Source organism: Novosphingobium sp. fls2-241-R2A-195 (assembly GCF_030209485.1).
Classification (GTDB): Bacteria; Pseudomonadota; Alphaproteobacteria; order Sphingomonadales; family Sphingomonadaceae; genus Novosphingobium; species Novosphingobium resinovorum.
In genome coordinates this window covers 170,202-212,624 of record NZ_JARVRY010000024.1, presented here as the reverse complement: position 1 = coordinate 212,624, position 42,423 = coordinate 170,202, and the positions used below count along the sequence as shown (strand labels likewise).

The following is a 42,423-nucleotide window of genomic DNA, read 5'->3' as shown; positions in this document are numbered from 1 at the left end:
CAACCGCACAAACTGTCCGGGACTTAGCGAAATGCCTGTCCGGGACTTTCTGAAACCACTGTCCGCGACTTACCGGAATCGCTGTCCGGGACTTTCCGAAACACGCACCCGAGCCGCCCGAGCGAGGCATCGGCCGCCTTTCGGATGAACTCGGGCCGGTTGTCGAGGCTCCAGTCGTCAGGCGTCTCGGGTGTGCGGGCATAGCCGAATTTGGTGGCGACCACGGCCCGGTCGCGGTTGGCCTTTACGAACGGCGCGAGAAACCGCTCGTTTTCGCCCATGCCGTAGACGTCGGCGGTATCGAACATCGTCACGCCCAGTTCGAGAGCGCGATCGAGGGTCGCGTAGGCCTCTGCCTCGTTGGTTTCGCCGTAGAACTCGCTCATGCCCATGCAACCGAGGCCCTGGGTGCCGATTGCGGGGCCGCCGTCGCCAAGGACGATCCGGGGAAGCACATTTTCGCCTGTCATGAATCTACTCCAAAAGTTGACCGGCATGACCTATAAGTGTGGAGTATGGTCCATGGTCAAGAGCCTTTCATGCTGATTTCCCAGTTCGCCCGAACCACCGGTCTGTCGGTCGATACGGTTCGTTTCTACGTCAACAAGGGCCTGCTGAAGCCCGAGCGAAGCGCCAAGGGCGGCGCCAATCCTTATCAAGTATTCACGCAGGATGACGTGACTGCGGCGCAGATGATCCGCCTGCAGCAATCCCTCGGATACTCGCTGGCGGAAATACGCGCCCTGGGCGACGAGTACCGCCGCGGCGCTGGCTCGGCGCAGCGCACGGCCGAAATCCTGCGCAGCCAGATCGCCCGGCTCCAGGAACGGCGCACCGAACTCGATGCCGCGCTGGCATTCCTGGAGGCGAAAGTGGAGTGGGTGGAGGCAGGCCGGCCGGGTGCGGCGCCTCAGCCGGGCATCTACCACTGTTGAGCGTCGGCTAATTCGGCAAGCCCTTCTGCCACCGAGACTTGCGGCGCATATCCCAGTTCGCGCCGCGCCTTCGCAATGTCCAGCGTGACCTCCACCGCCATCGTCGCGAGATCCTGCCGCGTGACCGGCGGCTTGATCCGCCCGCCCGAGAGCATGGCCAGCCCTTCTCCGATCCGGGCGACGCTGCGTACCACCCATGACGGCACTTCCTTGGTGGGAGCCGAGATGCCCTGCGTTTCCAGAATGCGCGTCACAAGGCTGCGGAACGTCATCGGCTCGCCGTCGGTGATGAAGTAGGCCTCGCCGCTCCGGCCTTTGCGCAGGGCGAGAGCGATACCGTGGCAGGCGTTCGCCACATGCGTCGCCGAAGTCAGGTAGTGGCCACCGTCGATCCACGCCATCTGGCCGGAACGGGCTGCGGCCGTCAGGATCGGGAGCGCCGTCGTGTCGTCCCGCCCCCAGACGAACCGGGGCCGCACGGCCACGACCTCAAGCCCCTCGCCCGCCGCTGCGAGTGCGATGCGCTCGGCTTCGGCTTTCGTGCGCGAATAGGCGCCGGGAAACCGCGTGGGGAACGGATGGCTTTCATCGACGCGCACCAGCGGTCGCCCGTCGAGAAGGACGGATTCGGTGCTGACGTGAACGGCGCGCCTGACACCGGCCTTGCGCGCGGCTGCAAAGACGGCGCGCGTGCCCTCGACATTGACCGCTGCATGGTCCGGCGTTTCCGGGCCATGGCCGGTATGGGCGGCCGTGTGGACCAGAGCAGCGCATCCCGCCATCGCCTGCGGGAGGTGCGGATCGTCAAGGCGCCCTTCGACCGGCCTTGCCCCCAGTTTGCGAACCACGTCCGCGGCCTCCGGTGAGCGCACCAGCGCACTCACCGGGACACCGGCCGCGACGAAATGACGGATGAGATTGCGGCCGAGATAGCCACTTCCGCCCGTCAGGAAAACGGGCGCGTCTGGAGAAGGAAGAAAGGCACGGCTGCCTCCCTCCGCGATGCGGTCGGTCATGATGGGGTGTCGCTTTCTTTTGTTAGGGAAATTCGTCAGCCAGCGCGCGTCGAAACCAGCCATCGGATGTCGCCAAGCAGCGCATCGCGCTCGGCTTCGGGCCATTGATGATAGTCGAGGGATTCGAGCAGCTTGAGCCCCTCCAGCGCCAGATAGGCCAGCATCGGGCCGCGCGCGCCATCCGCCTCGGCGCGGATGCGGGCGATGACCGCGCTCTGGTTCTCCTGGATCGCCGCGCGCAAGTTCTGATCCTGCGCAAGAGCGGCGCAGATGTTCAGCGCTGCCGCGCGGAACGCATCGGGAAACGGCTGCGCCGCCGCGACGATGCGCCCGTGAAGCGTGCGGTTCTCGGGAGCATCGCAGGATTCCGCCGCAGCCTCGTTGAAGGCATTGTCGCGCGCCACGGCACGCTGGACCATAGCTTCGAGCAGCGCCTGCTTCGACCCGTAGTCGTAGACCACGCTGCCCTTGCTGATGCCCGCTTCCCGCGCCACACCCTCGAGCGTCAGGCGCGCAGCACCGACACCGGCGACGACCGCCTCGGCAGCATCGAGAACCCGGTCCCGATCGATAGATTTCTTGCGACCCACGCTGCCATCCATTTTTATCTGACCGGATGGATATAAATCAGGCGGCAGCACGGCGTCAACCTGCTTTCAGCGGGCGATCGCGTAGCCTTGCATCCCGCGCGGGTTGGCGGCTGCGCGGAGCAGTCCCCCTGCCCTCGCATCGAAGGCACAGGCCGAAAGCCGCCCTTCGGACCACGGGCCGCCGACCTGAAGCGCGTGCCCCCGCCGCACGAGATCGGCGCGCGTGGCTTCGGGAAAGCGGCTCTCCAGGGTCAGGGTACCAAGGTCCGCCTCACGCGGCCAGAAGCTCGCCAGCATGTGGTCGGTGTGGAAGGCGGGGGTCTCGATCGCGGCCTGCAGCGGGCGACCATGGACCACGTGCGCCAACCAGAGCAGTAGCGACCATTGCTCCTGCTGATCGCCGCCCGGCGTGCCGAAGGCAAGGTAGGGCCGCCCGTCGCGATAGGCCATCGACGGCGTCAGCGTCGTGCGCGGACGGGTGCGCGGGCGGAGCGAACTGGGCAGTCCCTCGGCCAGCCAGAACATCTGCATGCGCGTTCCCAGCGCGAAGCCGAGGCCTGGTATCGCCGGGCTCGATTGCAGCCAGCCGCCCGACGGTGTCGCCGAGACCATGTTGCCCCAGCGGTCCACCACGTCGACATGGCAGGTATCGCCGCGCTGGTGCCGATCGATCGCTGTTCCGCGCTCCCCCGCCATCGTCGGTTCGCCGCCGCCGATCGACGTGCCCGCTTCGCCCCGGCGGCGTACCGGAGGCAGTTGCGGAAGAACCCCGCCGGGCGCGCCCGGGCGCAGTTCCCCGCTCGCCTCCTGCCCGATCAGTGCGCGGCGTTCTGCGGCATAACCCTCGCTCAGCAGGACGCTCAGCACATCGCCGCCCAGCCCTTCCCCGTACCAGGCATCGCGATCGGCCATGGCGAGCTTGATGGCCTCGGTCACCGTATGGACGTATTCGGGCGATTCCGGCGGCATCGCGGCGATGTCCATGCCCTTGAGGATCTGCAGCGCCTGCAGCATCGCCGGACCCTGGCTCCAGCTGCCGCACTTGAACAAGGTGTGGTCGCCGTGCTCGATGGACAGCGGCGCTTCGATCGGCGGGCGCCATCCCGCCATGTCGTCGCCGCGCAGCAGGCCGCCGTGGCGACGCCCGCTGCTGTCCATCGCCTCGGACATGCGGCAATAGGCGTCGATCGTCTCGGCGACATGGCCTTCGTACCAATACGCCAGCGCCGCCTCGATCTGGGCTTCCCGATCGCCCCCCGCCGCTTCGGCATGGGCGAGCAGCCCTTCGTAGAAATCCGCGAGCGCCGGATTGGCGAACAGCGTACCCGCCGTGGGCACATCGCCGCCGGGAAGGAACAGCGACGCGGAGCTCTGCCACTCCTCCCGGAAGAGCGGCGCGACCGATGCGATGGCTGCGACGGCACCTGCGAGGATCGGGTGACCGGCGCGGGCATAATGGATCGCCGGCTCCAGCACGTCGCGCAGGCGCATCGTCCCATGATCGCGCAGCATCGTGACCCAGGCGCCGAAAGCGCCCGGCACGCAGGCCGCGAGCAGCCCCGTGCCGGGGATCATGTCGAGACCGAGTGCGGTGAAGGCCGCGATGTCGGCTGCGGCCGGAGACGGCGCCTGCCCGCAGATCACGGTGGGCATGGGATCACCCGCGCGCGCGACGAGGATCGGCACGTCACCGCCCGGCCCGTTGAGGTGCGGCTCCACGACCTGCAGCGTGAAGCCTGCGGCAGCGGCGGCATCGAAGGCATTCCCGCCCGCCTCCAGCATCCGCATGCCGACCGCGCTGGCAATCCAGTGAGTCGACGCGACTGCGCCGAAAGTCCCGCAAAGTTCCGGCCGCGTGGTGAAATGCGACATCGTTTTATTCCTGTTCAAGTCGTTCGAGGCGAAGGGGTATGGGAGGCTGCCGGGCGCGGCGTCAGGCAGGCGAGGAACAGGGTGAAGGGCGCGGCATCCCGCCAGTTACGGGCCATCTCGGGCGCTCCGTTCACATCTTGAACGAAAGCGAGGCCATGACGCGGGCGGGCATGCCCGGTGCGCCCAAGCCCTCGCCCACGGTGAACACGTCGGCGGTGAACTCGTTGTAGTACCTGGCGTTGAAGATGTTCTCGCCCCGCACCGCGACTTCCCAGCGGCCGTCGGGGGCGCCGAGCGAGGCCCGCAGGTTGACGATGTCGTAAGCCTTCTGGCGCGACGTGTTCAGGATGTTCCAGTAGAACTTGCCCATGTGGCTGTAATCGCCGCGCAAGCCGAGTTCGAGGGTATCAGATACGGGAATCCGGTAGTCGATGCTGCCGTTCGCGGTGACCGAAGGCGCGTTGGGCACTGTCAGCCCGTCTACCGGCACGAAGCTGTAGAGCGCATCGGCATCCTTCCAGCGCGAATGGAGCCAGCCGCCCGATGCCGACAGGGTCAGGCCGGGGAGCGGACGATAGGACAGCCCGCCCTCGAGACCGTAGCTGACCGAGCGGCCGATGTTGGTGACTTCCTCGCTGATCGCGCCGTCGTCGTTGACGAACTGGGTCTCGAACTGTCGGCGCTTGTAATCGATGTAATAGCCCGCAAGCTCGAAGGTCAGGCTGCGCCCGAGCGCCGAGCCCTTGATCCCCGCCTCGTAGCTGGTGGCGCGTTCGGACTTGTAGGCGCCGCCCGTTCCGGTCGTGACGTTGACGCGGCCCGGCTCGACGCCCTGCGCGAGATTGGCGTAGACCATGACATCCGGGGCCAGGTCGTAGGACAGCGTGATCTTGGGCAGTACGGTCGTGTCATTGACGTTCACGGAGAGCGGCACGTTGTAGTCGCGGCCGGTGAATGCGCTGCGGGCGACACGCAGGCCCGCGCCGATGTGGAGGCTGCCGATACGGTAGTTGGCAGTGGCGAAGGCGGCGTATTGCCGCTCGATCGTGTCCCCGTTGTTGTAGTTCTCGATGAACTGCGGGCCGCCCGCATCAGGGCCGACCAGCAGGTCGAGATTGTTGGTCATCCCGCGATTGTCGACCGCCACGTAATAGGCGCCGACCAGCCAGTCGAACGGCCCGGAGCCCGACGACGCGAGGCGCAGTTCCTGCGTGAACACGCTGGCCTTGTCGCGATCCCCGTTGAAGGCGGTGATGCCGTCGGCCGAACTGTAGTCGAGATCCCAGCGCAACTGGTTCTTGCGGCGGGTATAGGACGTCACGTTGGTCAGTTCGACTGTGCCCAGATCGTAGGCGACGCTGAGGATACCGCCGTCGACCCGGCGCTTGTTCATGACGTCGGTGTTGTAGTCGACCGTGCGGCGATAGGCGGCGCTGCCGTCGGTTTCGGGGGCGGTGACATAGACGTTGCCGCCGTTACTCAGTTCGTTGTGCCGGTAGCTGAACTGGACGTCGAGCGCATCGGTGGGCTGCCAGCCGATGGCGATGCGGGTGCCCCATTCGGTGCCCTGATCGGGATTTCCGCCCAGCAGGGTATTGGCGATGTAGCCACCCGTGCGGTTGTAGTACCCCGATGCGCGAACCGCGAAGCCGTCGGCAAGCGGGGCGTTGACCGCCGCGAAGGCGTTCACGGTATCGAAACCGCCGTATTCGACGCGGGCCTCGCCGCCGTAGACGTCGGTGGGCTTCTTGAGCACATACTTGATGGCGCCGCCGATGTTGCTGCCGCCGTAGAGGGTGCCCTGCGGCCCCTTGAGGATTTCGATGCGCTCGACATCCTCGACCGAGGCCGACTGATCGGTGAAGTTCTGCACGTCGTCGATGTAGAAACCGACACCCTGCGTGTTGCCGAAGGCGCCGACGCCGCGGATCACGACGTTGGGCTCGTTGTCCTGCCGCCGGTTGAGGATGATGTTCGGGGTCTGCCGTCCGAGGTCGTTGAGCGACGAAATGCCCGCATCGCGGATGGTGTCGGCAGTGATCGCGCTGATCGTCTCGGGAATGTCGAGCAGGCGCTCGTTGCGCTTGCGGGCCTGGACGACGATCTCGCCGCCCGCTGCGGGCTCGGCAGTATCCTGCGGGATTTCCTGCGCCTCGGCGGACGGAAGCGGCATGAGTGCCAGCGTGGTGCCGGCAAGGAGAATGGCTCGTACATAGATCATCGACTGAACCCTCATGATTTAAGCCTGCGCGATCTTTCGCGGCGGCATGTGTGACTCCCTGACGGACATGCTTTCCCGCTCGCCGAAGACGCATCCTCGACGCTCGGGCCTGCCCGGCTTTCGTTTTTAGTCTGCTTTCCCGCACCGTCGCCGGTGCGGGCATTCTACGCTGCGGTGGGCACCGGCCCGGCCGCGTGGTAATCGGTGATCGTCAGCGCGCTGTTGAGCTGGCGCGATTTGCGCCCGATCAAGCCGAAGCGCGTGAGGATCGGCGACAGGTCCATCATTACGTTGCGCTTCCAGATCTTGGCGCGCGTGGCGGGGACCATGATGTCTGAGCCGCCGTGCGCCGTCGCCTGGTTCTGCTCGACGAAGGCGCGGGCTTTGCGCTCATAGGCGGCGAACGCCTCGCGGTGATCGGCATGCGTCGCCAGTTCGCCCGCAAGGACATAGGCGCCGACAAGCGCAAGGCTTGTGCCCTGCCCCGAGAAGAACGAGGGTCCGTAGGCGGCGTCCCCGACGACGCCCACCCGTTCTTTCGACCACTGCGGCATGTGGATCTGCGTCATCGAATCGAAGTAGATGTCCGCAGACTTTCGCGCTTCCGAGAGCATTTCGGGCACGATCCATCCCTGGCCGGCATAGCGCGCCTGCAGGTTGCGATGCAGGCGATCCATGTCGGTATATTCCTCACGCGCCGGGGCCTCCCGGCGATAGGCGAGCAGCGCGTTCATCCGCTCCGCCCCGGTCTCGTAGACCAGCGCCATGAGGCCGGGCTCATTGTAGATCACCGCCTCGCGCGAGAAGCCGTGGTTGTTGGGCATCGTGAAGCCGACGAAGCAGCAACCGAGGTAGCGATAGAACTGGTCGGCGGGACCGAACGCGAGGGCACGGGTCGTCGAATGCAGCCCGTCCGCCGCGATAACCAGATCGAACCTTTCCTGCCGCCCGCTGCGGAACGTCACGTCGATCCCGCCGTCGTGGTCGGCCATGGCGGTCACGCTGTCATCGAAGCGATAGGGGATCGTACCCTTCGTCATGTCATGCAGCAGGCCCGAGATGACGCCGCGCTGCACCTCAACGTCACGGCCGACGACGCCGCCGGTAATGTCTTCCTGCCGGATGCTGGAGATCACGCGGCGGGAATTGCGAAACGTCCAGCTTTGCGCGTTGATATGTTCCTCGCGCAGCGCCGGCATCAGGCCCATGCGCTCACACACGTCGACGGCGGTGCCACGGATATCGATCGCATAGCCGCCGCTGCGGATCGTGCCTGCCCGCTCCACGACGGTCACGTCGAAGCCGTAGCGCTCCAGCCACCATGCCAATGCCGGGCCGGCGATGCTGGCGCCGCAGACCAAGACTTTGCGGGCTCTGGGCCGGATCATCGAAAGTACTCCCTGTTACAGTTCATGGTCATGGCCGCCCGAGACCGCTCAGGCGTGGGCGAGCACGAAAGCGCGCACGATATCCGCCGTACGCTGCCGGTGTTCGAGAGTGATCCCGTGCCGGCTGCCCGCAAGCAGCGCGAACGAGCCACCGGGTATCGCCGCCGCGAGTTCGCGCGCCTCATCCACGCGGATGATCGGATCGCTGTCGCCGCAGATCACCAGCGTGGGTGCGGTGATCTCGCCCAGCCTGCCGGTGATGTCGTGCCTGTCGAGGGCCGCCATGCGCCGGGCGAAGGCCTGGGGCTCGCGCGTCACCAGCACGGCGTTGGTCTGCGCGACCAGTTCGGGCTGCAAGTCGATCGCTTCGGGGGCGATCACCGTTTCCAGCATGAAGCGCCGCACCGCCGCCGGATCGACGAGCCCCAGCGCGCCGAGGTCCGGCAGATGAAACCGGCTCCGCGCCGAGGCGGTCGCCCCGAGGATTACGCTTTTCACGCGCTCAGGGAACAGCACGGCGAACGTCATCGCCACTGCGCCTCCATAGGACGATCCGAAAAGGTGAACCCGCTCCAGCCCGCTCCCGTCGAGGAAAGCGGCAATGTCCCGTGCGTGGTCCGCCATACCGTAAGGGGTAGGTTCGCACGGGCTATCCGGGGAATCGCGCTGATCGAGCGCGATGGCCTGAATGCCTCCTCCCAGATGCGGAGTGAACACCGCGAACTGGCTGCGATCGGCGTTGCCGCCGTGGAGAAGCAGAAGCGGTTCGCCCTGCCCGATCCTGTCGGCGCAGAGCGGTACGGTATCGGCGATGGCTTGCCCCATGACATGACCTCCGTCGTGCTGGGAGAGGCGCCTGTGCGCCGCTCCGTTTCAGTTTTGTGTCATGCCCGTGCAGATACTGTCCAAGACTGTATTCTCATCGCGCATATGCCCGGACGGCATGTCTCAGGCGCAAAAGCTATGCGCGATGGGTATCGCCCGCTTCGGGGAGCCGCGCCGTCGGCCATTCGCCCGCAGCCACCTGATCGGCGACCAGCGAGAGCAGCATTTCATGAATTTCGCGGATCGCGCGCAGGCCCTGCCGGTTCCATTGCGTCGCGATCGCCCATGAGGCCTGCAACCCCGCGATCGGCACGAAACTCAGCCGCTCCGCCCTCTCCGGGCCGATGACGCAGCTGGGCGCGATGCCGAAACCCGCGCCCCGCTCGACAAGGTCGCCGACCAGGGCCGAACTGTTGACCTCGCTGCGCACGACCAGCTTGCGCGTCACTTCCGGATAGGCGGCCTCCAGGTACGCGAGCGTGCTCTGCGGATAGCCGACAAGGACCAGCGGAAGGCCGACAAGATCCGGCACGCTGACCGTATCCGCGAACTCCCCTCGCCTCTCGCGCGGACAGACGAGGCAGAAGTTCTCGTTGACCAGCGGGGTCATCATCACCCCGCTGGTGCTGGCCGAATTGGAGATGAGCGCCACGTCGAGGTCGCCGGCGGCGATCCGGTCCCGCAAGTACGAACTCGAGCCCTGGATCAAGTCTACGCGGCAGCCGGGATAGCGGGCCAGAAAGCCCGCCATGACCGGCAGCAGCAGCTTGGCATGGATAGACTGCGGGGCGCCAAGCGCGATGGTCCCCGTAAAATCGCTGTCCTCCGTCGCCATTTCATCGACCAGTTGCTTCACCGAATCGAGAATGCCGGTTGCCCTGCGATAGAACCGCTCCCCTGCATCGGTCAGCGATACGCCTGTGCTGTGCCGCACGAACAGGGCCTGTCCGACCTCGTCCTCCAGCTTGGCGATCGAACGGCTCAGGGCGGGCTGGGCGACGTTGAGGTAATAGGCGCCGCGCACGAAACTGGACGCATCCGCGACCGCCTTGAAGTATCGAATTTGCCTGAGTTCCATGACCCCGCGCGACTCCATTGGCAGACTGCGGCCGTTAGATAACCTTTCCAGATCGAGGTCAAACCACCGTCCCGCGCCGGGCCAAGGGTTCCTCCTCGCGGTCGGCGTAATGCCGGGCCAGAATGGCGCAGGCGAACAGCTGTATCTGATGGAACAGCATGAGCGGCAGCACCGCCGCGCCCACTTGCGAGGCAGGGAACAGAATGCCCGCCAGCGGCACGCCGGAGACCAGGCTCTTCTTCGAACCACAGAACTGCAGAACGATCGCGTCCGCCCGCTCAAGGCCCAGCAGACGGCCGAGAACCCACGTCGACAGCAGGACGAGAGCAAGCAGAATAACGCACCACAGCGCAAGCTGCGCCAGCGCTTCCGGCGCCACGCGGTGCCACAAGCCTTCGACGATAGCCGCGCTGAAAGCCGAGTAGACGACCAGCAGGATCGAGCCCCGGTCGGACACCATCACCAACGGACGATGCCGCGCGACCCATGGGCCGATCCACGGACGCAGCAGGTGCCCGACGACGAACGGCAGCAGAAGCTGCAGGGCAATCGTGCGCACCCCGCCCCACGACATTCCCAGCGACCCGCCTCCCCCCTCGACGCGCATCAGCACGCTTGCGAGGATGGGCGTCAGGGCGATGCCCAGAAGATTGGAAAACGACGCGCTGCAGACCGCCGCCGCGACATTGCCTCTGGCGACCGAAGTGAACGCGATGGACGACTGCACCGTGGAGGGAAGCAGCGTCAGGAACAGCAGGCCCGAAGCCATCACCGGATCGAGGACGCCCAGCCGCTCGATCCCCAGGCCCAGAAGCGGAAACAGCACGAAGGTCGATCCGAGGACCGCCAGATGCAGTTTCCATGCGCCCGCGCCAGACAACAGCGCTTCACGCGACAGCTTCGCCCCCTGCAGGAAGAACAGCAGCACGATGGCCGCGTCCGCTGCCATGTCGACGACCGACGTTCCCGCGCCGCGCACAGGCAGGAAACTCGCCAGGCAGACGGTGCCGACCAGCGCGAACAGGAAAGGGTCGAAGGCGGCGCGCAAGTATCCCTTCATCGCCTCACTCCCCGATCAGCAGATCGGCGAGGACCGGCTCGGCTACCGCGATCGAGGTGCCTTGGTGATAGATATTGCGCCACCCCTCCGCCTGGAGACGATAAAGCCGCAAATGGCGTGCGGCCTTCCGGCGGACGGCGCCGTCGCTCGCCCTGAAGACATTCACGAACGAGCCGCGCACGATGGCAAGGTCACCGACATGGCTGATGTGGTTCTCGGTGACGCGATACTCGACATATCGACCGCTCTGCTGGCACACGGCAGCCAAGTAGCCCGCCTTGTTCCGGATCGAGCCATCGGCATCGACGTGGACGTAGTCGGCATCGACCATGCTCGCCAAAGTCTGGTAGTCGGCCTCGACGATCCCCGCAGCCCTCCTATCCTCAAGTTCGGCGATCTCGGCGTAAATCACGTCCATGTCCTGCGTTCTCCATTCCCTGCCGCCGGAGGCCAATCTGCGGATGGGTAGTGCGCTAGAGGAGCGAGGCGCAAAGTCCGTATTCTCATGGTCGCCATGAGGGAGCGGCATGGCTTACGGCCATGCCGCCGATGCATTGCTCCAATGAACAATCGCTAATGGCAATTCGCAGGCGCCGATGCCAATCATGGCACGTCCATTCGCGGAGCGCATGATGTCTGAAGCTATCGGTACGAGCCTCGTGGAGCGCATCTCCCACGTCAATCTGGCGATCCGCGACGAACAGGCTTCGCGCGATTTCTACGTCGGGCTTCTCGGCCTCACCGAAGTATGGCGCGTTCCGCAACCGCAGCCGGGACTATGGCTCCAGATCGGCTCGAAGCAGATCCATCTGCTCCGCCCGGTGGACGACGACGAATTGCCGCCCCGGCGCGTGCTTCAGGAAACGCCGATGGCCCCGCATCTCGCTTTCTCCGTCGCCGACGTGAAGCGGGTCGCGCGGCGTCTGGAAGAAAGCGGCGTCACCGTGATCTTCAGTCCCTACATGGAGGGGCAGGCGTTCTTCACCGACCCGTCCGGGAACATTCTCGAGATTCTCGAAGACCTTTGACCGGTCCACAAGTCCCAACCACCCTGACGGCCTGCGCCGCTTCGGCTGCAGGCCGTCTTTTTCATTTCAAGCCGAAGTGATGCGCGGCGCGGGCCGGTTGATGAAGGACTTCAGCGCAAAGCTGCTCTGGATATGGGCGACGTTGGGGATTTGCGTCAGCACCTCGAGGAGATCCCGGTAGTGATCCAGATCCCGCACCACGACCCGCAGCAGGTAATCCGCGCCGCCTGACATCAGGAACCCGCTCATGATCTCGGGCAGGTCAGCCGCTCGGCTTTCGAATGCCTCAAGAGCGGTGCGGACCTGCTTGTCGAGGGTCACCGAGACGAAAACGGATATTGGGCCGGCGAGCTTCTTCTCGTCCAGCCGCGCGAAGTATCCGAGGATATATCCCTCTTCCTCCAGCGCGCGAACCCGCCGGGCCGTGGGGGTCAGGCTGAGGCCGATCCGCTCGGCAAGATCGCTCCACGTGATGCGGCCATCCTCGCTGATGCACTGGAGAATCTTGCGGTCGTAGGAATCTAGTATCCGGTTCATCACTTTCCCATCATCGGATCGATCATTAGCAATCTTTCCCATGCAATCTATATTAAATAGTGAAATCCTTCAAATCAGTCTTTTGATCGCGCCATGTTTGGCAACTCTCCCTCGCGTTTCCCGGCTACTTTCGGACCCGCAAGGAGAACGACAATGCGACACGAGCGGATCATCAGCCTGGACGCCATCTACCAGGCCGAGACCGGCCCTGCCTTCATGACCGGCATTCAGGCCCTCGTGCGCCTGCCGCTGATGCAGCGGCGCCTCGACAAGCATCGGGGCCTGCGGACGGCGGGCCTGATCTCCGGCTATCGCGGCTCTCCCGTCGGAGCTTACGACCAGCAGCTGTGGAAGGCACAGACGTACCTCGACGCGCATGACGTCGTCTTCCAGCCGGGTCTGAACGAGGATCTGGCCGCCACCGCCCTGTGGGGCGCGCAGATGCACAAGGCTTATGGTCCGTCCAAGGCCGATGGTGTCTTCGGCATCTGGTACGGCAAGGGCAACGGCGTCGACAGGACGGGCGACGTGTTCCGCAATGCGAACATGCTGGGCACTTCGCCGCTGGGCGGCGTCCTGGCGATCGGCGGCGACGACCACAGCGCGCAGTCATCGATGTTCCCGCACCAGACCGACGGCATCTTCCAGTCGGTTCACATGCCGGTGCTGCAACCGGCCAACGTCTCGGAAATTCTCACGCTGGGCATGGCGGGCATCGCCATGTCGCGCTTCTCGGGCGTGTGGGTCGCGATGAAGACGATCGCCGAGGTCGTCGAAAGCGCCGCGACCTTCGACCTTCCCGATCCCTATCCCGCTTATGCCTCACCGGCGGGGCTGGTGCCGCCGCACGGGCTAAACTGGGACCCATCGATCAACTGGCCCGCCGAACGCGCCGAATACGAACGGCGCATGATCGAAGAGCGCATTCCCGCCGCCATGGGCTGGGCCACCGCCAATCGCATCGACGCGCCGGTGTTCGAGGCCAGCCGCACGCGCCTTGCCGTCGTGACGGTCGGCAAGGCGCACCAGGACCTGATGCAGGCCCTGTCCAACCTCGGCATCGGCAAGGACGAGGCGGAGGCACTCGGCCTCTCGATCTACAAGGTCGCGATGAGCTGGCCGCTTGCCACCGATCCCCTGCTGGCCTTCGCGAAGGGGGCGGAGGAAATCCTCGTCATCGAGGAAAAGGGGCCGACAGTCGAAAGCCAGATCAAATCCGCCCTGTTCAACCACGACGGCAGGCGCCCGCGCGTTTCGGGCAAGACCGCCCCGGACCGCAGGCAACTGCTGCCGGTCGTTTCGGAATTCAACCCGCTGATGGTCGCCAGGGCCCTGGTCCAGCGCATCGCCCCGGACGGCGCGATCGACCTGACGACCCGGCTGTCGGCGCTGGAAGCAGCCGGTTCGCGCGGCGAGGTAATCGCCTTCCCCGCCCGCAAGCCGTTCTTCTGCTCGGGCTGCCCGCACAACAGTTCGACCCGGACGCCGGAAGGCTCGATGGCGGGCGGCGGCATCGGCTGCCACGTCATGGCGCTCTCGCAGCCGAAGCTGAAGACCCCCACTTTCAGTCAGATGGGCGGCGAGGGCCTTCAATGGGTCGGCGCGGCGCCATTCTCGCAGACGGGGCACATCTTCCAGAACCTGGGCGATGGCACATACCAGCACAGCGGCCTGCTCGCGATCCGCGCGGCGGTCGCAGCGGGCACCAACATCACCTTCAAGATCCTCTACAACGATGCCGTGGCGATGACCGGCGGCCAGCCCGCCGAAGGCGCGCTGGAACCGCGCCGCATTCTTGCGCAGCTCCTCGCTGAGGGCGTCGGCGCGGTCCATCTCGTCAGCGACATGCCCGAGAACTGGCCGCGATCGAGCCTGCCTGCCGGCGTCACCCTGCACCACCGCGACGCGATGGACAGCCTGCAAAAGACCTTGCGCGAAGTCCCCGGCGTCACCGCGATCCTCTACGAGCAGACGTGCGCCGCCGAGAAGCGCCGTCGCCGCAAGCGCGGTGCCTTTCCCGACCCCGACCGGCGGGTCTTCATCAACGAGCGCGTCTGCGAAGGCTGCGGGGATTGTTCGGTTCAGTCCAACTGCATTTCGGTGGAGCCGCTCAAGACGCCGTATGGCGTGAAGCGCCGGATCAACCAGTCTGCCTGCAACAAGGATTTCTCCTGCACGAAAGGCTTCTGCCCGAGCTTCATCGAGATCGCCGGCGCCAAACTGCGCAAGCCCGCCCCCGACCGCATCCGCGCACTGGAAGCCGAGCACTTCGGGACAATTCCCGAGCCGACGATCCCCTCGCTCGAGACAGTCTACAACATCTATGTCGCAGGGATCGGCGGGCTTGGCGTCCTGACGACCGGCGCCCTACTCGGCACTGCCGCGCACTTGTCGGGCCGCAACGCCACGGTGCTGGACTTCACCGGCCTTGCGCAAAAGAACGGCGCGGTGGTGAGCCAGGTGCGGATCGCCCCGCAGGGCAGCGACATCCACGCCGTGCGGATCGGATCGGGAGAGACCGACCTGCTGCTGGGCACCGACGCCCTGGTCGCCGCCAGCCCGGATTCGCTGCGCAAGTTCGCCAGCGGACGCGGCGCGGTGGTCCTCAACGGTGACGAGACCCCCACTGCCGACGTCGTCTCGGATCGCGACTTCGCATTGCCGACGCCGAAAATCGTCGAGACGCTGCTTGGCCGCGCGGGCGCCGACGGCTTCCTGCTCAGCGCCACCCGCATCGCCGAAGGGCTGTTCGGCAACAATGTCGCGGCCAACACCCTGATCGTCGGCTACGCCTGGCAGAAGGGCCTCCTCCCGCTGGAAGCCAGCGCTTTCGAGGCCGCGATCGAAGCCAATGGGGCGGCAGTCGAACTGAACCGGCGCGCATTCGCATGGGGACGTCTGGCGGCGGTCGACATGGCCACGGTCGAGCAGGCCGCCGGTATCGCCACGCCCGCAGCACCGACGCCCGAAACCCTCGACGCATTGATTGCCCGCCGCACCGCGGACCTGATCGCGTATCAGAACGAGGCCTATGCGCGCGTCTACGGCGCAATGGTTGATCAGGCAGCCGCCTCCGCCGCGCCTCTGGGCAAGCGCGGCGAGGCGTTCGTACGTTCGGTGGCCACGCAGGGCTATCGCCTGATGGCGTACAAGGACGAATATGAGGTCGCGCGGCTTTACGCGGACCCGGACTTTCGCAGGGCGCTGGAAGGGCAGTTTTCCGCGACCGGCGCGATCGGCGTCTGGCTCGCCCCTCCCCTGCTCTCGCGGATGGATCCGGCTACCGGCCGCCCGAAGAAGCGCAAGTTCGGGCCCTGGATCTTCCATGCGTTCGCGATGCTCGCCCGCCTGAAATCGCTGCGCGGCAGCTGGGCCGATCCGTTCGGATACACGCAAGAACGGCAAAGGGAGCGGGCGCTGGCGGCGGACTATCGGCGGATGATCGCCGAACTGTGCGGCGATCTTGGCCATGCCACCATCGACCATGCCGCAGCGCTCGCCGATCTGCCCGAGATGATCCGCGGCTACGGCCCGGTCAAGGAGGCGGCCATGGCCGAATACGAAGAGCGGCTCAGCGAACTTCGCGCGGGCCCGAACACAACACCGATGAACGAGGCTGCCTGATGCTTAACGCAACACAGATCGCCATTCGCGACACGGTGCGCGATTTCACGCAGCGGAAAATCCGTCTCGACGGCGCCATCCGCAAGGCACCGCGCTAACTTCAAGGGTCAAGCAATGACATTGGTATTCGAGACCATTCCCCACCCCCGCCCGCTGGACGCCGGTTCGCGATCGGCAGCCCTCGAAAATCCGGGGTTCGGCAAGCATTTCACCGATCATATGGTCACCATCCGCTGGAACAGCGAAGCCGGATGGCACGATGCCCGGGTGGAAGCGCGTCGTCCCTTCGAGATCGATCCTGCAGCATCCGTTCTGCACTACGCGCAGGAAATCTTCGAGGGCATGAAGGCCTATCGCGGGGCTGACGGGCGAATTCTCCTGTTCAGGCCGGAGGAAAACGCCCGGCGCTTCAACCTGTCGGCAGAGCGGATGGCGATGCCGCAGCTTCCCGAAGATATCTTCCTCGAAGCCGTGAAGCGCCTCGTGGACGTCGATCGTGACTGGGTGCCGGGCAACGGGGGCAGCCTTTATCTGCGGCCTTTCATGTTCTCGGATGAGGCGTTTCTGGGGGTGCGTCCTGCGTCCAGCTACGTTTTCTGCGTGATCGCATCCCCGGCCGGCGCCTATTTCAGGAACGGTGACGATGCGATCCGCCTCTGGGTCACTCCGGACTACACGCGCGCCGCGCCCGGAGGCACGGGTGCGGCCAAATGCGGCGGCAACTACGCAGGAAGCCTGCTCGCACAGCGTCAGGCAATCGCTCGCGAGTGCGACCAGGTCCTGTTCCTCGACGCGGTTGAAGGGCGCTGGGTGGAGGAACTTGGCGGCATGAACATCTTCTTCGTGTTCGACGACGGCCGACTGATCACGCCGCCTTTGCGGGGCACCATTCTTCCCGGCATCACCCGCGATTCCATCATGACCATCGCGCGGGAACGGGGGCTGACCGTGTCCGAGGCGCCGGTGTCGTTCGATCAATGGCAGGCCGATGCCGCGAGCGGCAGCCTCACGGAAGCGTTCGCCTGTGGGACCGCTGCGGTGATCGCTGGAATCGGGTCGGTGCTTTCTCCCGGCGGGCAGTTCGCGGTGGGAGACGGAAAGACGGGGCCGGTCACAACGGCGCTCCGCGATGAACTCACCGCGCTGCAGCGCGGCGATCGGCCGGATCGTCATGGCTGGGTCCAGGCGTGCAGCTAGGCTGAACCGCGCGTTTCGGGGGCGGCGTGCAGCCGCCCCCATCGACGTCAGGCAGTCACGCTTCCCCACGCCGCGCCCCAGAGGTTCGGCGGGCAATGAATGCGTCCGTCACGATAGGACACAGGGTCGGGCAGATCCGCGGCGATGAAAGCCGGACCGTCGAGGTCCACGAAGTCACATAGCTGACCCAGCAGAAACGCCGGAGCCGCGGCAAGGCTGGACCCCGCCATGTTGCCGACCATCACGCCCAGCCCCAGCTTGCGCGCGAACGCCTCCATTTCCAGCGCTTCGGTCAGGCCGCCGCACTTGTCGAGCTTGATGTTGACGACCTGGAACCGGCCGACGAGCCCTGCGATGTCCTCCAGCCCCAGCAGGCTTTCGTCCGCCGCGATGGGAATGCGCGAGCGGATGTATTCGAGCCCGGCTTCGCCGCCGCGCGGGACGGGTTGCTCAAGGAGCGAGACCCCGGCCTCCACCAGAACGGGCAGGAGCGCATCAAGGCTGTCGACGCGGTAACCCTGATTGGCATCGACCATGAGCCAGACATCGGGGCGGTGCTTGCGCACCAGCCTTATCCGCTCGCTATCGGCGTCGAGATCACCGTCGAGCTTGAGCTTGATCGCCTGCGCGCCGACATAGCTTTCCAGTTGCCGCAGCATCTGCTCGGGCGGGTCGGCGGACAGGGTGAACGTGGTGACCAGCGGCACCGGCGGCTTCAGGCCAGCCAGTTTCCACACCGGCACGCCCTGTTCCAGCGATTCCCGCTCCCATAGCGCTGCGTCGATGGCATTGCGCGCGCCGCCCGCAGGCATCGCCCGGCGCAGTTCCTCGCGGCCCGGGCCGTCCTCGATCAAGGGGCGGTAGGCTTCCAGTTCGGACAACATGTGATCGAGCGTATCGCCGGTGTAGTAGACCCCGCTCGCCTCGCCGCGCCCGGCCATACCGCCGCCTTCCAGCCTGACCTGCACGGCGGGGATGCCGGTGAAGACATGGCCGGCGATGCGCAGCGGCTGCCTGAAGGTCATCGGGTCGGTAGCTACGTGCAGCGTGAGCTTGCTCATGCCGTCGCCCCCACGATCCCGGTCCGCCGCGCGCCGCGCATGGCAAGCAGAAAGAAGAACGCCGCCAGCAGCGAACTGGGAAAGCTGACGCCCGCGATCGCCTGCCCCAGCATCGCCTCGCCGCCCAGCGCCTGGCTGAGCAGGGCGATGGCGGCCGGCGCGGTCGCGACGCCGAACACCGCCGAGACGAAGACGTTCGTGCCCAGCGCCAGCCCGCGTATCTCGTTGGGGACGTTGAGGGTGATCGCGATCACCCCGATCGTCGCCGTCACCGCACCCATCATCAGGTTGAGGGCCAGCATCCCGGCAAACAACGGAACCCCCGGCGAGAGCGCGAAGAACGACAGCGGCGCCGTCGCCAGCGCGGCGACGAAAGCCGGGATCAGCACCCCGGCCCTACCGCCGCGACGACGGCCGAGTTCCGCGCCCTGCCCTCCGGCAAGCGCACCGACGATGCCGCCCAGGAACGTGACCGCGCTCAGCCACCCGGCGAACTGACCGGGCGAGAGATGATGGTCGCGGATCAGCACCGGCGTCGCCCAGACCGCCGCTGCCTGCAGCGCGATCTGGCAGAACAGCATCGCGAGGAGCAGCGGGACGAGGAAGGCGCGATAGGCCCACAGTTCGCGCAAGGCGGCCGACGTGGCGGTGGTCGTCTCCTTGCGCTCCTGCCGCGCAGGCTCGGCGATTAGCAGCAGCGGGATCAGCAGCACGATCGCGAGGACCGCCGCCGCGAGATAAAGCGCTCGCCAGGGCGCGAGGCCGCCCAGCAAACCCGGGCTGGACGTCAGCATCCGGGTCAGCGCATCGAACATCAGCCCGCCCGCGAGGATGCCGAACGCCTGACCCGAAGCCTGCCCCACCGCGAACAGACTGGTGGCGACCGAACGACGCTCGGGCGGGAAGAGGTCGGCAATGACCGACAGCGCCGCCGGGATGATGAGCGCGAAGACCACGCCCAGCGCGATCCGCCAGACCACCAGCAGGGTCACGCTCGATGCGAAGGCGGTGCCGGCCATGCCCGCCATCCACACGATCAGCCCCACCACCAGCAGGCGCATCCGGTTGCGGCTGTCGATCATGCGGCCGAGCGGGATCGAACTGAGCCCGAACGCGAGACCGAAGGCCGTGCCCTGCAGCAGCCCGATCTCTATGTCGGTGAGCGCCATATCCCGCTTCATCGGTTCGATGAGCAGCGTCGTGAGCGTGATGTCCATCGACAGGAAGAAGCCCATGAGTGCCAGCACCGCCATGGCGGTCCGCGCGCGGCGGGCCTCGGGATAACCTGGGCCGGGAATGCCGGTCATGCCTGCGCGCTCCGCTCGAACGCCAGTCGCACGGTGCGGCCGCTTGTGAACAGGAAGCCGCTGGCGCCGAATTCAAGCGTCCCGCCGGGCGGCGAGAAGGTGGGCGACACCGCGCGCCACAAGTCGGGGCCGAGCGGTTCAAGCAGATAGTCGGTGCCGCCCAGCGGCCCGGATAGCACGATCCGCGCGGTGCCCGTCTCGTCGATGCGAATATCCGCCGCAAGCCGCGCCGCGCGGCTTTCGTAGCGGCCGATGAGCGGGGCAGCGGTGGTCCCCTCGGGCACCGTGACCGGCGCAAGATGGTCGGCCACACCGAACTCGGTGGTTTCGAGCGCCGTGACGCCGTCCGTCTCGACCGGCAGGATGCGCAAGTCGGTGGGAAGGATCGCCACGGTCATGCGGCCGTCCGCATCCCGCTTCGTGGGCAGGCTCATGCCGCCCATCACGACGGCCTGCTGCCCGGCATGCCCGACGAGCGAAAGCACCTGCCCGGTGCGCGCGGAATGGAACGTGCCTTCGACCAGCCTGCACGCGGCGTCCTGCGGCGCGGGCGGCAGACCCTGGATGCAGCAGTCGATGATCGCATCGACGAGACTGTAGAGATCCAGCGCGCTGCGCCCGTTGGTCATGAGGATGATGTCGAGTTCATGCCCCAGCACCTTGAGCATCTGGCTCGACCCGCCGACGACCCCGCCCGCGTGGTGCACGGTGTCCAGCCCACGATGCTTCGTCATGTTGAGACCCAGCCCATAGCCGTGGGTCATGCGGGGCGTGCGCATCTGCGCCCAGGTCTCGGCGTTGCCGACGATGGGGTGGCTCATGTGCCGCAGCCACGCCAGCATGTCGTTGACGGTCGAGACGATGCCGCCCTCCCCGCCGATCCAGGCACCGAAGATGCCCCGGCTCCAGCCGCCGTCGGACCGCGGCAGGTGCTGCGTGGCGCTGTTGGGCAGAAGGTCGGTGTCGAGGGGACGCAGCAGCGTGTCGGCCATGCCGATGGGATCGAGGATGCAGGTCCGCAGGAAGTCGGCGAACGGCATGCCGCTGACCCGCGCCGCGATCTCGGTCAGCAGGACGTAGCCGCCGTTGTTGTAGTTCCAAGTCGTCCCGGCCGGGGCATTGACGCTGTCGAGCCCCGCCAGCAGGTCCAGCTGGAAACCGGCATCGGCGGCCACGCCCGGCCCGGCCGTGGAGAAGATCAGGTCGAGGCTGTCACGCATGCCGCTGGTATGCGCCATCAACTGTTCGATAGTGATCGGATCGGCCCAGGCGGGCAGTTCGGGGATGTAGTCGCGCGGCGAATCGGTGATCGCAAGCTTGCCTTCCTCGGCCAGCAGCATGACCGCAAGGACGCAGAAATGCTTGGTTGTCGAGCCGATCCGCATACGGATCGAGGGGGACAGAGCCACCGGCAGCTCGACATTGGCCATGCCGAAGCCGCGGCGATAACCGGGTATGCCCTTGAGGGCGACGCCGACCGCAAAGCCCGGCGCGTCGGTTCTGTCATAGGGCGCGAACAGCGCGTCGAGCGCCGCCACGTCGATCCTGGCCTGCTGGGACATGGGAATTCCTCGGGAGATGATCTGGAGATTGAGTGCGCGGTCAGAAGCGCGTGGTGGCGCTGAGCCCGATAGTGCGCGGCTGCATCATCGAGACCTGCGCGGGTCCGCCCAGGATCGACAGCACCGTGGCAGCGGAAAGCTGGCCGCGCGTATCGAACAGGTTGCGCACGAAGACTTGCGCCTCGACCGGGCCGACCGTCGCTCCGGCCCGCAGATCGACCGCGACATAGTCAGGCAGTTCGTACTGCGGGAACCCCGCACTGCCGTCGAACGAGGACGATCGATCGGAGACGAAGCGCACCGTCGCGCCCGCACTCGGACGCAGCGCGGACGTGGCAGGCGCCCGGTAATCGAGGTTCATCGTCACCGTGTACTTCGGCACGTTGGGCAGACGGTCGCCTTTGGTCGCGCCGAGATCGGCATTGTCGTCGGCAATGCGCGCATGCTGCCAGGCGAAGGAGCCGGTGGCGGTGAGGGTCGAACTCGGCCGCGCGGTCAGCGTCAATTCGGCGCCGGTGACATGCGCGCCCCCGGCGTTGGCGATCACCGAGACGCCGCCTGCCGCCGTGGCGATCTGGATGTCGTTCCAGTCGATGTAGTAGCCGGCAAGGTCGATGCCGAACCTGCGGTCGGCGGTTTCCGCCTTGAAGCCCGCCTCGAAGCTCTGGAGCGAATCCGACTTGAATGTCGCAGGCGCCAGAGGCTCGCCGGTCAGCGGATCGTCGACGACGTAGTTCGGGCCTCCGGGGCGATAGCCGGTCGCGTAGCGGACGTAGAACGTCGCCTTGTCGCTGAAACGATACCGCGCGTTGGCGAGGTAGGTGACCACGTCGTCGCTGGAACGCGCCTGCGGCTGGGAGCCGATCAGCAGGCCCGATCCGATCTGCTCGAAGCGCTGCGTGTTGCGGGCATAGCGAAGACCGCCGGAAACGTCGAAGCGCTCGGTGATGTGCCAGGTCAGGTTGCCGAACACGGCGAGTTCGCGGTAGCGGCTGGGAATGGCAATCGTCGCGAGATCGACAGGCGCGATCGAACCACTCGCGTCATAGGGCACGATGAGCTGCCCGTTCCTGCTGTTCTCGTTGGTGAAGAAGCCTCCCACCAGCCAGTCGATCGTGCCAGTGCCGTTCGAGGCGAGCCGCAGTTCCTGCGTGAACTTCTTCGTGCTGCGCGCCTGGTCCACCGCTACGGCGTCGAAGTTCAGGCCGAACTGGCCCAGCAGCGGCACGTAGACGGCAGAAGCATCCTGGCGGAAGGCGACGCGCGTGGTCTGGTAGCTGGTGATCGAGGTCAGCGTCGCAGGGCCAAGATCGTAATCGATCGTCCCGCTGGCCAGTCGAAAGCGCTGTTCGAACCCTTCCGCCAGCAGCCGGCGCTGGTCGAAGCTGCCGTCGACCGGATCGCCCGCCAGCGTGTAGTCCGCCGCCGCCGTGCCGCCGCGGTGAATGTTCTGGAGATAGCCGCCGATGCGGATCGACAGCGCATCGCTCGGCTTGAGCAGCAGGTCGGCACGCGCGCCGTAGACGCGCGAACGGTTCACGTCCTTGCGCCCCAGGGCAAGGTTATCGATGAAGCCGCCGTCGCGCGAATAGAAGCCGTTGGCGCGCAGGGCGACCTTGTCCGTCACGACCGGCACGTTGAACGCCGCGCCGCCGTTATAGCTGATGCCGCCATGCCGGGTATCCGACACGCCCGCCTGCGCCGATCCGCTCACGCCATCCAACTGCGGAGCGGCGGTCACGTACTTGATGAGCCCGCCCATCGTGCTGGCACCATAAAGCGTGCCCTGCGGTCCGCGCAGCACCTCGATGCGGTCCATGTCGAACAGTCCCGCGTCGAGCGACAGCGACGAGGCGTTGGTGAAGGCGGTGCTTGAACCGTAAGGCACGTCGTTGACGTAGACGCCCACGGTCGGCCCGATGTCGTTCCCGGCCGTGACCCCGCGCAGCGTCAGCTGCGTCTGCCCCGGCCCGGCCGTGGTGAACGACAGCGCCGGCACCGAATTGGCGAAGTCGCGGAACTGCATGGCATTGATGCGCGCCAGATCCTCGCCCGAGATCGCGGTGACGGACTGCGGTGTTTCCAGCAGGCGTTCCGCCCGTTTCTGCGCCGTGACCACGATATCGCCGCCTGCGACCTCACTATCGAGCGACTGGGCGAACACAGCTCCCGGCGCCAGCGCCAATGCCGCCACACCCGCAGCCAAGAGCGATTTCATCGATGCCATGCCATTCCCCTTGATCAGCGGTTCTTCCCTCATACAAACCGAACGTTCCTTCTTTTAAAGAAGCTGTCAAGAGGTTGTAACTTCCCGCGAGACGAAATAACGAACGATTGTACTTTTTGAGGATGCCATGCCCAAACGCGACCCTGAGCACATGAACGCGCAGCGTGAGCGAATCCTGCGCGCCACGATCGAGTGCATCGCCCGCAAGGGCGTGGAAGGCATGTCGATGGCGGATATCCGCCAGCAGGCGGGGCTGAGCACCGGCGCGATCTACGTTCATTTCGCGAACAAGGAGGACATTGTCGCCGAAGCGCTGCGCTACGGGATCGTCGATGCCCTCGAATTTCCGGACGACTGGCCGTCATTCAGAGCACTGATCGCGAATCTCGACGACCAGTTGGGCTTCGATATCGAAACCATCGTACGCACCCGACTTCACTTGCGCGCCGAGGCGGCGCGGCCGGGTAACCTGCACGACGTGTTCAAGCCAATACTGGAGGAAGCACTGGCGATCCTGAGCGATCACCTGCAGGCGATGGCGGATCGTGGCGCGATCGGGCTCAAGATGACCGCCCGGGAGACGGCACAGGGCATGAGTGCTTTCGTCGATGGTTCGCTGTGGCTGGCACTTGCGATCGACCGGCCGCTGGAAGACCTCAAGCCCGAATTGGCGCTGGGTCTCGATCAATTCGTTGAGGTGCCGGGCATGTAACAATAGGTTCGCCGATATGGCAACGATCTGAGGCAAAGGTCAGTAAACGTCTCGGACATACCGCTTCTCGCTCTGCATCTGGGCCACGTAGTCGACCGCATCTTCGTGGCTCATCCCGCCATGCCTCGCCACCACCTGCTTGAGTGCGGCATCGACATCCTTGGCCATGCGGCTCGCATCTCCGCACACATAGAAGTGCGCGCCGCTGTCCAGCCAGCGCCAGAGTTCCGCGCCTTCCTCCAGCATGCGGTGCTGGACGTAGATCTTGTCCGCCTGATCGCGCGAGAAGGCGAGGCTTAGACGGTCGAGGTGGCCAATACGGCGCCAATCGGCGATCTCTTCACGATAGTAAAAGTCGGTTGCTTCGTGCTGCTCTCCAAAAAACAGCCAGTTCGGGCCTTTGGCTCCTGTAGGCTGCCGATCATGCAGAAACCCGCGAAACGGTGCGATCCCCGTGCCGGGTCCGACCATGATCATCCCCCGATCCTGCTCCTTGGGGGGATGGAAATGTGCGGCAGGCTGAAGAAAGATTCCGACGTCGCCGCTCACTGCCCGGTCGGCCATGAATGCCGAGCAGACGCCGTGACGACGCCTCCCATCACAAGTATATCTTACGGTCGAGATCGTCAGTTGCACCTCGTCCCTTTGCGCATGCGGGCTCGAGGCGATCGAATAAAAGCGCGGTTGCAGAGGCCGCATCACGGAGCTCAGATCAGCCGACGTCAGGCGGACCGCACTCTCGTGCAGGACATCGGCGATCTGGCGTCCCCACATCCACCGATCGAGTTCGGGCTTACGATCCGGGTCTATCAGCGGCGCGAACGCCGCGTCAGGCCGACGTTCCACGATCAGTTCGAGGATGCTGCGGTTGAGGCGCGCAATATCCCAGTGCCGCAATAGAGCTTCGGACAGCGCCGTTTCGCCGACCTGCTTGACGACGACAGGCGTTTCGGGGGCAAGCCCGAGGACGTCCTGGATTTCCGAAGCAAGTGCAGGGCAATTGGCGGGCCACACACCCAGGGCATCCCCTGCACGGTATGCAAAGTCGCAGCCGGTCAGGTCGAAGCCGATCTGCCGCACTTCTTTCTGCGCACCGACAGCGCTCAACAAGTCGTTTCTGGAAAGCGAGGTGAGCAGCGGCGCCTTTCGGGAGTACGGCGGGCTTCCGGCAGGACTTTGCATTTGGGAAGATCGAGGCGTGTCCAGTTTCCCCTCGGAAGGCGAAGCTGCCGCAGCTGCTACCGGCACTGCTGGCTCGCTGGCTTTCAGCGTGGCGATGACCTGTGACAACCAGGACGATGCCGGCTCCTCGTAATCGGGCTCGCAGTCTGTGCGGGGAGCGAGCCGGGCTGCCCCCAGTTCCTCCAGTCTTGCGTCGAGCTTTCGTCCGAAGCCGCAGAACTGATCGTAGCTGGAATCGCCGAACGCGAGGACCGAATATTGCAGCCCCTCCAGCCGCGGTGCGGCCGCATTGGCAAGAGCGGACCAGAACTGGCCGCCATTGTCGGGTGCGTCACCGTCGCCAAACGTGCTGGCGATCAACAGGACTTCGCTCGCATCCGCCAATTCCGAAAGCGCCAGTGCATCCATCGACAACACCCGGGTGGGATGATTGCTTCCCTTCAGTCGCGCTGCGCATGTCTCGGCGAAGCCCTCGGCGTTGCCTGTCTGAGAGGCCCAGAGCACCAGGATCTCGCGTGCGTCAGACTCTGGCGCCGCAGACACGCCCATAGCAGGACCGGTTGCCAGAAGTGGTGTCTCGCCTTTAGGCAACGGAACGCGGGCGAAAAGGCCAGCAAGAAGCCCGTTGACGTAATGTCGCCGCCCCTCGTCAAAGGGGGCACCTGCCGGCACGAAGGGTAATTGCGCTGTTTCCAGTTCGGATGCTCGCAGTCCGGCCGTGAATCCCGAAAGGAATGTCTGTTCCTCATGCGTGAAAGCCGGCGGCGCGCTGACCGGCATGCCCACTAGGCGCTCGAACACGTCCAGTGCAGTGCGCTCGCGCTCGTCGCCGCCGGACGGCGCCACGGCCTCCTGGTGCCGCTCGTTTCGGGCTGCCTCACCGGGTTGCACGGTCTCGAGGTCTATCGGGCCCGACACCCGCGACAGCCTTACCGCGGAGAACTTGAACTCGGGCTGCAGCGATATAGGGTCCACCGCATCGCTGGTGACCGCATTGATCGCAAGGTCGTCTCCGAAGACGTCGTTCCAGTGAAACGGTGCGAAGCAATTTCCCGGCCGCACGCGGTCGGTGACGATCGCCGGCAAGACGGCACGGCCGCGACGAGACTGCACTTCGACCTGATCCCGCTCGCCGATCTGCAGCGCTTTCGCATCCTCGGGATTGAGTTCTACGAAAGGACCGGGATTGAGCTTGTTGAGCATCGGCACCTTGGCCGTCTTGGTCAGGGTATGCCACTGATGCTGCAGGCGCCCGGTGTTGAGCACGAGCGGATATTCCTCGTCTGGCATTTCCGCCGGTTCCATGTGGGGACGCGGCAGGAAATGCGCCTTGCCGCTCTCGGTCGGAAAGGCGAGCCGAGGACGGGTTTCGTCCTCCTCGATCCTGAGCGTCTGACTGGTCCCGTCGTTGAGGTAGCGCGTGGGATTGCGGTCCTGCTCGCAATCCGGAGGACAAGGCCACTGCAGGGGAGTGCCACGCAACCGCTCGTGGCTGGCACCGCGAATGTCATAGCCGGTTCGAGGGTTCCAGAATTCGCGGATTTCCTCGAAGACATCCTCGGCGCATGCATAAGTGAACGCATCGCGATATCCCATTTCGCAGGCCACTCGGGCAATGATCTCCCAATCCGCCATCGCCTCGCCCGGAGGATCGACCGCCTTCTGCATGAGCGTCAGGTTACGCTCGGAATTGATCATGACTCCTTCCGCTTCTGCCCATAGCGCCCCCGGAAGGATGATGTGGGCATAGCGATTTGTCTCGGTATCGACATAGACATCCTGGGTGACGACCAGTTCGGCCGCCTCCAGCCCGGCAATGACGGTCTTGCGATTGGAGACGCTGGCGACCGGGTTGGTGCAGATGATCCAGCACGCTTTTATCCGGCCCTTCGCCATTTCCTCGAACATCGCCACCGTACCGGCGCCGCTCTCGACCCGCAGAGTGCCATGCGGGACACCCCACGCGTCCTCGACGAAGAGGCGATCGGCCTCGCTGATGGTCGCACGCTGGCCAGGCAGGCCCGGCCCCATGTATCCCATCTCGCGACCACCCATGGCATTGGGCTGTCCCGTCAGCGAGAATGGCCCGCTGCCCGGACGGCAGATGGCCCCGGTCGCGAGGTGCAGGTTGCAGATCGCATTGGTATTCCAGGTGCCATGCGTGCTCTGGTTGAGCCCCATGGTCCAGCAGGTCATCCATTCGCCTGCCTTTGCGATCCATTGCGCGGCCTGCCGCAGATCGGCCTCCGGGATGCCTGTGATCTCGGCAACCCGCGCCGGTGCGTAGTCCGCAAGAAACTGCGGCATCGCATCCCAGCCTTCGGTGAACGCAGATATGAAGTCGCGATCGATGCCGCCCTGCTCGACAAGGAGATGCAGCAGGCCATTGAGCAGTGCGAGGTCCGTGCCCGGTTTCACCTGAAGGAACAGGTCGGCCTTGTCCGCCGTCGTGTTGCGCCGCGGATCGACGACGATCAGCTTTGCGCCCGCCTTCACCCGGTCCATCATTCTGAGAAACAGGATCGGATGGCAGTCCGCCATATTGGCGCCAATCACGAAGAAGAGGTCCGCCTGGTCGAAATCCTGGTAGGACCCGGGAGGGCCATCCGCTCCGATCGAGAGCTTGTAGCCGCTGGCAGCGCTCGCCATGCACAGCCGCGAGTTGCTTTCGATATTGTTGGTGCCGATGAAGCCCTTGCATAGCTTGTTGGCAAGGTACTGCGCCTCGAGCGACATCTGCCCCGAGACGTAGAACGAGACCGCGTCCGGCCCGTCACGATCGATAATCGTGCGCAGGCCATTTGCGGTTCGGCTGATCGCCTCGCTCATCGGGATCGCACCCTGGTCGCTGCTGCCGGCGATGCGGGCATAAGCCGCATCTGCGCGCCCCGGAGCCGTCACCGGGACATGGCAACTGCTTCCCTTGGTGCACAGCCTGCCGAAATTCGTCGGATGGTTCTTGTCACCGGTCACCTTAACGATGCGACCGTCCGCAACATCCATGACAATACCGCAGCCAACGCCGCAATAGGGGCACACGCTCTTTACCGATTTGCGCTCCACGCCAGCCTTTCCAACACGAAAAAGCGCCATCAGCCGCACCCCGAACCCGGAATGAGCCGATGGCGCCGTTGCCATACAATCATGAAATGAAACGGGCTGCCTGCCGCCACGCTGCGGAAGAAGCCTCAGATGCTCGATATACTGACAGATACAATACGCATCAACAAGCACGATTTTGCAGCGCGGCATTGCCATCAGCAGCCAACTGTTTCCGCTCTAATTTTTGCAACACAATGTGCAAATCATTGCGTTTGATAGAGCGGAGAAGGACGCGGAAAAGGCGCGAGAAACCTTCAGCGGATGAAAATTCCATGGCTACTGCCGCCGTCATCTCCCCCGTTCGGCCTGCCCTTCCCCTGGGCTGCACTTTCGATCCGGAAGACTGGTACGTCCTCGCCCGTCACTGGTATCCCGTAGCACTCGCTCGCGAAGTGGGCGAGAAGCCGGTCGGCACCAGGCTGCTCGACCAGCCGCTGGTGATCTACAAATCAGGCGACGAGATTGTCGTCGCGACCAACGTATGCCCGCATCGCGGGGTGCCGCTAAGCCTCGGGACGCAGCAGGGCGATAGCGTGGTGTGCCCCTATCACGGTCTCAGGTTCGGGGGCGGCGGCAAGTGCGTCCACGTTCCTGCGCACCCCGCGCGCGACATTCCGGAGCGGCTGCACCTGCGTACTTTCCCCAGCTTCGAACGCTACGGCCTGATCTGGACCTGCCTCGACGCCGAGGGCGATGCTCCCGCGACGGGCGACATTCCCGACATGCCGCACTGGGAAGAGCCCGAATTCCAGCAGATCACCTGTCCCTGGATCGATATCAACGGTTTCGCGGGACGCCAGTTGGAAGGCTTCCTCGACGTCGCGCACTTCGCCTTCGTGCATACCGAGACTTTCGCCGATCCCGACAATGCCGAAGTCCCGGCCTATGCGCCGAAACGGACCGAATACGGCTTCGAGGCAGAATACTGGAGTTCGGTAGGCAACTATCCGATCGGCGTCTCTCAGCGCGGGGTTCCCGGATTCAACTGGCTGCGCCATTTCCGCTGCCACCTGCCGTTCACGGCGACGCTGGAAATCCATTTCCCCGGCACCGACCGGCTGGTCATCATGAACGCCGCCTCGCCAGTGTCGGCCCGCGTGACGCGCCTGTTTGCGCCGATCGCCCGCAATTTCGACACCGACCTGCCGGTGCAGGACGTCTACGACTTCAACCAGCGCATCTTCGAGGAGGACAAGGCCATCGTCGAGGCGCAGATGCCCGAATGGCTTCCGCTCGATCCTACCGACGAGGCGCATATCCCCGCGGACATGAGTTCGATGACGTATCGCCGCGGCCTCAAGGCCCTCGGGCTCAAGCGCTTCTTCGGGTACTGAAGAAGCGCGTCAGGTCAGAACGTAGGCACTGGGAGCCAGGGCAGGCGGCAAGTCGTTAGGTTCGAGGCCGAAAAAGGTATAGCTCACCAGCAATACCGGCAGGAGCGTCCACCAGCGCAAGGCTCCGGCCAGCACGAAAGGCAATGTCAGGCACCCTTGATCATGTCGAGCATCCTCGCAGGTTTTCGTGCGGACTCAGGCGCCTTCAACATGACGACGGTCAATCGGGTCTAGGTGGCCATCTCGCCCCCGGGTACTCGAAAGATCGGTATCCAAATAGTATCAAGATCGCGTGCCGAGGATCGATAAAAGGAATTTGGATACAGACAAGCCTTTCCGGACAAGTCCCAACCAGGTGGGTATGCGGCAATCAGTTCAGGGGCGTCTTGCCCTCGTCGGACCGAAGCGCGGCAATCAACTCGCGCATCGTCTCAGTATCGCGAAGGTTGAGATCGCGCTGAGGGAAAGGCACCTTGATGCCGTTCTCTCGCATGAGCTTCCAGAGCCCTTTGAGCACGTCAGACCGCACGTTTCCGGTGCCTTCCTCGGGATCGGTGATCCAGACGTGGATCACAAACGCGACTCCATTCTCCGCAAAGCTGTCGAGCCAGACGGTTGGCGGCGGGGCCTTGAGGACACGTTTCACGGCACCCGCTGCCTCCAGCATCAGCTTCTCGGCAAGCTCGATATCGGCGGCATAGGGGACCACGACCGGGACCTGGATACGCACGTTCTTTGACGAGTAGGACCAGTTCTCTACCTGATTGATCATCAGGTTCTCGTTCGGGATCAGGTATTCCTTCTGGTCGCGCGTGGTGAGCGAGACGGCGCGGATGCCAATGCGGCGGATCTGGCCGAAGGTGTACTGCCCGCTCTGGTCGGCAATGGCGATGACGTCGCCCGGCTTGATCGACTTGTCCATCAGCAGGATGATACCGGCGATCAGGTTGCCGAAGGTCTTCTGCAGGCCGAAGCCGATGGCAAGGCCGAAGGCGCCGGAGAACACCGTCAGCGCCGTCAGGTCGATCCCCAGCACGTCGATGCCGACGAGGATGGCCACGGTCCAGATAAACAGGCTGACCATCTTCTCGGTCAGCAGCCGCTGCGTCATGTCGAGGCGCGTCGCGCGGGCCAGCAGCCGGCTCGACATGCGGCTGGTGATCCAGGCGACCGAGATCACCAGCGCGAGCACCGCGACGATGACGGTCAAGTCCCACAGCGAAATGCGGCTGGAGCCGACCTGCACGGCCAGCTTGTCGAGCGTGTCGACGATGTTGCCGATCGTGTCGCTGCGGGCGGAGACGACGTTCTTGATGCCTTCCGCGCCCGCGACCGGCTCGGCGTGCTTGACCACGACGGCGGTGGCTGTCGCGGTCGGCGTCGGGCTCGCCGTGGCGGCCGCGACAAGGGGCGCGGTCACTGCCCCCGCCATGCTTCCAGTGCCTGCTCGATGTCGGCGATGAGGTCCTCGGGCGCCTCCAGGCCGATGGCAAGGCGTACGCCGTGGCGGTCGCCTTCCGCGGCAGGAGCGGGCGGCCAGGCCATGGTGTTGCGGTAGGCGGAAGGCTCGATGGGGATCGCCAGGCTTTCGAACCCGCCCCACGAATAGCCGATGCCGAACAACGTCAGCGCATCGATGAAGCGGTTGCGCGCGGCTGCATCGCCGCCCCTGAAAGTGAAGCTGAAGAGGCCGCAGCCGCCTGTGAAATCGCGCTTCCACAAGTCATGGCCCGGTGCGCCGGGCAGCATCGGGCAGAGCACTTGCGCCACTTCCGGCCGCTTCGAGAGCCACGTTGCGATTTCCAGCGCGCTCTGCGTCTCGTGGGCAAGGCGCAAGTGCAAGGTACGCAGGCCGCGAAGCGCAAGCGCCGCGTCGTCGGGAGAGACGACATTGCCCAGTTGCTGCGCGCGGCCGCGCAGCTTTGCGTAGAGTTCCGGCCCGGCGCTGGCGCTGCCCATCATCAGGTCCGAGTGGCCGCCGACATGCTTGGTCAGCGCCATCAGCACCACGTCGATCCCGTGGCTCAGCCCCGCGAAGCCGAGCGGGCTGGCCCAGGTGTTGTCGAGCACCGAAACCGCGCCCTTCTCCCGCGCGATGCGGGCCAGCGCGGGCAGGTCGCACATTTCCATCGAGAGGCTGCCCGGTGCTTCCAGCAGCACTGCCCGTGTGCGGTCGCAGAAGGCGGCTTCGTAGGCCTTCAGATCCAGCGGATCGAAGAAGCGCGGCTCGATGCCCATGTCGGTCAGTAGGCCCTTGCCCATCGAACGGGTCGGGTCGTAGGCATTGTCGGTGATCAGCACGACGTCGCCCGGCCGCAGCAGGGTCAGCATGACCCCGGCAATGGCGGCGACGCCGGAAGGATAGAGCACGGTGCCTGCGGCGCCGGGCTCCAGCGCGGTCAGCGCGTCGGCCAGCGCCCACTGCGTCGGCGCGCCGCGGCGGCCGTAGAAGAAACGCCCGTCCTCGTTGGTGCGCGGCCCCTGCGCCAGCGCGGCAGTATTCTCGTAGAGGTGCGTACTGGCGCGCCAGACCGGCGGGTTGACGACCGGCCCGGTCCATTCGCTACGCCGCCCGGCGCCGACGATACGAGTGGCAGCCTCAAGGTCTTCGAGGCGCTTACTGCTGTTCACTGTGATCTCCGCTGGCTGGGCAGACAGAACCCTAGGCCATTTTCCGCGTTCCGGGAAAGGGGTTAGGTGAAGGAGAGGCCAGACCCTTGAGCTGTTTCACTTCGTCACCCTGAACGTGTTTCAGGGTGACGACGGAGCTAGGATCGGTACGCCTCAGACCGCCTTGCACAGCGTGCCCGGCAGAACCGGATAGGCGCGCGCCTCCGCCACCTCGCGCGCGCCGAGATCGCGGTGCTCCATCGGGCCGGTGTCGAGCCGCAGCGGCGCCAGCGCGGGGCCTCCGGCGATGCCCAGCGTGAAGACGCGGCGGACGGGCGCGACGGTCTCGGCGAAGACTACGCCCACACGCAGCAGCGGCACGAAGAACGACGCATTCGCGCGCTGCAGCGGCCTAATGGCGCTAAGCGGCAACTGCACTTCGCCGGTGAGGGTGACGCTCTCCCCCGCCGCAAACGCAGGCACCGGCTTGAGCGGCGTCAGCGTCTCCAGCGGCGGGGCAAGCTGCTGCTCGGAAGTCAGCGAGCCATGTGCGCCGATCATGTCGCCGATCAGGTGCCCGGCCGGGAGGTCGGTGCCCGCCGTCAGCGTCACCCGGTACTGCAGCGTCGCGAAGACCAGCGAGAGGCGCAGGCCGACCGGCTCGAAGGCGATATCGACGGCCTCCGGCGCAGCGGCTGGCGGCGGGACCGGAGCGGGGCGCGGCGGGACCGGCGGGCTGGCGAATTCCGGCTGCGGAACGGGGGCAGGCTTCGGAACAGGAGGCGCGACGGGTTCGGCGACCTCCTGCACTTCGGGCCAATCTTCCGCTTCCTCGGCCGGGCGCTTGCGCCGCAGAAAGAACGCAAGGGCGCCCAGGACGACCAGCATTGCCGGGATTGCCCATACCCATATGGGCAAGCCCTGCTGCGCAACCGGAACGAGAGGCGCAGGCGCAAGTGCTGTCGTGGGCGTTTCGACCGCCGAGGGCGCAGGGATCGGCGTCGGTAACGGTTCGGGCGCGACCGGCGCGGAAACCGAGGGAGTGCCCTGCGGCTCGGGCGTCGCCGAAGCGCGCGGTTCGGGCGCGCTGGGGCTGGCTGCCGGGTTCGGCGTTCTCGTCGGCGTGGGGCGCGGGGTCACGGAGGGTTGCGCGGTGGGCTGGACGCGCGGAGGCTGAGCGGATGGCTGGACCTGCGGCGGGGGTGCGGCAATGGTCGGCACCGGTTCGGGCGCGGCATTGCGCGGCCGCAGGATCGGGTTCTGCGCATCGACCGGACCTTGTGCCCGCGAACTCGGGGTCGCGGTGGGCTCGGGAAGGCTCCAGGTGGTGCCGCTCGACTGGGCACCGACAGGCCCCGCGAGAATTGCGGCCAGCGCGGTCGAGATCGCCGCGCGCGCTATGATTGAATTCGTGCCCCTCATGGTATCTTCGGTCTTCGCCAAACTTCGTGTGAACGCCCAGTTAATGCCTCCTGCCCGTACGACAAGGCGTGCCATGCCATCGTCCACCGATGGTGTGACATATAGGCAACCGGCGAGATACTTGCGCTCGCGCGTCCTTGGCGGCATTGCCGGGTCATGACTGACACCTCTTTCCCCCTCCACCTCGGCCAGCAGAGCGGACTTCCCGCTTCGCCCGAGGAAGCCCAGCTCGATTACGTCCCGAACCCGCGCGTCGGCAGCCTCTATCTCGTCCGCTTCGCCGCGCCCGAATTCACCTCGCTCTGCCCGGTGACCGGACAGCCCGACTTCGCGCATCTGGTGATCGACTATGCGCCCGGCGAAACCATCGTCGAATCGAAGAGCCTCAAGCTGTTCCTGGGCTCGTTCCGCAATCACGGCGCCTTCCACGAGGACGTGACCGTCGGCATCGGCCAGCGCCTGTTCGACGAGATGAAGCCGCTGTGGCTACGCATCGGCGGCTACTGGTATCCGCGCGGCGGCATTCCGATCGACGTGTTCTGGCAATCGGACGCACCGCCCACCGGGCTCTGGGTGCCCGATCAGGGTGTACCGGGTTATCGCGGCCGGGGGTGATCCTCAGTTTCGTCATTGCGAGCGAACCGAAGCAATGACGAGTTGGGAAAAGAACCGGCCTTAGAACCCTGCGCTGGCAAATCGCGCGCCATTAACCCGCGTGAGGTCGATGATGCCTTTGCCGATCGAAGCCATCTGCCGGCTCGTCAGGCACTGCGCGTAGACGGTCGGCGCCTCGGCCTTGCGGGCGGCCTCCGTATCCAGCGCAATGTCGATACCGGCATCGCAGGAACCGCGCGTCTCGTAAGTCCGCACCGGCGTCTCCAGCCGCTGGCAGGCGGTGCCGTCGTCCGAACAGGCGAACAGGGCGAGAGCGTAAAGGGTTGCACTCATGGGGGCAGTCTCCTTTCAGGGAAGACAACGGCCCGGGCGCCCCATGTATCCCGCGTCGCCTGAGAAAAAATGAATCCGCTCAAGAGGATTGCGGACTGGAACCTTCCGCGCCGCAATGCGTAGAACAGCGCTCATGGACCAGACCAAAGCCAAGCTCATCATCCGCGAAGCGACCGTCGCGGACGCCGCCGCGATCGCCCGCCTCTCCGTCAAGGTCTACGGCAAGGCCGACGCCTTCACCCGCGCCGAGATCCGCGGACAGGTCATCAATTTCCCCGAAGGCCAGTTCGTGGCCGAGTACGAAGGCAAGGTCGTCGGCCACTGCGCGACGATGATCGTCACCTCCGACCTCGCCTTCAAGCCGCACACCTGGGAAGAGATCAGCAACGGCGGCTACGGCCGTCCGCCTGCGCCCGAAGGCGACGTGCTCTACGGCTTCGAGGTCTGCGTCGATCCCGACTACCGCCGCCTGCGCATCGGCCAGCGCCTCTACCGCAAGCGCCGCGAGGTCTGCCAGTATTTCGAGCTGAAGGGCATCGCCTTCGCGGGCCGCATGCCCGGCTACTACCGCCGCAAGCGCGCCTATCCCGATCCGGCCGACTACGTGCAGGCGGTGCGTGACAAAAAGATCCGCGACCAGGTCATCAACTTCCAGATGAACGAGGGCTACGAGCCGCGCGGCATCCTGCCCGACTACATCCCCACCGACCGCGAGAGCGGCGGCAACGCGGTGCTAATGTACTGGACCAACCCGCTCGCCCCGCTCGATACCGGCAAGGCGATTCCCGGCCTCAAGGAGCGCGTGCCCTCCAGCGTGCGCGTCGCCACCGTGCAGTTCCAGATGCGCAAGATCGACACGATCGACGAGTTCGAGGCCCAGGTCGAATACTGGATCGACGTCGCCGCCGACTACGAAAGCGACTTCGTGGCCTTCCCCGAGCTGTTCACCCTCGAACTGCTCTCGATCGAGGAGAAGAAGCTGCAGCCGGTCGAGGCGATCGAGAAGATCGCCGAATACACCGAGCGCTTCGTCGAGTTCATGGCGCGCATGGCGGTCAGCTACAACATCAACATCATCGGCGGCTCGCACCCCACCCGCGTGAAGCTGAAGGGCGGCAAGAGCGAGATCCGCAACATCGCCTATACCTTCCTGCGCGACGGCGCGGTGCACGAGACGCAGAAGCTGCACCCCACCCCTTCCGAACGGCGCTGGTGGAACATCAAGGGCGGCTACGGCGCCAACGTGATCCCCACCGACTGCGGGCCGATCGGGGTGATGATCTGCTACGACAGCGAGTTCCCCGAACTCGCACGCCACCTCGTCAACCAGGGTGCGCTGATGCTGTTCGTGCCGTTCTGCACCGACGAGCGGCGCGGCTACCTGCGGGTACGCTACTGCGCGCAGGCCCGCGCGGTGGAGAACCAGTGCTACGTCGTCACCTCGGGCGTCGTCGGCAACCTGCCGAACGTCGAGAACATGGACGTCCACTACGCCGAAAGCGCGATCCTGACGCCCAGCGACTTTCCCTTCGCCCGCGACGGCGTGGCGGCGGACACCGCGCCCAATACCGAGACGATCGCGATCTCCGACCTCAGCCTGGATGCCCTGCTGACCGCGCGCCAGTCGGGCGCGGTGCAGAACCTGAAGGACCGCCGCTTCGACCTCTACCGCGTGGAGTGGGCGCAGCACTGAGGACACTTCGACAGGGCGGAGAACGCATTCACGCATGCCCCCGCCCTGTCGTTCTTCAGTCCAGCATCGTCTTGCGCAGCTTCGCGAAGTCCGCATCGGTGAAGCCGAGCGTGCGCAGGTAGGCTTCCGAACCGCCGTACTGCTTGTCGAGGTACGTGAAGAACTGCGCCAGGTGCGAGGCACCGGAGGGCGTATAGAGCGGCTCCGCCTTGCGCGGCTTGCCGTCCTCGCCCGCAACGTAATACTTCAGGATCGGGTTGTTCGGATAGTCCTTGGGGTCCACCTTGGGCATCTCGAACTGCAGGCGGCGCAGTTCGGTGGAGAGATGGTAGTCCTTCAGGATCGTCTCGCGATCGACGCCGAGCACGTCGTAGAGCAACGCCGTCGCCATGCCGGTGCGGTCCTGCCCGGCCGAGCAGTGGTAGACCACCGCGCCCTCGTCCGCGATCAGGCGGCGGAACAGCGAACGGAACTGCGGCGCCAGCATCTTTTCCATGCCCGCGTACATGTTCTCGCCGCCGCCCTGGCCCATCTTCGCCATCAGCGGCTTCAGCGAATAGTCGTTGGCGATGAACAGCGCGCCCAGCTTGTCGTCGAGCAGGTCGGGCGCAACCTCGCGCTCCTCGATCGAGCGCAAGTCGACGACGTTGCCGATGCCCAGCTGGCCGAGCAGCGCATAGTCCGCGTCGGTCAGCAGCGGCATCGCGCCCGAGCGGAACGCCTTGTCCCACTTCACCGTGTGCCCGTCCTTCGTGACGTAGCCGCCGACATCGCGGAAGTTGCTGCCCTGCTCCAACGGCAGCACGCGCTCGGCGACGACGGTGCGGCCCTTGCCGCCTTTCCCTTCGAGGATCACGTAACGCCGGTCGGTCGCCGCGATCGGCAGCTTTAGCACGCCGTCCTTGCTGGCTGCGGCAAAGCGCTGGTCGCCCTTGTCCAGCACGGTGTCGGCGCTGATCCACACCGCTACGGGAGCGGTATCGTCGCGCTTCAGTTCCACGGTCGAGGCATCGAGGCGGGTCAGCGTCGCCAGTTCCCGCGCCATCACCGGCGAGCCCGCCAGCACCAGCGCGGTCAGCAAAGTGGTCGTAGCGATCTTTCGCATCATCATTCTCCCTATTAGTAGCTGAAGCGGACGCCGAACAGGTAGCGCGCGCCGATCTGCTCGACCTCGGTCGGCATCGCGGTCGTGCCCTGATAGGCGATGTACTTTTCATTGGTGAGGTTCGCGAGGTCGGCGAACAGCGTGAAGTTGTCGGTCAGGGCATAGCGCAGCGAGACGTCGAGGTTCTCGTAGCCCTTGCGGTATTCGCCGCTGCCGAAGCCGCCCAGCGAGTCCAGCCAGTCCGACCGCCACTGGTAGCTGACGCGCGCCGAAAGCCCGTACTTTTCGTAGAACAGCGAGGCGTTGGCGATCTTGTCCGACATGCCCTGGAAGGCGATGTTCTTCTCGGTCGGCGTGTCGAAATCGCCGTCGAGCAGTGTCAGGTTGCCCTGGAAGCCGAACCCGTCGAGCGCGCCCGGCAGGAAGTCGAACTGCTTGAGGACGTTGAACTCGACGCCGTAGAGCTTGCCCTTGTCGCCGTTGTAGGTGCCGGTCAGCAGGTATCCCGAACGGTCGACCCCGCCGAAGTTGTAAAAGTCCGAGCCCACCGGGTTCTGCGCCTGGTAAAGCACGTTGTCTACCGAGCGGTAGAAGCCCGCGATCGAGATCATGCCGTTGCCGGGCAGGTAGTATTCGATGCTGGCGTCCGCGCCCCAGGTGTACTCGGGCTTGAGCGCCGGGTTGCCGCCGCCGATGGTGCCGGGGCTGTTGGTGTCGTTGATCGACGCGCCGACCCGGATCGCGCCATAGGCCGGGCGCGACACACCGCGCTGGCCGGCAAGGCGCAGCACGAGGTTGTCGGTCGCCGCATACTTGATGTTGAGGCTGGGGAAGAAGTCGGTCTTGCTGGTGTGGCGCGTCAGCGGCGTATAGACGCCGCCCGCGAGCACCGAGCCGCCGTTGTCGAGGACGTAGTTCTCCACGCGCACGCCGCCCACGGCGGTCAGCGGGCCGCTTTCGACCTTGGCCATCACATAGCCCGCCAGCGTCTGCTCTCGCTGGGCGTACTTGTCGGTTGTCGGCACGTCGAGCGAGGGATCGTAGAGCCCCGCCGCCTCCAGCCGCCCGAGCAGGCTGTCGATGTCGCGGCGCATCGCCACGTTGTCGACGTAGTTGAACGTGACGCCGAGCGGGAAGCCGGTGTCCCAGGCCTTGTCGGTGACATAACTGTTGACGTCGAACGGCTCGCCCGTCGCCGCGCTCAGCGCGCCGATATAGACGATGTTGGACGAGGAGAAGTTGTTACCCGCCACGTCGCGGTCGATGTAAAGGCCGCCCGCCGAGAGCTTCAGGTCGCCCATCTGCTTCGACAGGTCGAGCTTGGCGGTGTAGCTGTCCGACACCGTCTTCTGGCGCGCGGTGATCATGTAGGTGCCCGAAGTGCTCAGGCTCTTCTGATCGAAGTCGCCGATGATCGAGACGATCGGGAAGCGCGGATCGGAATTGTCGTAGCTGAACGCCAGGTTGTTCGCGCCGCTGGTCGAGGACTGGACGAGGGGCAGGTAGCTGGTGTTCTCGGTACGCGCGTAGTTGAACTTGAACGAGGCGTTGAAACCGTCGTCGCCTTCATAATCGCCGCCGAAAGTGCCGATATAGTTGCGGTTGCGATACTCGCCGAAGTTGAAGCTGCCGCGCAGCGGCACGCCGGTCAGGTTGCCCGATTCCAGCGTGCGCGTGCCCCCGGTCGCACGGTCGAGGCGGAATTCATACTGGTTGCGGCGCTCGTTGTCGTTGAATTCGGAGAAGATGCCCTTGGCGTAGAGGCGCTTGCCTTCCTCGGGCTGGTACTCGACGCCCGCGAACAGGCCGTTGTTCCAGCGCTCGATCTGGTACTGGCGCACGTCGAACTCGGTCGGGCCGTTGGCGTCGTAAGCGCCGACTTCTCGGTTGTCGGTCAATTGCTTGCGGCGATAGTGCGATCCGCCGATGACGAAACCGAACGTGTCGTTCGACCACGACAGGCGCAGCGATCCCTGCCGCTGCTCGCCCTTGCCCAGCCCCATGAAACCGTAGCCCGCGTCGCCGGAGACGTGCAGGCCCTTCTGCTCCATCGGCGAATAGGTCTTGAGGTCGATCGTGGCGACGACGGCGTCGGCCTGAAGGTCCGAGGTCAGAGACTTGTTGACCACCATCTGCGAAAGCAGCACGGCGGGGATCGCGTCGAAGCGGAAGGCGCGGGTGTCGCCGCCCTCGTCCACGCCCGCCATCGGGATGCCGTCAATGCTTACCGAGGTCCAGCGGTTCGGCGCGCCGCGCACCTGGATATAGCGCTCCTGCCCCTGATCGCGCTGCACCGCGACGGCGGGCAGGCGCGAGAGCGCGGCGGCGGCGTTCTGGTCGGGGAAGCGGCCGACCGCATCCGATGCGGCGACGTCGGCAAGATTGTCCATCACCCGCTTGGCCTCGATCGAGTCCTGCTGCGCCGAGACGATCGAGCCGGTGACGACGATGTCTTCTCCGATAGCGGCATCATCGGCGGCAACGTCCGGGGCCTCCTCGGCATGAGCGACGGCAGCGCCGGCGAAGGCGCAGGCAAGAACGCCGACGATCGCCGTCGAGCGAAGGAATAGACAAGTGTTCAGTTTCACGACGAGCCCCCGAGAAGATTGGATCGACGCGGCAGCTAGAACGACTGTATGTATGTTGGATGACACTTTTCCGGCACTCCCGCAACGGCGCGCGTGCGCGGGTATCACTCGATCGCAGGCGCGGTGTCTGCTAGGAGGGTGAAATTGCCAGTCGGACTTCCAATGTCATGAGCGCCATGAGAACCGCAGAATCATCGTCATACGACCGGTTTATCGCCGTGGTTACAGGGCAATGGGAACAGGTCGGGGCAGCAGGAATGTCGGCCCGCCAGATCAGTGGATTGACCGATGCACCGGTTTCCTCGATCTACCATCACTTCGGCTCCCTGGAACACTTGTTGCTGGCTTCCCAGCAGCAATCCATCGTCGAGGCGAGCCTCTGGTGCGACCGCCAGTGGCAGCAGTTCGATGGACTGCGTGCTTCGCCCGTCGCCTTCGCGGGGTTCTTCGCACAGATCGTCGATGCATGGTGCGAGGAGCAACGCGGGCTGGCCTTCGCCTGGCGCGAATGCCAGCTGCTTGCCCATGAATCGGCGCAATTCGTCGATGCCACGCGGCAGTGGGCCGCGCTGTGGGCGCATTTCTGGAGCGAGGCGGGCCAGCGCTTCGGCCTCGGCGCGGGCAGCATCGTCGCGCAGCGCGTGTTCGAGAACGAGAGCTTCTTCCATATGATCCGCTGGCGGCGTCTGGTCGATCGCGCCGCGCTCGACGAAACCGCCCGCGTGCTCGGCGCATGGCTCACCGGCAGCGCGATACCCCCCGCTCCCTGGCGCGAATTCGCGCGCGAAGAGGCGCTGCGCTCGATGCCCACCCTGCCCGACCGGGACGAGACGGCCGCGCGCATCGTCGAGACCGCCGCGCGGATCATCGACGAGGACGGACTCGCCCGCCTCACGCATCGCGCCGTCGCCGAACGCGCCGGGCTGACGCTCGGCACGGTATCGCACAAGTTCCGCACGAAGCCCGCCCTTCTCGAAGCCGCGTTCGAGGGCCTCTACCGCGCCAACGTCGAGCGTCTGCAGGCGGAAGCCCCCGCGCGCGACGCGCTTCGCCCCGCCGACCTCGCGGACGACCTTGCCGCGATGGTGCTGCGCGGCGGCAACGCGCGGGGCAGCGACGAACTTTTCGTCGCCACCGCGCGCGATGCTTCGCTGCGCCAGTTCGGCGCCCAGCTGCGCTACTTGCGCGGCCGCACTTCGCGCAGTGCGCTGCAGGATCTTGTCGGCACAGGGCGCGAGGTCGGCGTTACCGAGGCCGCCCTGTTCTCCGGCTTCCTGACATCGCAGCTGCGTGCCCATGCCGGATTTCCGGACGAGGTCGCACCGCGCATCCGCGGCGAGCTGGAAGTCATGGTGGCATTGGCGTGCGGAGTGCCGGGAGATCGCGCCTGAAGGCACGGTATGGGCACGCTAGGGTATCGCTAGGTGCCGTTAAGGCACCGTTGAGTGCCATGTCCGGTCAGGCCGCAATCGCCAGATCGGCGCCGCTTGAGAAGCGATTCCGGTACTCTCCGGGCGACAGGCCCATGACGCGGTTGAACACCCGGCGAAACGCCGTCGCGTCCTCGTAACCCACGGCCCAGGCGATCTGGTCCACCGATCGGCGGGTGAATTCCAGCAGCTCGCGCGCCTTGCCGACCCGCAGATTCTGGACGTATTCCACGGGCTTGAGCCCTGTCGCCGCCTTGAACCGGCGCAGGAATGTGCGCTCCTCCAGCCCCGCCTGCCCGGCCATGTCAGGCACCGCGACCGCCCGCTCCGCCCGCCCCTGAAGCCAGTGCTGGACCTTGAGGATCGCCTCGTCCCCATGCGTCAGGCGCGGCGCGAAACTGCTGTAATGCCGCTGCTCGCGCCCCGAGGGATCGACGAGCAGGAACTTGCCCGTCTCGATCATCACCGTCGGCCCCAGCAGCCGATCGACGATCCGCATCCCAAGGTCGGTCCAGGCCATCAGCCCGCCTGCGGTGATGATGTCGCCATCCTCGATCACCATCTTGTCCGGGTCCAGCCTAACATCCGGAAATCGCGTGCGAAAAGGTTCGGCGAAAAGCCAGTGCGTCGTCGCCAGACGGCCTGACAGCAGCCCCGTCGCGGCCAGCATGAACGTCCCGCCGCACGTGGATGCCAGCGTCGCGCCCGCCGCGTGCCGATCAAGCAGCCAGCGGGCATAAGGCACGGCTTCCTCGGCGCCGACGGGGCC

34 protein-coding genes (1 of these 34 cut by a window edge) are annotated in these 42,423 nt (G+C 65.6%); 9 read left to right on the top strand and 25 right to left on the bottom strand.

Translation table 11 applies throughout. From position 1 onward, the window contains the following. Nucleotides 1-23 precede the first annotated feature (23 nt). The gene (locus QRN25_RS18790) at nucleotides 24-470 is read right to left on the bottom strand and encodes an aldo/keto reductase (RefSeq protein ID WP_285020755.1); all 447 of its coding nucleotides are present in this window, start codon (nucleotides 468-470) and stop codon (nucleotides 24-26) included. A gap of 69 nt (nucleotides 471-539) precedes the next feature. Between QRN25_RS18790 and QRN25_RS18785 the strand changes: the two genes are divergently transcribed. After that, nucleotides 540-935, top strand: a complete 396-nt coding sequence (locus QRN25_RS18785) for a MerR family transcriptional regulator (protein ID WP_211151486.1) — start codon at nucleotides 540-542, stop codon at nucleotides 933-935. Here QRN25_RS18785 and QRN25_RS18780 read toward each other — a convergent pair. The 9 genes from QRN25_RS18780 to QRN25_RS18740 form a co-directional block, all read right to left on the bottom strand. Beyond that, on the bottom strand, nucleotides 923-1,951 hold the full coding sequence (locus QRN25_RS18780) for an NAD-dependent epimerase/dehydratase family protein (protein WP_285020751.1): 1,029 nt from the start codon (nucleotides 1,949-1,951) through the stop codon (nucleotides 923-925). The two genes, QRN25_RS18785 and QRN25_RS18780, sit on opposite strands and share 13 nt — an antisense overlap. Before the next feature lie 35 nt (nucleotides 1,952-1,986). Beyond that, the gene (locus QRN25_RS18775) at nucleotides 1,987-2,541 is read right to left on the bottom strand and encodes a TetR/AcrR family transcriptional regulator (protein WP_285020748.1); all 555 of its coding nucleotides are present in this window, start codon (nucleotides 2,539-2,541) and stop codon (nucleotides 1,987-1,989) included. A gap of 66 nt (nucleotides 2,542-2,607) precedes the next feature. Beyond that, nucleotides 2,608-4,413 (bottom strand): gamma-glutamyltransferase family protein, encoded by a 1,806-nt coding sequence (locus QRN25_RS18770; protein WP_285020746.1) that lies wholly within the window; start codon nucleotides 4,411-4,413, stop codon nucleotides 2,608-2,610. A gap of 130 nt (nucleotides 4,414-4,543) precedes the next feature. Further along, nucleotides 4,544-6,634, bottom strand: coding sequence for a TonB-dependent receptor (locus QRN25_RS18765; RefSeq protein ID WP_285020744.1), 2,091 nt, complete (start codon nucleotides 6,632-6,634; stop codon nucleotides 4,544-4,546). Between the two features lie 164 nt (nucleotides 6,635-6,798). Then, the gene (locus tag QRN25_RS18760; RefSeq protein WP_285020743.1) at nucleotides 6,799-8,022 is read right to left on the bottom strand and encodes an FAD-dependent monooxygenase; all 1,224 of its coding nucleotides are present in this window, start codon (nucleotides 8,020-8,022) and stop codon (nucleotides 6,799-6,801) included. A 48-nt stretch (nucleotides 8,023-8,070) separates the two neighbouring features. Beyond that, nucleotides 8,071-8,847, bottom strand: coding sequence for an alpha/beta fold hydrolase (locus QRN25_RS18755; RefSeq protein WP_285020742.1), 777 nt, complete (start codon nucleotides 8,845-8,847; stop codon nucleotides 8,071-8,073). Between the two features lie 136 nt (nucleotides 8,848-8,983). Next, nucleotides 8,984-9,925, bottom strand: a complete 942-nt coding sequence (locus tag QRN25_RS18750; RefSeq protein WP_285020740.1) for a LysR family transcriptional regulator — start codon at nucleotides 9,923-9,925, stop codon at nucleotides 8,984-8,986. A 58-nt stretch (nucleotides 9,926-9,983) separates the two neighbouring features. Beyond that, complete coding sequence (locus QRN25_RS18745; protein WP_285020739.1) at nucleotides 9,984-10,985, bottom strand: bile acid:sodium symporter family protein; 1,002 nt, start codon at nucleotides 10,983-10,985, stop codon at nucleotides 9,984-9,986. A 4-nt stretch (nucleotides 10,986-10,989) separates the two neighbouring features. Further along, nucleotides 10,990-11,403, bottom strand: a complete 414-nt coding sequence (locus QRN25_RS18740) for a nuclear transport factor 2 family protein (RefSeq protein ID WP_285020737.1) — start codon at nucleotides 11,401-11,403, stop codon at nucleotides 10,990-10,992. Between the two features lie 214 nt (nucleotides 11,404-11,617). Between QRN25_RS18740 and QRN25_RS18735 the strand changes: the two genes are divergently transcribed. After that, nucleotides 11,618-12,013 carry a VOC family protein gene (locus tag QRN25_RS18735; protein ID WP_285020736.1) on the top strand — a complete coding sequence of 132 codons (396 nt, stop codon included), beginning with the start codon at nucleotides 11,618-11,620 and terminating at the stop codon, nucleotides 12,011-12,013. Nucleotides 12,014-12,079: 66 nt separating this feature from the next. Here the strand turns inward: QRN25_RS18735 and QRN25_RS18730 are convergent, their stop codons facing one another. Then, nucleotides 12,080-12,550 (bottom strand): Lrp/AsnC family transcriptional regulator, encoded by a 471-nt coding sequence (locus QRN25_RS18730; RefSeq protein ID WP_285020734.1) that lies wholly within the window; start codon nucleotides 12,548-12,550, stop codon nucleotides 12,080-12,082. 93 nt (nucleotides 12,551-12,643) lie between these two features. On the opposite strand from QRN25_RS18730, the gene QRN25_RS18725 reads away from it, so the two are divergent. Together QRN25_RS18725 and QRN25_RS18720 are read left to right on the top strand one after the other, a co-directional pair. After that, the gene (locus tag QRN25_RS18725; protein WP_285020732.1) at nucleotides 12,644-16,174 is read left to right on the top strand and encodes an indolepyruvate ferredoxin oxidoreductase family protein; all 3,531 of its coding nucleotides are present in this window, start codon (nucleotides 12,644-12,646) and stop codon (nucleotides 16,172-16,174) included. A 114-nt stretch (nucleotides 16,175-16,288) separates the two neighbouring features. After that, the gene (locus tag QRN25_RS18720) at nucleotides 16,289-17,371 is read left to right on the top strand and encodes a branched-chain amino acid aminotransferase (RefSeq protein WP_285020730.1); all 1,083 of its coding nucleotides are present in this window, start codon (nucleotides 16,289-16,291) and stop codon (nucleotides 17,369-17,371) included. A 47-nt stretch (nucleotides 17,372-17,418) separates the two neighbouring features. Here QRN25_RS18720 and QRN25_RS18715 read toward each other — a convergent pair whose 3' ends face one another. Genes QRN25_RS18715 through QRN25_RS18700 form a run of 4 tightly spaced genes read right to left on the bottom strand, consistent with a single transcriptional unit; the run spans nucleotide 17,419 to nucleotide 23,528 of the window. Next, entirely contained in the window at nucleotides 17,419-18,432 is a 1,014-nt protein-coding gene (locus tag QRN25_RS18715) for a dipeptide epimerase (protein ID WP_285020729.1), read from the bottom strand. Next, nucleotides 18,429-19,739: an MFS transporter gene (locus QRN25_RS18710; protein ID WP_285020728.1), complete on the bottom strand. Its 1,311-nt coding sequence runs from the start codon at nucleotides 19,737-19,739 to the stop codon at nucleotides 18,429-18,431. The genes QRN25_RS18715 and QRN25_RS18710 overlap by 4 nt, the downstream gene beginning before the upstream one ends. After that, nucleotides 19,736-21,301: a serine hydrolase domain-containing protein gene (locus QRN25_RS18705; protein WP_285020726.1), complete on the bottom strand. Its 1,566-nt coding sequence runs from the start codon at nucleotides 21,299-21,301 to the stop codon at nucleotides 19,736-19,738. Before QRN25_RS18705 ends, QRN25_RS18710 begins: the two co-directional genes overlap by 4 nt. 40 nt (nucleotides 21,302-21,341) lie before the next feature. Continuing rightward, the gene (locus tag QRN25_RS18700) at nucleotides 21,342-23,528 is read right to left on the bottom strand and encodes a TonB-dependent receptor (protein WP_285020725.1); all 2,187 of its coding nucleotides are present in this window, start codon (nucleotides 23,526-23,528) and stop codon (nucleotides 21,342-21,344) included. A 127-nt stretch (nucleotides 23,529-23,655) separates the two neighbouring features. Between QRN25_RS18700 and QRN25_RS18695 the strand changes: the two genes are divergently transcribed. Continuing rightward, the gene (locus tag QRN25_RS18695; protein ID WP_285020724.1) at nucleotides 23,656-24,240 is read left to right on the top strand and encodes a TetR/AcrR family transcriptional regulator; all 585 of its coding nucleotides are present in this window, start codon (nucleotides 23,656-23,658) and stop codon (nucleotides 24,238-24,240) included. Between the two features lie 39 nt (nucleotides 24,241-24,279). Here QRN25_RS18695 and QRN25_RS18690 read toward each other — a convergent pair whose 3' ends face one another. Together QRN25_RS18690 and QRN25_RS18685 are read right to left on the bottom strand one after the other, a co-directional pair. Further along, the gene (locus tag QRN25_RS18690; RefSeq protein ID WP_285020723.1) at nucleotides 24,280-28,515 is read right to left on the bottom strand and encodes a bifunctional nitrate reductase/sulfite reductase flavoprotein subunit alpha; all 4,236 of its coding nucleotides are present in this window, start codon (nucleotides 28,513-28,515) and stop codon (nucleotides 24,280-24,282) included. A 130-nt stretch (nucleotides 28,516-28,645) separates the two neighbouring features. Further along, a complete protein-coding gene (locus QRN25_RS18685; RefSeq protein WP_285020721.1) occupies nucleotides 28,646-28,798 on the bottom strand; it encodes a hypothetical protein in 153 nt (50 codons plus the stop codon). On the opposite strand from QRN25_RS18685, the gene QRN25_RS18680 reads away from it, so the two are divergent. Next, nucleotides 28,797-29,858, top strand: a complete 1,062-nt coding sequence (locus QRN25_RS18680; RefSeq protein WP_285020720.1) for a Rieske 2Fe-2S domain-containing protein — start codon at nucleotides 28,797-28,799, stop codon at nucleotides 29,856-29,858. The genes QRN25_RS18685 and QRN25_RS18680 overlap by 2 nt on opposite strands. Before the next feature lie 9 nt (nucleotides 29,859-29,867). On the opposite strand, the gene QRN25_RS18675 is transcribed toward QRN25_RS18680, so the two are convergent. From QRN25_RS18675 to QRN25_RS18660, 4 genes are all read right to left on the bottom strand, one after another. Continuing rightward, nucleotides 29,868-30,002: a hypothetical protein gene (locus QRN25_RS18675; RefSeq protein ID WP_285020719.1), complete on the bottom strand. Its 135-nt coding sequence runs from the start codon at nucleotides 30,000-30,002 to the stop codon at nucleotides 29,868-29,870. A 226-nt stretch (nucleotides 30,003-30,228) separates the two neighbouring features. Next, nucleotides 30,229-31,278 (bottom strand): mechanosensitive ion channel family protein, encoded by a 1,050-nt coding sequence (locus QRN25_RS18670; protein ID WP_285020718.1) that lies wholly within the window; start codon nucleotides 31,276-31,278, stop codon nucleotides 30,229-30,231. Continuing rightward, the gene (gene metC, locus QRN25_RS18665) at nucleotides 31,275-32,489 is read right to left on the bottom strand and encodes a cystathionine beta-lyase (protein ID WP_502910477.1); all 1,215 of its coding nucleotides are present in this window, start codon (nucleotides 32,487-32,489) and stop codon (nucleotides 31,275-31,277) included. The genes QRN25_RS18670 and metC overlap by 4 nt, the downstream gene beginning before the upstream one ends. A 153-nt stretch (nucleotides 32,490-32,642) precedes the next feature. Next, nucleotides 32,643-33,890: a hypothetical protein gene (locus tag QRN25_RS18660; protein WP_285020717.1), complete on the bottom strand. Its 1,248-nt coding sequence runs from the start codon at nucleotides 33,888-33,890 to the stop codon at nucleotides 32,643-32,645. A gap of 156 nt (nucleotides 33,891-34,046) precedes the next feature. Here QRN25_RS18660 and queF point away from each other — a divergent pair, with 156 nt between their 5' ends. Further along, nucleotides 34,047-34,505: a preQ(1) synthase gene (queF, locus tag QRN25_RS18655; RefSeq protein WP_285020716.1), complete on the top strand. Its 459-nt coding sequence runs from the start codon at nucleotides 34,047-34,049 to the stop codon at nucleotides 34,503-34,505. A gap of 60 nt (nucleotides 34,506-34,565) precedes the next feature. On the opposite strand, the gene QRN25_RS18650 is transcribed toward queF, so the two are convergent. Beyond that, on the bottom strand, nucleotides 34,566-34,838 hold the full coding sequence (locus tag QRN25_RS18650) for a hypothetical protein (protein ID WP_285020715.1): 273 nt from the start codon (nucleotides 34,836-34,838) through the stop codon (nucleotides 34,566-34,568). 133 nt (nucleotides 34,839-34,971) lie between these two features. On the opposite strand from QRN25_RS18650, the gene QRN25_RS18645 reads away from it, so the two are divergent. Continuing rightward, nucleotides 34,972-36,531, top strand: coding sequence for a carbon-nitrogen hydrolase family protein (locus tag QRN25_RS18645; protein WP_271180757.1), 1,560 nt, complete (start codon nucleotides 34,972-34,974; stop codon nucleotides 36,529-36,531). A gap of 55 nt (nucleotides 36,532-36,586) precedes the next feature. Here the strand turns inward: QRN25_RS18645 and QRN25_RS18640 are convergent, their stop codons facing one another. After that, nucleotides 36,587-37,636, bottom strand: a complete 1,050-nt coding sequence (locus QRN25_RS18640) for a tyrosine-protein phosphatase (protein WP_285020714.1) — start codon at nucleotides 37,634-37,636, stop codon at nucleotides 36,587-36,589. A gap of 14 nt (nucleotides 37,637-37,650) precedes the next feature. Beyond that, nucleotides 37,651-40,224, bottom strand: coding sequence for a TonB-dependent receptor (locus QRN25_RS18635; protein WP_285020713.1), 2,574 nt, complete (start codon nucleotides 40,222-40,224; stop codon nucleotides 37,651-37,653). Between the two features lie 257 nt (nucleotides 40,225-40,481). On the opposite strand from QRN25_RS18635, the gene QRN25_RS18630 reads away from it, so the two are divergent. Then, a complete protein-coding gene (locus tag QRN25_RS18630) occupies nucleotides 40,482-41,615 on the top strand; it encodes a TetR/AcrR family transcriptional regulator (protein ID WP_285020712.1) in 1,134 nt (377 codons plus the stop codon). Between the two features lie 67 nt (nucleotides 41,616-41,682). Here the strand turns inward: QRN25_RS18630 and QRN25_RS18625 are convergent, their stop codons facing one another. Next, nucleotides 41,683-42,423: the 3' portion of a GlxA family transcriptional regulator gene (locus QRN25_RS18625; RefSeq protein WP_285020711.1), read on the bottom strand. It continues 249 nt past the right edge of the window; only the last 741 of its 990 coding nucleotides appear in the window; its start codon lies off the right edge, out of view; the stop codon is at nucleotides 41,683-41,685.

Coding starts and splice junctions, on each gene's coding strand:
- QRN25_RS18790 (WP_285020755.1), bottom strand. CDS start 470: ATGACAGGCGAAAATGTGCTTCCCCGGATCGTCCTTGGCGACGGCGGC.
- QRN25_RS18785 (WP_211151486.1), top strand. CDS start 540: ATGCTGATTTCCCAGTTCGCCCGAACCACCGGTCTGTCGGTCGATACG.
- QRN25_RS18780 (WP_285020751.1), bottom strand. CDS start 1,951: ATGACCGACCGCATCGCGGAGGGAGGCAGCCGTGCCTTTCTTCCTTCT.
- QRN25_RS18770 (WP_285020746.1), bottom strand. CDS start 4,413: ATGTCGCATTTCACCACGCGGCCGGAACTTTGCGGGACTTTCGGCGCA.
- QRN25_RS18765 (WP_285020744.1), bottom strand. CDS start 6,634: ATGATCTATGTACGAGCCATTCTCCTTGCCGGCACCACGCTGGCACTC.
- QRN25_RS18760 (WP_285020743.1), bottom strand. CDS start 8,022: ATGATCCGGCCCAGAGCCCGCAAAGTCTTGGTCTGCGGCGCCAGCATC.
- QRN25_RS18755 (WP_285020742.1), bottom strand. CDS start 8,847: ATGGGGCAAGCCATCGCCGATACCGTACCGCTCTGCGCCGACAGGATC.
- QRN25_RS18750 (WP_285020740.1), bottom strand. CDS start 9,925: ATGGAACTCAGGCAAATTCGATACTTCAAGGCGGTCGCGGATGCGTCC.
- QRN25_RS18745 (WP_285020739.1), bottom strand. CDS start 10,985: ATGAAGGGATACTTGCGCGCCGCCTTCGACCCTTTCCTGTTCGCGCTG.
- QRN25_RS18740 (WP_285020737.1), bottom strand. CDS start 11,403: ATGGACGTGATTTACGCCGAGATCGCCGAACTTGAGGATAGGAGGGCT.
- QRN25_RS18735 (WP_285020736.1), top strand. CDS start 11,618: ATGTCTGAAGCTATCGGTACGAGCCTCGTGGAGCGCATCTCCCACGTC.
- QRN25_RS18730 (WP_285020734.1), bottom strand. CDS start 12,550: ATGAACCGGATACTAGATTCCTACGACCGCAAGATTCTCCAGTGCATC.
- QRN25_RS18725 (WP_285020732.1), top strand. CDS start 12,644: ATGTTTGGCAACTCTCCCTCGCGTTTCCCGGCTACTTTCGGACCCGCA.
- QRN25_RS18720 (WP_285020730.1), top strand. CDS start 16,289: ATGACATTGGTATTCGAGACCATTCCCCACCCCCGCCCGCTGGACGCC.
- QRN25_RS18715 (WP_285020729.1), bottom strand. CDS start 18,432: ATGAGCAAGCTCACGCTGCACGTAGCTACCGACCCGATGACCTTCAGG.
- QRN25_RS18710 (WP_285020728.1), bottom strand. CDS start 19,739: ATGACCGGCATTCCCGGCCCAGGTTATCCCGAGGCCCGCCGCGCGCGG.
- QRN25_RS18705 (WP_285020726.1), bottom strand. CDS start 21,301: ATGTCCCAGCAGGCCAGGATCGACGTGGCGGCGCTCGACGCGCTGTTC.
- QRN25_RS18700 (WP_285020725.1), bottom strand. CDS start 23,528: ATGGCATCGATGAAATCGCTCTTGGCTGCGGGTGTGGCGGCATTGGCG.
- QRN25_RS18695 (WP_285020724.1), top strand. CDS start 23,656: ATGCCCAAACGCGACCCTGAGCACATGAACGCGCAGCGTGAGCGAATC.
- QRN25_RS18690 (WP_285020723.1), bottom strand. CDS start 28,515: ATGGCGCTTTTTCGTGTTGGAAAGGCTGGCGTGGAGCGCAAATCGGTA.
- QRN25_RS18680 (WP_285020720.1), top strand. CDS start 28,797: ATGGCTACTGCCGCCGTCATCTCCCCCGTTCGGCCTGCCCTTCCCCTG.
- QRN25_RS18685 (WP_285020721.1), bottom strand. CDS start 28,798: ATGGAATTTTCATCCGCTGAAGGTTTCTCGCGCCTTTTCCGCGTCCTT.
- QRN25_RS18660 (WP_285020717.1), bottom strand. CDS start 33,890: ATGAGGGGCACGAATTCAATCATAGCGCGCGCGGCGATCTCGACCGCG.
- queF (WP_285020716.1), top strand. CDS start 34,047: ATGACTGACACCTCTTTCCCCCTCCACCTCGGCCAGCAGAGCGGACTT.
- QRN25_RS18650 (WP_285020715.1), bottom strand. CDS start 34,838: ATGAGTGCAACCCTTTACGCTCTCGCCCTGTTCGCCTGTTCGGACGAC.
- QRN25_RS18645 (WP_271180757.1), top strand. CDS start 34,972: ATGGACCAGACCAAAGCCAAGCTCATCATCCGCGAAGCGACCGTCGCG.
- QRN25_RS18640 (WP_285020714.1), bottom strand. CDS start 37,636: ATGCGAAAGATCGCTACGACCACTTTGCTGACCGCGCTGGTGCTGGCG.
- QRN25_RS18630 (WP_285020712.1), top strand. CDS start 40,482: ATGTCGGCCCGCCAGATCAGTGGATTGACCGATGCACCGGTTTCCTCG.